This window comes from Streptosporangium sp. NPDC051022, assembly GCF_040683035.1.
Taxonomy (GTDB): domain Bacteria; phylum Actinomycetota; class Actinomycetes; order Streptosporangiales; family Streptosporangiaceae; genus Streptosporangium.
Window position 1 is genome coordinate 1 of record NZ_JBFBCF010000005.1, and the last position, 55950, is coordinate 55950.

The 55950-nt window shown below is 69.8% G+C and carries 55 protein-coding genes and 1 tRNA gene (1 of these 56 only partly in view); 25 read left to right on the top strand and 31 right to left on the bottom strand.

Annotated features, from left to right (window positions below):
* The first annotated feature begins 168 nt into the window (after positions 1-168).
* The gene (locus AB0N02_RS11120; RefSeq protein ID WP_363944905.1) at positions 169-1380 is read left to right on the top strand and encodes a pyridoxal phosphate-dependent aminotransferase; all 1212 of its coding nucleotides are present in this window, start codon (positions 169-171) and stop codon (positions 1378-1380) included.
* A gap of 147 nt (positions 1381-1527) precedes the next feature.
* A complete protein-coding gene (locus tag AB0N02_RS11125) occupies positions 1528-3528 on the top strand; it encodes a thioredoxin domain-containing protein (RefSeq protein ID WP_363944907.1) in 2001 nt (666 codons plus the stop codon).
* A 281-nt stretch (positions 3529-3809) separates the two neighbouring features.
* Here AB0N02_RS11125 and AB0N02_RS11130 read toward each other — a convergent pair whose 3' ends face one another.
* On the bottom strand, positions 3810-6023 hold the full coding sequence (locus AB0N02_RS11130) for a transglycosylase domain-containing protein (protein WP_363944909.1): 2214 nt from the start codon (positions 6021-6023) through the stop codon (positions 3810-3812).
* A 102-nt stretch (positions 6024-6125) separates the two neighbouring features.
* Positions 6126-6605, bottom strand: coding sequence for an Lrp/AsnC family transcriptional regulator (locus AB0N02_RS11135; protein WP_363944911.1), 480 nt, complete (start codon positions 6603-6605; stop codon positions 6126-6128).
* 102 nt (positions 6606-6707) lie between these two features.
* On the opposite strand from AB0N02_RS11135, the gene hppD reads away from it, so the two are divergent.
* From hppD to AB0N02_RS11150, 3 genes are all read left to right on the top strand, one after another.
* Positions 6708-7817 carry a 4-hydroxyphenylpyruvate dioxygenase gene (hppD, locus tag AB0N02_RS11140; protein ID WP_363944913.1) on the top strand — a complete coding sequence of 370 codons (1110 nt, stop codon included), beginning with the start codon at positions 6708-6710 and terminating at the stop codon, positions 7815-7817.
* Positions 7818-7882: 65 nt separating this feature from the next.
* On the top strand, positions 7883-8449 hold the full coding sequence (locus AB0N02_RS11145; RefSeq protein WP_363944915.1) for an RDD family protein: 567 nt from the start codon (positions 7883-7885) through the stop codon (positions 8447-8449).
* A gap of 84 nt (positions 8450-8533) precedes the next feature.
* Complete coding sequence (locus AB0N02_RS11150) at positions 8534-9997, top strand: M1 family metallopeptidase (protein WP_363944917.1); 1464 nt, start codon at positions 8534-8536, stop codon at positions 9995-9997.
* Between the two features lie 138 nt (positions 9998-10135).
* Here the strand turns inward: AB0N02_RS11150 and ilvA are convergent, their stop codons facing one another.
* From ilvA to AB0N02_RS11165, 3 genes are all read right to left on the bottom strand, one after another.
* On the bottom strand, positions 10136-11344 hold the full coding sequence (gene ilvA / locus AB0N02_RS11155) for a threonine ammonia-lyase (RefSeq protein ID WP_363944919.1): 1209 nt from the start codon (positions 11342-11344) through the stop codon (positions 10136-10138).
* A 382-nt stretch (positions 11345-11726) separates the two neighbouring features.
* Complete coding sequence (locus tag AB0N02_RS11160) at positions 11727-12401, bottom strand: DUF899 domain-containing protein (RefSeq protein WP_363944921.1); 675 nt, start codon at positions 12399-12401, stop codon at positions 11727-11729.
* Positions 12402-12447: 46 nt separating this feature from the next.
* Positions 12448-12969 carry a pyridoxamine 5'-phosphate oxidase family protein gene (locus AB0N02_RS11165; protein WP_363944923.1) on the bottom strand — a complete coding sequence of 174 codons (522 nt, stop codon included), beginning with the start codon at positions 12967-12969 and terminating at the stop codon, positions 12448-12450.
* A gap of 243 nt (positions 12970-13212) precedes the next feature.
* Between AB0N02_RS11165 and AB0N02_RS11170 the strand changes: the two genes are divergently transcribed.
* The gene (locus tag AB0N02_RS11170; RefSeq protein ID WP_363944925.1) at positions 13213-14163 is read left to right on the top strand and encodes an SGNH/GDSL hydrolase family protein; all 951 of its coding nucleotides are present in this window, start codon (positions 13213-13215) and stop codon (positions 14161-14163) included.
* Positions 14164-14325: 162 nt separating this feature from the next.
* A complete protein-coding gene (locus AB0N02_RS11175; RefSeq protein ID WP_363944926.1) occupies positions 14326-14949 on the top strand; it encodes a hypothetical protein in 624 nt (207 codons plus the stop codon).
* A gap of 512 nt (positions 14950-15461) precedes the next feature.
* On the opposite strand, the gene AB0N02_RS11180 is transcribed toward AB0N02_RS11175, so the two are convergent.
* The 3 genes from AB0N02_RS11180 to AB0N02_RS11190 form a co-directional block, all read right to left on the bottom strand.
* Complete coding sequence (locus AB0N02_RS11180; protein ID WP_363944927.1) at positions 15462-16289, bottom strand: alpha/beta hydrolase; 828 nt, start codon at positions 16287-16289, stop codon at positions 15462-15464.
* A 561-nt stretch (positions 16290-16850) separates the two neighbouring features.
* A complete protein-coding gene (locus AB0N02_RS11185) occupies positions 16851-17306 on the bottom strand; it encodes an ATP-binding protein (protein WP_363944928.1) in 456 nt (151 codons plus the stop codon).
* Positions 17303-17569, bottom strand: a complete 267-nt coding sequence (locus AB0N02_RS11190; protein ID WP_363944929.1) for a hypothetical protein — start codon at positions 17567-17569, stop codon at positions 17303-17305. Before AB0N02_RS11190 ends, AB0N02_RS11185 begins: the two co-directional genes overlap by 4 nt.
* A 294-nt stretch (positions 17570-17863) precedes the next feature.
* Here AB0N02_RS11190 and AB0N02_RS11195 point away from each other — a divergent pair, with 294 nt between their 5' ends.
* From AB0N02_RS11195 to AB0N02_RS11210, 4 genes are all read left to right on the top strand, one after another.
* Entirely contained in the window at positions 17864-18691 is an 828-nt protein-coding gene (locus AB0N02_RS11195; protein WP_363944930.1) for a helix-turn-helix transcriptional regulator, read from the top strand.
* The gene (locus AB0N02_RS11200) at positions 18682-18888 is read left to right on the top strand and encodes a DUF397 domain-containing protein (protein WP_363944931.1); all 207 of its coding nucleotides are present in this window, start codon (positions 18682-18684) and stop codon (positions 18886-18888) included. Before AB0N02_RS11195 ends, AB0N02_RS11200 begins: the two co-directional genes overlap by 10 nt.
* Before the next feature lie 80 nt (positions 18889-18968).
* Complete coding sequence (locus AB0N02_RS11205; protein ID WP_363944932.1) at positions 18969-19175, top strand: DUF397 domain-containing protein; 207 nt, start codon at positions 18969-18971, stop codon at positions 19173-19175.
* Positions 19176-19381: 206 nt separating this feature from the next.
* Positions 19382-19813, top strand: a complete 432-nt coding sequence (locus tag AB0N02_RS11210) for a hypothetical protein (protein WP_363944934.1) — start codon at positions 19382-19384, stop codon at positions 19811-19813.
* A gap of 284 nt (positions 19814-20097) precedes the next feature.
* Here AB0N02_RS11210 and AB0N02_RS11215 read toward each other — a convergent pair whose 3' ends face one another.
* Positions 20098-20415 (bottom strand): helix-turn-helix domain-containing protein, encoded by a 318-nt coding sequence (locus tag AB0N02_RS11215; protein ID WP_363944935.1) that lies wholly within the window; start codon positions 20413-20415, stop codon positions 20098-20100.
* Between the two features lie 126 nt (positions 20416-20541).
* Here AB0N02_RS11215 and AB0N02_RS11220 point away from each other — a divergent pair, with 126 nt between their 5' ends.
* The gene (locus AB0N02_RS11220; RefSeq protein ID WP_363944936.1) at positions 20542-21471 is read left to right on the top strand and encodes an alpha/beta hydrolase; all 930 of its coding nucleotides are present in this window, start codon (positions 20542-20544) and stop codon (positions 21469-21471) included.
* Positions 21472-21541: 70 nt separating this feature from the next.
* Here AB0N02_RS11220 and AB0N02_RS11225 read toward each other — a convergent pair whose 3' ends face one another.
* Positions 21542-21928 carry a hypothetical protein gene (locus AB0N02_RS11225; RefSeq protein WP_363944937.1) on the bottom strand — a complete coding sequence of 129 codons (387 nt, stop codon included), beginning with the start codon at positions 21926-21928 and terminating at the stop codon, positions 21542-21544.
* Between the two features lie 233 nt (positions 21929-22161).
* Between AB0N02_RS11225 and AB0N02_RS11230 the strand changes: the two genes are divergently transcribed.
* Both AB0N02_RS11230 and AB0N02_RS11235 read left to right on the top strand, forming a co-directional pair.
* Positions 22162-22695, top strand: coding sequence for a GNAT family N-acetyltransferase (locus AB0N02_RS11230; RefSeq protein WP_363944938.1), 534 nt, complete (start codon positions 22162-22164; stop codon positions 22693-22695).
* A gap of 96 nt (positions 22696-22791) precedes the next feature.
* The gene (locus AB0N02_RS11235; RefSeq protein WP_363944939.1) at positions 22792-23130 is read left to right on the top strand and encodes a DUF202 domain-containing protein; all 339 of its coding nucleotides are present in this window, start codon (positions 22792-22794) and stop codon (positions 23128-23130) included.
* 24 nt (positions 23131-23154) lie between these two features.
* Here AB0N02_RS11235 and AB0N02_RS11240 read toward each other — a convergent pair whose 3' ends face one another.
* Positions 23155-24747, bottom strand: coding sequence for a serine hydrolase domain-containing protein (locus tag AB0N02_RS11240; protein ID WP_363944940.1), 1593 nt, complete (start codon positions 24745-24747; stop codon positions 23155-23157).
* Positions 24748-25091: 344 nt separating this feature from the next.
* On the opposite strand from AB0N02_RS11240, the gene AB0N02_RS11245 reads away from it, so the two are divergent.
* Both AB0N02_RS11245 and AB0N02_RS11250 read left to right on the top strand, forming a co-directional pair.
* Positions 25092-25889 (top strand): alpha/beta hydrolase, encoded by a 798-nt coding sequence (locus tag AB0N02_RS11245; protein ID WP_363944942.1) that lies wholly within the window; start codon positions 25092-25094, stop codon positions 25887-25889.
* 74 nt (positions 25890-25963) lie between these two features.
* Entirely contained in the window at positions 25964-26299 is a 336-nt protein-coding gene (locus AB0N02_RS11250; protein WP_363944944.1) for a helix-turn-helix transcriptional regulator, read from the top strand.
* A 42-nt stretch (positions 26300-26341) separates the two neighbouring features.
* Here AB0N02_RS11250 and AB0N02_RS11255 read toward each other — a convergent pair whose 3' ends face one another.
* Together AB0N02_RS11255 and AB0N02_RS11260 are read right to left on the bottom strand one after the other, a co-directional pair.
* On the bottom strand, positions 26342-27550 hold the full coding sequence (locus AB0N02_RS11255; RefSeq protein WP_363944946.1) for an ROK family protein: 1209 nt from the start codon (positions 27548-27550) through the stop codon (positions 26342-26344).
* Complete coding sequence (locus AB0N02_RS11260) at positions 27551-28750, bottom strand: FIST N-terminal domain-containing protein (RefSeq protein WP_363944948.1); 1200 nt, start codon at positions 28748-28750, stop codon at positions 27551-27553. It abuts the gene before it with no gap.
* Positions 28751-28903: 153 nt separating this feature from the next.
* Here AB0N02_RS11260 and AB0N02_RS11265 point away from each other — a divergent pair, with 153 nt between their 5' ends.
* Positions 28904-30301, top strand: coding sequence for a sigma 54-interacting transcriptional regulator (locus tag AB0N02_RS11265; RefSeq protein ID WP_363944949.1), 1398 nt, complete (start codon positions 28904-28906; stop codon positions 30299-30301).
* A 71-nt stretch (positions 30302-30372) separates the two neighbouring features.
* On the top strand, positions 30373-32319 hold the full coding sequence (locus tag AB0N02_RS11270) for a hypothetical protein (RefSeq protein ID WP_363944951.1): 1947 nt from the start codon (positions 30373-30375) through the stop codon (positions 32317-32319).
* Between the two features lie 120 nt (positions 32320-32439).
* Here the strand turns inward: AB0N02_RS11270 and AB0N02_RS11275 are convergent, their stop codons facing one another.
* A complete protein-coding gene (locus AB0N02_RS11275; RefSeq protein ID WP_363944952.1) occupies positions 32440-32862 on the bottom strand; it encodes a DUF6292 family protein in 423 nt (140 codons plus the stop codon).
* Between the two features lie 604 nt (positions 32863-33466).
* On the opposite strand from AB0N02_RS11275, the gene AB0N02_RS11280 reads away from it, so the two are divergent.
* The gene (locus tag AB0N02_RS11280) at positions 33467-33931 is read left to right on the top strand and encodes a hypothetical protein (RefSeq protein ID WP_363944954.1); all 465 of its coding nucleotides are present in this window, start codon (positions 33467-33469) and stop codon (positions 33929-33931) included.
* A 267-nt stretch (positions 33932-34198) separates the two neighbouring features.
* Here the strand turns inward: AB0N02_RS11280 and AB0N02_RS11285 are convergent, their stop codons facing one another.
* Together AB0N02_RS11285 and AB0N02_RS11290 are read right to left on the bottom strand one after the other, a co-directional pair.
* A complete protein-coding gene (locus AB0N02_RS11285; protein ID WP_363944956.1) occupies positions 34199-35338 on the bottom strand; it encodes a cystathionine gamma-synthase in 1140 nt (379 codons plus the stop codon).
* A gap of 264 nt (positions 35339-35602) precedes the next feature.
* Entirely contained in the window at positions 35603-35815 is a 213-nt protein-coding gene (locus tag AB0N02_RS11290; protein WP_363944958.1) for a hypothetical protein, read from the bottom strand.
* A 137-nt stretch (positions 35816-35952) separates the two neighbouring features.
* Between AB0N02_RS11290 and AB0N02_RS11295 the strand changes: the two genes are divergently transcribed.
* Positions 35953-37179, top strand: a complete 1227-nt coding sequence (locus AB0N02_RS11295) for a histidine kinase (protein ID WP_363944959.1) — start codon at positions 35953-35955, stop codon at positions 37177-37179.
* A gap of 139 nt (positions 37180-37318) precedes the next feature.
* On the top strand, positions 37319-38173 hold the full coding sequence (locus AB0N02_RS11300; protein ID WP_363944961.1) for a hypothetical protein: 855 nt from the start codon (positions 37319-37321) through the stop codon (positions 38171-38173).
* A 129-nt stretch (positions 38174-38302) separates the two neighbouring features.
* On the opposite strand, the gene AB0N02_RS11305 is transcribed toward AB0N02_RS11300, so the two are convergent.
* Positions 38303-39676: a cystathionine beta-synthase gene (locus tag AB0N02_RS11305; RefSeq protein WP_363944963.1), complete on the bottom strand. Its 1374-nt coding sequence runs from the start codon at positions 39674-39676 to the stop codon at positions 38303-38305.
* Between the two features lie 136 nt (positions 39677-39812).
* Here AB0N02_RS11305 and AB0N02_RS11310 point away from each other — a divergent pair, with 136 nt between their 5' ends.
* The 3 genes from AB0N02_RS11310 to AB0N02_RS11320 all read left to right on the top strand — a co-directional run bounded on the left by AB0N02_RS11310 (position 39813) and on the right by AB0N02_RS11320 (position 43570).
* Positions 39813-40787, top strand: coding sequence for an SGNH/GDSL hydrolase family protein (locus tag AB0N02_RS11310; RefSeq protein ID WP_363944965.1), 975 nt, complete (start codon positions 39813-39815; stop codon positions 40785-40787).
* A 53-nt stretch (positions 40788-40840) separates the two neighbouring features.
* Entirely contained in the window at positions 40841-42199 is a 1359-nt protein-coding gene (locus tag AB0N02_RS11315; RefSeq protein WP_363944967.1) for a PQQ-binding-like beta-propeller repeat protein, read from the top strand.
* Between the two features lie 150 nt (positions 42200-42349).
* On the top strand, positions 42350-43570 hold the full coding sequence (locus AB0N02_RS11320) for an acetyl-CoA C-acetyltransferase (protein ID WP_363944968.1): 1221 nt from the start codon (positions 42350-42352) through the stop codon (positions 43568-43570).
* Between the two features lie 57 nt (positions 43571-43627).
* Here AB0N02_RS11320 and AB0N02_RS11325 read toward each other — a convergent pair whose 3' ends face one another.
* From AB0N02_RS11325 to eno, 12 genes are all read right to left on the bottom strand, one after another.
* On the bottom strand, positions 43628-44038 hold the full coding sequence (locus AB0N02_RS11325) for a PPOX class F420-dependent oxidoreductase (protein WP_363944969.1): 411 nt from the start codon (positions 44036-44038) through the stop codon (positions 43628-43630).
* A 72-nt stretch (positions 44039-44110) separates the two neighbouring features.
* Positions 44111-44338 carry a DUF4287 domain-containing protein gene (locus AB0N02_RS11330; protein ID WP_363945407.1) on the bottom strand — a complete coding sequence of 76 codons (228 nt, stop codon included), beginning with the start codon at positions 44336-44338 and terminating at the stop codon, positions 44111-44113.
* A gap of 274 nt (positions 44339-44612) precedes the next feature.
* A complete protein-coding gene (locus AB0N02_RS11335) occupies positions 44613-45392 on the bottom strand; it encodes a Bax inhibitor-1/YccA family protein (protein WP_363944970.1) in 780 nt (259 codons plus the stop codon).
* 148 nt (positions 45393-45540) lie between these two features.
* A complete protein-coding gene (locus AB0N02_RS11340; RefSeq protein ID WP_363944972.1) occupies positions 45541-45924 on the bottom strand; it encodes a helix-turn-helix domain-containing protein in 384 nt (127 codons plus the stop codon).
* 232 nt (positions 45925-46156) lie between these two features.
* Positions 46157-46229 (bottom strand) — tRNA-Leu (locus AB0N02_RS11345).
* 294 nt (positions 46230-46523) lie between these two features.
* Positions 46524-47840 carry an FAD-dependent oxidoreductase gene (locus AB0N02_RS11350; protein WP_363944973.1) on the bottom strand — a complete coding sequence of 439 codons (1317 nt, stop codon included), beginning with the start codon at positions 47838-47840 and terminating at the stop codon, positions 46524-46526.
* Positions 47841-48011: 171 nt separating this feature from the next.
* Entirely contained in the window at positions 48012-48809 is a 798-nt protein-coding gene (locus tag AB0N02_RS11355) for a uracil-DNA glycosylase (RefSeq protein WP_363944975.1), read from the bottom strand.
* Positions 48810-49019: 210 nt separating this feature from the next.
* Positions 49020-50150 carry a hypothetical protein gene (locus AB0N02_RS11360; protein WP_363944976.1) on the bottom strand — a complete coding sequence of 377 codons (1131 nt, stop codon included), beginning with the start codon at positions 50148-50150 and terminating at the stop codon, positions 49020-49022.
* 168 nt (positions 50151-50318) lie between these two features.
* Positions 50319-51278 carry a Ppx/GppA phosphatase family protein gene (locus AB0N02_RS11365; RefSeq protein ID WP_363944977.1) on the bottom strand — a complete coding sequence of 320 codons (960 nt, stop codon included), beginning with the start codon at positions 51276-51278 and terminating at the stop codon, positions 50319-50321.
* Positions 51275-51877, bottom strand: coding sequence for a DUF501 domain-containing protein (locus AB0N02_RS11370; protein ID WP_363944979.1), 603 nt, complete (start codon positions 51875-51877; stop codon positions 51275-51277). Before AB0N02_RS11370 ends, AB0N02_RS11365 begins: the two co-directional genes overlap by 4 nt.
* Before the next feature lie 41 nt (positions 51878-51918).
* Positions 51919-52326 (bottom strand): septum formation initiator family protein, encoded by a 408-nt coding sequence (locus AB0N02_RS11375; RefSeq protein ID WP_363944980.1) that lies wholly within the window; start codon positions 52324-52326, stop codon positions 51919-51921.
* A gap of 97 nt (positions 52327-52423) precedes the next feature.
* Entirely contained in the window at positions 52424-53701 is a 1278-nt protein-coding gene (gene eno, locus AB0N02_RS11380; RefSeq protein ID WP_363944982.1) for a phosphopyruvate hydratase, read from the bottom strand.
* A 112-nt stretch (positions 53702-53813) separates the two neighbouring features.
* Here eno and AB0N02_RS11385 point away from each other — a divergent pair, with 112 nt between their 5' ends.
* Positions 53814-54572: a methyltransferase domain-containing protein gene (locus tag AB0N02_RS11385; protein WP_363944984.1), complete on the top strand. Its 759-nt coding sequence runs from the start codon at positions 53814-53816 to the stop codon at positions 54570-54572.
* Positions 54573-54607: 35 nt separating this feature from the next.
* On the opposite strand, the gene AB0N02_RS11390 is transcribed toward AB0N02_RS11385, so the two are convergent.
* Both AB0N02_RS11390 and AB0N02_RS11395 read right to left on the bottom strand, forming a co-directional pair.
* Positions 54608-55615, bottom strand: coding sequence for a MazG family protein (locus AB0N02_RS11390; RefSeq protein ID WP_363944985.1), 1008 nt, complete (start codon positions 55613-55615; stop codon positions 54608-54610).
* Between the two features lie 10 nt (positions 55616-55625).
* A protein-coding gene (locus AB0N02_RS11395) for a SurA N-terminal domain-containing protein (RefSeq protein WP_363944986.1) crosses the window boundary here: on the bottom strand, positions 55626-55950 show its 3' portion. It continues 302 nt past the right edge of the window; only the last 325 of its 627 coding nucleotides appear in the window; the start codon falls outside the window, past its right edge; the stop codon is at positions 55626-55628.

The following is a 55950-nucleotide window of genomic DNA, read 5'->3' on the forward strand; positions in this document are numbered from 1 at the left end:
CCCGCGGGAGTCCGACGGCTCCCGCGGGGACCCGCCGGCGCCACCTGACTCCCGTCCCCGCCGGGCGAGACCCCACCGGCGGGGACGGGCGGAAAAGGCGGCCGATCGCCGTTCCGGGAGACCGCCTCGCGTCGATCTGTTGCGCACATACGACGTTAAAGTGTGACGATGCAGGTACGGCAGTCAGAGAAGCTCGCAAACGTCTGTTACGACATCCGCGGTCCCGTGCTGAAACGAGCAGCCGAGATGGAGGCCCAGGGGCACCACATCCTCAAGCTGCACATCGGCAACCCGGCCCCGTTCGGCTTCGAGGCTCCCGAGGAGATCCTGCAGGACGTGATCCGCAATCTCCCCGTCTCCCACGGCTACGGCGACTCCAAGGGGATCCTCAGCGCCCGCAGGGCCGTCGTGCAGCACTACGAGGAGCACGGCATCGCGGGTCTCGACGTCGAGGACGTCTACCTCGGCAACGGCGTCTCCGAGCTGATCGTGATGGCGATGCAGGCGCTGCTCAACAACGGGGACGAGGTGCTGGTCCCCTCCCCCGACTACCCCCTGTGGACGGCCGCGGTCTCGCTCAGCGGGGGCACCCCCGTCCACTACGTCTGCGACGAGCGGGCGGACTGGCTCCCCGACGTCGACGACATCGCGTCGAAGATCACCGACCGGACCAAGGCCCTGGTGATCATCAACCCCAACAACCCGACCGGCGCGGTCTACCCGCCCGAGCTGCTGGAGCGTCTCGCCGACCTCGCCCGCAGGCACGGCCTGGTCGTCTTCGCCGACGAGATCTACGACCGGATCCTCTACGACGGCGCGGTCCACACCTCGATCGCCTCGCTGGCGCCCGACCTGTTCTGCCTGACGTTCTCCGGCCTGTCGAAGACGTACCGCGTGTGCGGATACCGCTCCGGCTGGATGGTGATCTCCGGCCCGAAGGAGCGGGCGACGTCCTACATCGAGGGCCTCGACATCCTCGCCAACATGCGGCTGTGCCCGAACGTGCCCGGCCAGCACGCGATCCAGGCCGCGCTCGGCGGCCGGCAGAGCATCAACGACCTGGTGCGCCCCGGCGGGCGGCTGTGCGAGCAGCGCGACCGCGCCTGGAAGCTGCTCAACGACATCCCGGGCGTGAGCTGCGTCAAGCCCCTCGGCGCGCTGTACGTCTTCCCCCGCCTGGACCCCGAGATCCACCCGATCGTGGACGACGTCCGCTTCGCCCTCGACCTCCTGGAGCGGGAGCGGCTTCTCATCGTGCAGGGCACCGGGTTCAACTGGCCCCGCCCCGACCACTTCCGCGTCGTCACCCTCCAGCACGCCGACGACCTGGAGGAGGCGATCGGGCGTCTGGGCGGTTTCCTGTCCACCTACCGGCAGTGACCGCAGGCGGAGGACTCATGCCGCCTCCCCCTCCCGGTCTACTGTGGGAAGGACCGTGCAGGCAGGACCGGGTGGAACCGCGGCGCGCAGTTCCCTGCGCGCCGCGCGCGAGCAGACGTACGCATCGCGTACGCGGGAGAGGTCTTGATGAACCGCTTGAAGAACGCGACGAGCCCCTACTTGCTCCAGCACGCGGACAACCCCGTCGACTGGTTCGAGTGGGGTGAGGAGGCGTTCGCCGAGGCCACACGGAGGGACGTGCCGCTGCTGATCTCCGTCGGCTACTCGGCGTGCCACTGGTGCCACGTCATGGCGCACGAGTCCTTCGAGGACGAGACCACCGCCGCGACGATGAACGAGCACTTCGTCAACGTGAAGGTGGACCGCGAGGAGCGGCCGGACGTGGACGCGGTCTACATGGCGGCCACCCAGGCCATGACCGGCCAGGGCGGCTGGCCGATGACGGTCTTCGCCACCCCGCAGGGCCACCCCTTCTACACCGGGACCTACTTCCCGAAACCGCACTTCCAGCGGCTGCTGGCCGGTGTGTCGAACGCCTGGACCGGCGACCGCGCCGCCGTGCTGGAGCAGGGCTCGAAGATCGTGGAGGCGCTGAACGAGCGGGCCGCGCTGCCCGCCGGTCCGCTGCCCACGGCCCACACGCTGGCCCAGGCCGTGGAGAACCTGAGCCGCTCCTTCGACCCGGTGCGCGGCGGGTTCGGCGGGGCGCCGAAGTTCCCGCCGTCGATGGCGCTGGAGTTCCTGCTGAGGTACGCCGCCGCCGGCGGCCCCCACCAGGAGGAGTCCCCCGCGACCGTGGGCCTGGCGGCGCGGATGGCCGGGGAGACGCTGGAGGCCATGGCCAGGGGCGGAATCTACGACCAGCTCGCCGGCGGGTTCGCCCGCTACAGCGTGGACGCCGAGTGGGTGGTCCCGCACTTCGAGAAGATGCTCTACGACAACGCCCTGCTGCTGCGGGTCTACACGCACTGGTGGCGCGCCACGGGCTCGCCCCTGGCCAGGCGGGTGGCGCTGGAGACCGCCGACTGGCTGCTGGCCGAGATGCGCACCCCCGAGGGCGGCTTCGCCTCGGCCCTGGACGCCGACAGCGAGGGCGTCGAGGGCAAGTTCTACGTCTGGACCCCCGAGGAGATCCGCGAGGTCCTGGGCGAGGAGGACGGCGCCTGGGCGGTCGGCCTGTTCGAGGTGACCGGCACGTTCGAGCACGGCACGTCGGTGCTCCAGCTGCCGGTCGATCCCGACGACGCCGAGAGGTTCGCCCGGGTGCGCGCCGCGCTGCTGGCCGCGCGTGCCCTGCGGGTACGGCCGGGCCGCGACGACAAGGTGGTCGCCGCCTGGAACGGCCTGGCCGTCGCCGCCCTCGCGGAGACGGGCGCCGTGTTCGACCGGCCCGACCTGGTCGAGGCGGCGCGGGCCGCGGCCACGCTGCTCGACGAGCTGCACGTGGACGGCGACCGGCTGCTGCGCACGTCGCGCGACGGCCGGGCGGGGGGCAACGCCGGAGTCCTGGAGGACTACGCCGACGTGGCCGAGGGCCTGCTCGCCCTGTACGGCGTGACCGGGGAGGTCCGCTGGTTCCGGCGGGCCGGGGCGCTGCTCGAAACGGTGCTCGACCGGTTCGCCGACGGCGCCGGCGGGTTCTTCGACACCGCCGACGACGCCGAACGGCTCTTCCAGCGCCCGCAGGATCCCACGGACAACGCGACCCCGTCGGGCCAGTTCGCCGCCGCCGGGGCGCTGCTCTCCCACGCCGCGCTGACCGGCTCCGCCAGGCGCCGGGAAGCCGCGGAGGCGGCCCTCGGCACGGTGAGCGTCCTGGCGGGCAAGCACGCGCGGTTCGCCGGATGGGGCCTCGCGACGGCCCAGGCCGCCGTCTCCGGGCCGGTCGAGGTGGCGATCGTGGGCGCGCCGGACGACCCCGCGACCTCCGCGCTGCACCGGGCCGCCCTGCTGTCCCCCGTCCCCGGCCTGGTCATCGCCCTCGGCGAGCCGGGATCCGCCGAGGTCCCGCTGCTGGAGGGCAGGGGCCTGGTCGAAGGCGCTCCCGCCGCCTACGTGTGCCGCGGCTTCACCTGCAGGATGCCCGTCACCACCCCCGCCGCCCTCCGAACCGAACTGACCTCCTGACCCACGCCCACGCCCACGACCACGACCACGCCCACGCCCACGACCACGCCCACGCCCACGCCCACCGAACCTCCCACCGACGCCGCTCCCCCGTCACCGCCCCCCGCCGTACCGACGCCCCAGAACCCCCCGGCACGCCGGGAGCACACCACCGCCCCACCCCGGCGCCGTTCCCCGGCGCCTCTCAAGCGGTTCCCTTCAGGGCGCCGGTACGGCGAGCGGGGACACCGAGCCGACCGGCGCCCGTCAACGGCGCGATCGGCGTTATGGGCCTCGTGGCCTTATGGGCGCCCGATGGGGGAGTTTCCCTGGGTCGGTGCCTGTTCGCGGACGCCGCCGGTTCCGGTGCCGTCGGTGGGGCCCCAGCCGTTGTCCGTACCGTCGCCGTTTCCGGTGCCGTCGCCTGTCCCGTTTCCGTCGCCCGTACCGTCGCCGAACCCGTTGCCGTCCCGGTTGCCGGTGCCGTCCCCGTTGCCCGTGCCGTCCGGGGAGGAGGTGTGGTCGGGAAGCGGGCTGGTCGTCTCCTCGGGAGACTGGGAGGGCGGGAAGGTGGTGTCGTCCTGGGTGCCGTCGCCGGTGCCGTCGTCCTGACCGTCCGAGCCGTAGGGGTCGCCGTAGGTGGAGTAGCCGTAGTTGGACGGCTCGCCGAACTCCTTGACCGGCTTGCCGGCCATCGCCTCGGTCATGAAGGCGCGCCAGATCTGGGCGGGGTAGGTGCCGCCGTACAGGGCGCTGCCGTCCACGACCACCGGCTTGTTGTCGTCGCGGAACATGTCCACGGCCGTCGCCAGCTGCGGAGTGAACCCGGCGAACCACACGGACGCCGACTTGTCGGTCGTGCCGGTCTTTCCGGCCACCGGGCGGTCGTAGAGCCGGGCGGCGGATCCGGTTCCCGCGGTGACGACCTGGGTCAGCGCGTAGGTGGCGTCGGTGGCGGCCTGCTCGCTGAACGCCCGCTTCCCCTTGGTCTCGATCTTCGTGGTCTTGCCGTCGGCGTCGGTGATCGAGCGGATCACGTGGGCCTCGCGGTGGACGCCCCCGGCGGCGAAGGTGGCGAAGCCCGAGGCGTTCTGCACGGCGCTCACCGAGGCCACGCCGAGCGGCAGCGTGGCGGCCAGGCGGTGCGGGGAGAGCTGCTCGGCGGGGATGCCGGCCTTCTCCGCGGTCTCGACGACCTTGGCCAGGCCGACCTTCTGCCCCAGGTCGACGAAGGCGGTGTTGACCGAGTTCTGGGTCGCCTTGACCAGGTTGATCTGGCCGTAGGAGTATCCGCCGGAGTTGGGGATGCTGGCGTTGGTGACCCGCAGCGGGGAGTTGCCGTCGACCCGGGTGTCGAGGCCGAAGCCGCTGTCCAGGGCCGCGGCCAGCGTGTAGGCCTTGAAGGTCGAGCCCGCCTGGACCTTGGCGCCGAAGGAGTTGTCGTAGGACTGGGTCGCCCAGTCGCGCCCGCCGTAGAAGGCGACGACCTCGCCGGTCGCGGGGTCGACCGCGGCCAGGCCGGTGCGGATCTTCTCGGTGACGCCGTCGGGCAGGACGGAGGTTACGGCCTTCTCTGCGGCGGCCATCAGGCCCTTGTCGAAGGTCGAGACGATCTTCAGACCGCCCTGGTTGACGGCCTCGTCGGTGTATCCCCTGCGCTTGAGCTCGGCCGTCACCTGGTCGAGCATGTAGCCCTCCTGCCCCTTGGGGGCGAAGATCGGCCGGGGCTTCTTGAGCTCGGGGAACGTGGCGGCCGCCGCCTGCTCGGCGGTCAGCGCCCCGGTCTCCCGCATGCCGTCGATCACCGACCGCCAGCGCGCCTTGGCGGCGTCGAGGTCGGCGCCCTGGGGATCGGCGAACCGCGAGGGCTGCTGGATCACGGCGGCGAGGTAAGCGCCCTCGGAGACGGTCAGCTTGCCGACGTCCTTGCGGAAGTAGGCGTCGGCGGCCGCCTGGATCCCGTCGGCGTTGCGGCCGAAGTAGATCGTGTTGAGGTACTGCTCCAGCACCCAGTCCTTCGGCTTCGACTGGTCGACCTTCAAGGAGATCATGACCTCCTTGAGTTTGCGGGTTATGGAACGTTCCTGGCTGAGGCCGCTGTAGTAGTTGCGGACCATCTGCTGGGTGATCGTCGAGCCGCCCTGGATCTGCTGGCCGGTGAGCGTGGACCACATGGCGCGGAAGGTGCCGGTCACGGAGACGCCCTTGTCCTCGTAGAACGAGCGGTTCTCCGCGGCGATGACCGCGTTCCTGACGTGCTGCGGGACCTGGTCGAGAGGCACGCTCTTGCGGTTGACGCCCTGTCTGGCCAGCACGGTCTTGCCGTCGCGGTAGTAGATCACCGACCCCTGGGCGGTGGCCCTCGGCTGCGTGCTGCCGGGGATCGGCGTCATGGCCCACGCGACCGCTAGCGCTCCGGCCGTGGAGATCGCGAAGACGCCGAAGACGACGAGCGCGATCCGCAGAAGTCTTCTCCTGGGCCTGGCCTTGGCCGTCTTCTCTCCGCCCTTGAGCACGCGTGACCCCCCGTCCGTCCGCGGCCGACCCCCGTCGGCCGCACGGAACCGTAAGGGTAAACGATGCATAACGGTGTCTGAACCCTGCTTGGGATAGTACGGCTAGCTCCTCCCGTGGCGCGGCGCATCCGCCACCAAGGGAAGGACCCGGTATGGCACGGGTGTGTCCAAGGCGATCACGGACGAGGTCCTGACCACCCCGTGGACCTCAACGATCAGGTCGATGACCCGCTGCAGGTCGGCGTTGCTGCGCGCCACCACCCGGCAGTGCATGTCGTCGCCGCCGGTGATCGTGTGGACCTCCAGCACCTCGGGGATGGCCGCGAGCTGGTCTGCGACGGGGACGTGCCCGCTGATCTGGCGGATCTGCAGGGTGACGAACGCCGTCACCACGTAGCCGAGGGCCGCGGGGTCGACGTCAGGGCCGTAGCCGGTGATCACTCCCCTGGCCGCCATCCGGTCGAGACGCGCCTGGACGGTCCCCCTGGCCACGCCGAGACGCCGGGAGCACTCGAGGACGCCGAGCTTGGGTTCGGCCGCGAGCAGGGCGACGAGCCGGGCGTCGAGGTGATCAATCGTCATGATGTACAGGCGCTCCCGCGAAAGAGACGACAGGGTGGACAAATTGCCCAGCAAATAACGCAACTCTTGCACAACCCGCCCATCAAAACCGACAGTACTCGCATGAACGACATCTTTCCCGTGAACGGTATGGACGCGGTGGTTTTCGCCGTCGGCAACGCCAAGCAGGCTGCCCACTACTACTCCAGCGCCTTCGGCATGCGGCTGGTCGCCTACCGCGGCCCGGAGAACGGCAGCCGTGACGAGGTCGCCTACGTCCTGACCTCGGGCAGTGCCAGGTTCGAGTTCCGCGGCGCGGTACGGCCCGGCACCGACGTGGCCCGGCACGTGGCCGAGCACGGCGACGGTGTGATCGACCTGGCCATCGAGGTCCCCGACGTGGAGGCGGCCTACGCGGGCGCGCTGGCCAGGGGCGCCAAGGGCCTGGCCGAGCCGTACACGCTGGAGGACGAGCACGGCAAGGTCGTGCTCGCGGCGATCGCCACCTACGGCGAGACCCGGCACACCCTGGTCGACCGGTCCAACTACAACGGCCCCTACCTGCCCGGTTACGTCGCGGCCAAGCCGATCGTCCCGGCGCCCGAGGTGAAGAACGGCCGTTTCTTCCAGGCGATCGACCACTGCGTCGGCAACGTGGAACTCGGCAAGATGGACGAGTGGGTGGAGTTCTACGGACGCGTCATGGGCTTCACCAACATGGCGGAGTTCATCGGCGACGACATCGCCACCGAGTACTCCGCGCTGATGTCCAAGGTGGTCGCCGACGGCACCCGCAAGGTGAAGTTCCCGCTCAACGAGCCGGCGATCTCCAAGAAGAAGTCGCAGATCGACGAGTACCTGGAGTTCTACGGCGGCCCCGGCGTGCAGCACATCGCGCTGGCCACCAACGACATCCTGACCACCGTCGACCACATGCGCGCCGCCGGGGTCCAGTTCCTCGACACGCCCGACTCCTACTACGACGACCCCGAGCTGCGTGCCCGCATCGGCCAGGTCAGGGCGCCGATCGAGGAGCTGAAGAAGCGCAGGATCCTGGTCGACAGGGACGAGGACGGCTACCTGCTGCAGATCTTCACCAAGCCGGTGCAGGACCGCCCGACGGTGTTCTTCGAGCTCATCGAGCGGCACGGGTCGCTCGGCTTCGGCAAGGGCAACTTCAAGGCGCTGTTCGAGGCGATCGAGCGCGAGCAGGACCTCAGGGGCAACTTGTAGCCCTCGGGAACAACCTGTAACAGCGCTTGGCTTTGGAATGGCCGGCGTGTGGTGATCTACGGCTTATGGGATCACCACCACCGGACAACTCCGGCTCCAACCCCTGGTCCGGCCAGTCGCCGTACCAGGGGTACGGAGCCGAACCCCCGGGCCAGGGCCCCGGAACCGGCCCGCCTCCGGGATGGGGATACGGGACCGAACCGCCCATCAGGCTCGGCGGACGCTGGCGACGCCTGTTCGCCGGGGTCCTGGACCTCGTCATCGTCGGGATCATCTCCTCGCCGTTCAGCTACGACACGGTCAACACCGTCTGGGAGACGACCAAGAACGTCCTCGTCCGGGTCCCGGTCCAGAACACCCTGCTGGCGGGCCTGATCGGCTTCCTGTACTACTGGCTGCTGACCGCCTTCTGGAACGGCCAGACCCTGGGCAAGAAGCTGTTCGGCCTGCGCGTGGTCGACGTCAGCGGGCGCCGGGTCGGCGTCGGGCAGGCGGCGATCCGGGAGCTGGTCGCGTGGGTGCTCTACGCCACCTGCTGCCTCGGCTGGATCAACCTCGCCTTCATCCTGTTCACCAGGCGTAAACAGGCCATTCACGACATGGCCGCCAGAACACTGGTCGTAGATTCCTGATCGTGGAAGGTCCCTTGCCCCGCTCGCGTAGTGTGCGACTAGAGACGGCCCGGTAGGCCGGGCGGGGGAAGGGGATTTGTGATCATGGCGTCGCGTCGGCTGGCCATCGCGGCAACCGCAGCGCTCATCGGGACACTCGGTACGGCCGGATGTTCGGCGTCGCGGGGGGACAGCGACTCCACCTCGGCCGTCGCGGGCGGCGCGGCACCCGCCGGCGCAGGGACCGCCCAGCGGCACACGGGCAGGATCGGCGCTCCCGGGATCGGCGACCCCGACTTCCCGAACGACGGCAACGGCGGCTATGACGTCGGTCACTACCGCCTCAAGATCGACTACACCCCGGAGACCAAGCATCTCTCCGGAGTGGCGGGCATCGAGGCGAAGGCCACCCAGGACCTGGAACGATTCAACCTGGACCTGTCGGGTTTCACGGTCAGCCGGGTCACCGTGAACGGCGCCGCCGCGAGGTTCGCCCGCTCGGCGGACGAGCTGATCGTGACCCCGGCCAGGATGATCTCCGACAAGGCGGCCTTCACCGTCGAGGTCACCTACGCCGGAGAGCCGAAGCCGGTCAGGGACTCCTCCAACCTCGGCACCTACGGGTTCATCCCGACCTCGGACGGCGCCTTCGTGACCTGCGAGCCCAACGGCGCGAGGACCTGGTTCCCCGGCAACGACCACCCGGCCGACAAGGCGCGCTACGACTTCGAGGTCACCGTCCCCGAGGGCGTGACCGCGCTGGCCAACGGCGAGATGGTCGGCAGCCCGGCCACCTCGGCGGGCAGGACGACCTACACCTGGCGGGAGACCCACCCGATGGCGAGCTACCTCGCCACGGTGACGATGGGCAGGTTCGAGCTGCGCGAGGGCAGAACGGCGGCGGGGATCAAGAACGTGGCCGCCGTCGACCCGCGCTACAGCGGCTCGCTCGACAACCTCTACACCCTGTCGGGCAAGATCACCGACTACTGGAGCACGGTCTTCGGCCCCTACCCGTTCTCCTCGACCGGCGGAGTGATCGACGACTTCTCCGCGGGCTACGCCCTGGAGAACCAGACCAAGCCCATGTACGGCGGGTTCACCCCGGGCGACGACATCATCGCCCACGAGCTGGCCCACCAGTGGTTCGGCGACAGCATGAGCATCAAGCGGTGGAAGGACCTGTGGCTCAACGAGGGGTTCGCGACCTACGCCGAGTGGCTCTGGTCGGAGCACAAGGGCCACGCGAGCGCCGAGAAGATCTTCCGTACCCACTACTCCACCAGCGCGGACGCCGCCATGTGGAAGTACGCCCCGGGACGCGCCAAGCCGGAGGACCTGTTCAACGACTCGGTCTACACCCGGGGCGGCATGGCGCTGCAGGCGCTCCGGGAGCGGATCGGCGACACGGCGTTCTTCAAGCTGCTGAAGACCTGGAACGCCGAGCACAAGTACGGATATGTCACGACGGAGGAGTTCATCGCGCTGGCCGAGAGGATCTCCGGCAAGCAGCTCGACAGCCTCTTCGAGGCGTGGCTGTTCACCCCCAGGAAGCCGACCACCTGGTGAACCCCCGGGCCACCCGATGATCCGCGTCCCCCGGTGACAGCCCAGACCACCCGGCGACCCGCATCACGCGGCGGCTCCCGGATCACCCGGTGACCCCGGATCGTCCCGCGACCCGGAATCGTCCCGCGGCGGCCCAGGTCAGCCGCAGACGAGCCGGTACCCCTCCTTGCGGAGGGATTCGAGCACGTCGTCGGAGTGGGCGGGGCCCTTGGTCTCCAGCTGGAGCTGGACCTCGACCTCGCCCAGATGCGTGCCGAGCCGCTCGTGCCCGATGTCGAGCACGTTCGCGCCGAGCTCGGCCAGCTTGGTCAGCAGGTGCGCCAGCGCTCCCGGCCGGTCGGGCAACGGTACCCGCAGGGTCAGATAGCGTCCGGCGGCGGCCAGACCCCGCCTGAGGATCTTGGACAGCAGCAGCGGATCGATGTTCCCACCGGAGAGCACGGCGACCACGGGCGGCTCGAACAGCTCCGGACGGGCCAGGATCGCGGCCACCCCGGCCACCCCGGCGGGCTCGACGACCTGCTTGGCACGTTCTAGGCAGAGCAGCAGCGCCTGGGAGATCTCGCTCTCGGTGACCGTGACGACGCTGTCCACCAGATAGTGGATCAGCTCGAAGGGCAGCTCACCGGGGCGTCCGACCGCGATGCCGTCGGCCATCGTCGTGGCGGGCGGGACCGTGACCGGCGTCCCCGCCGCCAGCGAGGCCGGGTAGGCGGCGGCCCGCTCGGCCTGCACGGCGATGATCCGCACCCCGGGCCTGAGCGACTTGGCCGCGAGCGCGACCCCGGCGGCCAGCCCGCCTCCACCGAGCGACACCACGATCGTGCCGACCTCGGGAAGCTGCTCCAGGATCTCCAGCCCGATGGTTCCCTGCCCGGCGATGACGTCGGGATGGTCGAAGGGGTGGATGAACACCGCCCCGGTCCGCTCCGCGTGCTCGACGGCCCTGGCCAGCGCGACGTCCACGGTGTGACCCGCGAAGACCACGTCGGCGCCGTAGGCGCGGGTCGCGGCCACCTTGGGCAGCGGCGCCCCCTCCGGCATGTAGACCGTCGAGGAGATCCCGACCAGCCCGGAGCCCAGCGCCACGCCCTGCGCGTGGTTGCCCGCGCTGGCCGCGACCACGCCCCGCGCCCGCTCGGCCTCGCTCAGACCGGCGATCCTGACGTAGGCGCCGCGCACCTTGAACGATCCGGAGCGCTGAAGGTTCTCGCACTTGAAGTGGACGGGGCCGCCGATGGCGGCCGACAGCACGTGCGAGTGCAGCAGCGGGGTCCGCAGGGCGACGTCGGCCAGGAGTTCACGGGCGGCGACCACATCGTCGTAGGTCACCTGACGATCTGACATGCGGGCCATCCTCGCACCTCCCCCACCCACCTCCGTCCAATCTCCCACCCCACCCCCCACGCTCCCTCTCCCGCCACACACGCGGTGTCTCCCGGCGCCGGTACGGCGAGCAGCGACACGGTCCCGACCGGCGCCCATGAACGGCGCCGGACCGGCGAGCGTCCACGGGCTTGGCGGCAACCACCACGCCACCACCACACACACCCTGCCACCCTGCCCCCACACCGCCTCACCCCACCACGCGCCGCGCTCCCCCTCCCGCCACACACACGGTGTCTCCCGGCGCCGGTACGGCGAGCAGCGACACGGTCCCGACCGGCGCCCATGAACGGCCCCGGACCGGCGAGCGTCCACGGGCTTGGCGGCAACCGTCGTACCGGCGTTAACCGTCGTATTCGTCGTGCAGGCGCCACCACTGGTAGGGCGGGCTCTGCGGCCACCCCTCAGGGGAGTCCTCCCAGGTCTCCTGCCTGCCGAAGGGGGTGAGATCGAGGAGGTTGAAGTCGATGCGGAGCCTGTCGACGCCACGTCCCGTCGTGTAGTAGGTGCGGAAGACGTCGTCACCGTCACGCACGAAAACGCTCAGGCCGAATCCACCGCCCGTCCCGCAGTCGGCGTTGAGGTCGCCGTGCCGCGAGGAGTACCACGGCACGGTCCAGCCCATGCGCTCCTTCAGCGCCCGGATCTCGGTGAAGGGGCCGTCGGACACGAGGGCCAGCGAGGTGTCGCGCGCGTGCAGGTGGGCCAGGTCGCCGATGTTGTCGGTGAAGCTCGAACAGCCGGGGCAGTGGTGCGTCCCCGGCCACATGAAGTGGTAGACGACGAGCTGGCGACGGCCCTCGAAGAGGTCGAGCAACCCCACCTCGCCGTCCGGCCCCTCGAAGACGTACTTCTTGCCGAACCTGACCATCGGCAGCCGACGGCGTTCGGCGGCCAGCGCGTCCAACGCGCGGGTCAGTTCCTTCTCCTTCACGAGGAGCTCGTCACGGGCGGCCTGCCACTCCTCGGGCGAGACCACGGCCGGAAGTGCCCGGGGCCCGTCGATCCGGTCGCTCATTTCCTCACCTTCGCCTTCACTACCTTCACCTTCACCTTCACCTTCGCTACCGGCTCGCCCTGAGCGCGGCCAGGACCGGCTCGGGTGTCCGCCCGGGGAAGCGCTCCTGGAAGTCGAGGACTCCGACCCAGGTCGGCCGCAGGCCGATCCGGACCATCCGCAGGCCCGGCCTGTCGATCGTCGCGAGGTACGCGGCCGACGCCTCCTCTCCCATCGTCGAGCGCTGCGCGGCCGCGTACTCCGGCAGCACCCCGTCGACCTCGGCCAGCGAGACCCTTCCCCGGAGCAAGAGCACCTGAGGGGGGCCGTCGGCGGTGTCGATGCAGACGGCGACGTCGGGGCGGGCCTTCAGATCCCTGACCTTGTGGGTGCCGGCGAACGCCCCCATGACCAGTTCGTCGCCGGTCCAGTGGAAGTTGATCGGGATCGCCCTCGGCGTCTCGTCGCCCCCGTTGTAGGCGAGACGCGCCGGGATGGGCGCCGCGAGCAGACGTCGCGCCACGGGTGTGTCCAACAGCCTCACGTCGCCCTGGGGCACGCTTCCCACCCCGCTGTCCGATGCACTCATGGCAACACACCGTATGACCATAAGTCCTTACTCGCAAGCAATAACTCCTAAAATAGGAGCAGATTTTCCCGCCGGTACCGCGACAGCCGTGGAGCACCCCCAGGCGCCGGTAAGGGTCAGCTCACCCAATCGCTATAGCTACACACAGTAATCAGTCGAGTATTTTGTGTGAGCATCCCCTCCGGTCGGGGCCCCGATCCCAGGACACCCTCACCCATTCCTTCAACCGAAGGAGACATCCGCATGCGCGGAAAGATCACCGCCATCGCGCTGGCCATCGCCCTCGCCACCTGCGGCACGACCGCCGCCGCGGTCCCCGCCCAGGCCGCGCGAGAAGATCTGACCTGGGTCGCACTGGGCGACTCCTACACGGCGGGGGTCATCCCCGCCGCGGGACGCGAGTACGAAAGACCGCGCGACGGCTGCGTGCGCACCACGCGCTCCTACCCGAAGGTGATCGAAAGCGAGCTCGGCGACCGGGTCTCCCTGCGCAACGTGAGCTGCGGCAACGCCACCATCGACCACATCCTCAACGAGAAGCAGCATCCGATCGGCTTCTATCTGCCGCCCTTCTCCTTCGACCCCGACTACCCCTTCGCCCCGGTGCCGCCCCAGCTGGACGCGGTGACTCCCGACACCGACGTGGTCACCGTGGGCATCGGCGGCAACAGCCTGGGGTTCGGCCAGATCCTCCTCACGTGCATCAAGCTGGGCGCGCTCGCGGTCGGCCGGGGCACCCCGTGCAAGGACCACTACGGCGACAAGCTGGAGAATCGGCTGGCCAAGGTGAGCGATCAGTACGACGAGATGCTCACCGCGATCCGGGTCAAGGCGCCTCACGCCAGGGTGATCACCGTCGGTTACCCCCACATCGTCCCCGAGAACACCGCCAAGTGCGTCTACGGCAGCCTCATCGGGTTCGCCACCATCACCCGGGGTGACCTCGACTGGCTGCGCACCCGCGCCCTGGAGCCGCTCAACGCCGCGATCAGCGAACGCACGGCCGAGCACGGCGACACCTACGTCGACCTGTACAGCTCCAGCCAAGGACACAGCGTCTGTGACAAGGCCGGAGGCAACAACTGGGTGGAGGGCGTTCTCGACACCTCCGGCCGGTTCGCCGTGGTCCACCCCAACGCCAAGGGCCACGCCAACGCCGCCACCCTGGTCGGACGGGCCATCCTCGGCCTCTGACCTACATCGCTCCCCGGACCGGCCGAGGGCCGATTCGCCGACGCCCAAGGGGCTGCCGGGCCACCGCACCCGGTGGCCCGGTGGCCGTTCTCCGGCATCGAATGGTGAACTCCCCGTTCCGGGCCTATGGACGCTGGGTGCCGGATAGGCCATCATCTTGCGATGAAATCGCTCCCCCTGGCGTCGGGAATCCTCGGTGCCACCCTTGCGCTCGGTATCGCGGGCTGGATGATCTGGCAGTTACAAGAGCCGGACTCGGCTGGCCTCGCGCGTGAGCCGGTCGCCGTCATCGGCCAGAAAACGCGCGCGGCGCTGTTAGAGGCAGTGGATACCTACCTGGAGACGACGACAGACCCCAAACGCGAGAAGCCGCAGGTCCTGGCGGCGCTGAGGCCCGACCTGAAGCCCAAGATGTTCTGTCACGAAGAGCTCATCGAGGTGCGGCAGAAGTCCGAGAACCAGCAGCTGGCCGGTCTGGCCGCCTCGTGCGAGGAGTACGCGCGCACCGGTAAGCAACTCCTGGCCAGCAGCCAGTACAAGAACCTGGCCCTTCTGACCATGGACACGACCGGCGGGCGCTACCAGGTTCTGGACATCCAGGAGGCCTTGGAGGGGGACCTGTTGCGCTCCTCGGTGCGGGAGATGTTCTCCGCCGAGGGAGCACCCCGGGCCCTGGAGATCAGCGCCTCCGATTTCTCCGCCCTGACCGAGGAGAACCGCGTCGAGGGACGAAAGACGTTCGGCCTGCCCGCCGACGCCGGGATCCAGGTCTACCGGCCCGGCTGATGCCGTGCCCGTGACCGCTCACCGGCCTGGACACCGCCGCCGCCTCGGATCCCGGACTCCGTAACCGGCACCGCTCCGGCCCACCCGGTCCCCGGCCCGATCTGTCGTATCGCTCGCCGTACCGGTGTCGCGAACGGCCCCGAACACCTGGAAGTACGGGGCCGTCGCGGCCGGTGGGGCACCCGCGTTCACGCCTGGGAACGACGCGCACCCTGGGGAACGCTTCAGGCACGACCCCGGGAACGTTCCAATCCCGGTGAGCGGTCCCAGAACGCCCCCGACATCCCCGGCCCCGCTCCAACACTCCCAGCCCTCTCCCCGGTCCTCTCCCCGGCCCTCAGCCCTCTCCCCAGCCCTCTCCCGGTCCTGTCGCCTCGCCCCTGAGCTCGTCGTCTTCGGGCGCCGGCGGGTGAACGCTCACCCCATGAGGTGCCGACAAGGATCCGCGTCGGTCCGGCGATCTCCGTCCCGACGCCCTCGGGAGGCGGGCCCCGCCCTGTTCGCGGGCCGGATCAGCCGCCGAGGAACTCCAGGAGGTCGGCGTTGAACCTCTCCTTGTCCCCCGGGACGAGGGCGAGGCCGTGCGAGCCCCCCTGGTAGACCTTGTAGACGCAGTTCGGGATGATCTTGGATGACTTGTCGCCGGCCGCCGCGATGGGCACGATCTGGTCGTCGTCGCCGTGAACCACGAGGGTGGGGATGTCGAACTTCTTGAGGTCCTCGGTGAAGTCCGTCAGGGCGAACGCGTCGACGCAGGCCACCCCGGCCTTGATGTTCTCGGCCATGGCCATGAGCCAGAAGGCGTCCTTGTTGCCCTGGGTGACCTTGTTGCCGGGGCGGTTGGCACTGAAGAACGCCGTCGCGGTGTCCAGCCAGAACTGCGAGCGTTCCTTGATGATGCCGTCCTTGATGGTGTCGAACACCTCCTGTGGCGTGCCCTCGGGGTTGGTGTCCGACTTGATCATTACCGGTGGGATCGCCGACAGCAGGACCGCCTTGCTGATCCGACCGGTGCCGTATCGGCCGATGTAGCGAGCGAGCTCGCCGCCGCCCATGGAGTGCGCGACGAGGGCCACGTCCCGCAGGTCCAGCGCGGTGAGCAGATCGTTGAGGTTGTCGGCGAAGGTGTCGAAGTCGTAGCCGTCCCAGGGCTGGCTGGAGCGGCCGTGGCCGCGCCGGTCGTAGGCGATGCCGCGAAAGCCGTTCTCGGCGACGGCCTTCATCTGGTCCTCCCAGGCGTCGGCGTTCAGCGGCCATCCGTGGATGAAGACCACCGGCGCGCCGGTGCCCCAGTCGTTGTAGAAGATCTCGTTGCCGTCGCGCGTGGTGATGTAAGGCATCGCGGTGAACCCCCGGTGTCGATGCTGGTCGATGAACCTCGGATGTCTCGAATGTCTCGGATGAGCGGCCCGCCGCCTGCCGCCGTACGGCCCCGAGCGCTGTCCCCCGCCCCGCCGTCCCGCCGCCTCCGCTGCACCGAGCTCCGGTACGGCCACACACAGGCCCCTGCGGACCCGCGAGGGATCCGTGACGCGATCGGAGCGCTTCGGCGGACGGCTCTGCACTCCTTCACTGCTCATGAGCGGTGATACCCGCGCTCCCCCACCGGCCTACTGAGCGAACAGCCCAAAACCGAGTCCGCAGATGTTTACCTGGGCACCGACCACGGATTCTCACACCCCCACCCCTTCACCGCTTTCGCCCCCTTCACCTTGTTCGCACCCCCCTTCACCGCATTCACCCCCCACCCTTTCACCGTGCTCGCCCCCCTTCACCGTGTTCGCCCCCCACCCCTTCACCGTGTTTGTGACCATCCAGGCGCCGGTACGGCGAGCGGTGAAGCGCGGCGAATCGGCGCCGGTGAGCGGTGCCCGGCCCGGTGAACGTTCCCGGTCACAGCGTCAGGAGGGCAGGTCCAGCCTCGCCCACACGACCTTCCCCTCGGGGTCGCCCCAGCGGTAGCCCCACGCGGCCGACAGATCCTCGACGATGCGCAGACCCCGGCCGCACTCGTCGTCGAGGGAGGGGGCGGTGAGCCTCGGCGGTGTACGGCAGGCGTCCCAGACCTCGATCACCACCGCGTCCCCCATCCGGTAGAGCCCCGCGCGCACGCACCGCGAGTTCCGGGATATCTCATCTTCATTGCCTTCGTTTCGGAAAGCGGAGGCGTCGTTGCCCGTCGCGTTGACGGCATTGGTCACCAGCTCGGTCATCACCAGGCTCGCGACGGTTTCCAGCTCCTCCATTCCCCATTTCGCCGGAGCGCGTTCCACGAGTCTGCGGGCGAATGACCGCGCGATCGGATGGGCCGCCAAATCCATGTGGTCGGCCTGGTCCGGCGGTTCGGTCGCTCTCATTGCGCCGCCTCCAGGACGCGCTGGAACGCGTTGATGTCGAGCGCCCGCACCCGTTGGTCCCGCCTTCGGCCCCAGGCGAAGAACCAGCCGGTGGGGTCCTTCACCGCCCCGATCCGGAACGGCTCTTTCGCCCGCCGGACCAGCACGGCGAGATTTTCCTTCACCGGCAGGTCGACCACCGTTCCCGGCCCCGTGGCGTGCAGATCCCACGCCAGCCGTACCAGATGAATGAACCGCTCCTGCTCGTCGCGCATTTTCGTCATCAAATCCTCCGGGCGTCTTGAGCAAACATGGCCGAGGCATGAAAAATTGCTATGCCGGTCGTGTGTGATCCGGCGTGACCCAAGGGCGATAAACCCTCGGTACCGCCATCATCACTAAGAGTTATGGATGTTTCCTTAAATTTCACTTAAGCTCGGAGTGCCCGTAAGCGGATTCCTACGTCAGAGCAGGACAGACAATGACATGCCGCCGGTTTTTCTGGTCTGAATTCCGGCATGGATCCGGCGTTAACGCTTTATTGAATGCCCGGTTTTCCCTGATTAATGGAGGTTGCGATGGGTAATGAACCCACTCCAGACCCCGGGTCTCCCCGCGTGCGTTTCGGAGTTGAAATGCGCCGTCTGCGCGAGACCGCGCAGTTGTCCCAGTCCGCCGTGGCCGCCCGCCTGGGGTGCACCCAGACCCAGATCAGCCGTCTGGAGATGGCCACGCGCACCCCGTCGAGGTCGGACGCGGAGAAGCTCGACCAGATCTTCGGCCTGGTGGACAGACAGCACTTCGTGAGCATGCACCGCCGCATCCTGGCCCGCCCCGGCGGCCCGAAGTGGTTCATGAGCTGGGTGGAGGAGATCGAGCCCAACGCGCTGGTTCTGCGCTCCTGGGATCCCCTGCTGGTTCCAGGGCTTCTCCAGACCGAGGCCTATGCCCGAGAGGTTCTCAGCCAAGAGCCTCGGATCACCCCTAAGGAGGTGGACGAGCGTGTTCAAGCTCGCATACGACGTCAGCAAGTCCTGGAGAAGGAGGATGCTCCGTCGTTCTTGGCCCTGATCGACGCGGGCGTGCTACGCCGTCCGGTCGGCGGCCCAGCCGTGATGCGCGAGCAGCTCGACCACCTGCTTAAAGCAGTATCCCTGCCCACCGTCTCCATCCAAGTCGTCGCCCCGGAACGCCTCCCAGGCCTTCTGGGGGCCTTCATGATCGCCGAACTTCCCAACGGGGAACCGGACACCATTCACGCAGACTCCCCGGCCGAAGGGCAGATTTCTTCCGCTCCCCACGTGGTGACCTCCATCTGGAACCGCTATGAAGCCATACGACTCTGGGCCTATCCTGAGCACGTATCACTCCGAATGATCGAGGAAGTGAAACAGGAATGGACCTGAACACGGCCACATGGCGAAAGTCATCGCTTTCCGGATCGAATGGCGGCCAGTGCGTTGAGGTGGCCACCAACCTCCCCGGCGCAGTCGCGGTCCGTGACAGCAAGAACCCCTACGGCCCCAAACTCCTCTTCGCCCCCGCCGAATGGCACGCTTTCATCGACGGCATCAAAACCGGTCAGTTCGACCACCTGGCCTGACCGTCCCCGCCGGCGCCGGTCCCCCATCCCGCAGAGCAGGGACCGGCGCCAACCCGTCAGTCGGAGGAAGTGAAACAGGAATGGACCTGAGCACCGCCGTATGGCGAAAGTCTTCGCTCTCCGGAGGAAATGGCGGGCAGTGCGTGGAAGTGGCCACCGGCCTCCCCCGCACGGTAACGGTCCGTGACGGCAAGAACCCCCATGGCCCCGCCCTCCTCCTCACCCCCGCCCAGTGGCGCGCCTTCACCGGCGGGATCAGGACCGGCCGATTCGACCGGCCGTCATGATCCGTCAAAGCCCGAGACGCCCGTTGGGAGTGGGCGCCGCCATGCTGCTGACGGCGGCATCGGTGTCGGCGTGCAGTGGCGAGCCCGCCGCCCAGGAATCGCCCCCCCTCCCCGCGACGGGTTCCCTGCCATCCCCGTCCCAGCCCGCGGCGACCGTGGGACCGGAGGCACCCACCGGGAAAACCCGAGACTGCCCGGTCACCCGGGTGAGTGACCGGCCCGCCGATCTGCCCCCCGAGGTGGTGGGACAACTTCGCAGGCAGAATTCGGACCCCGCCGACTGGTACGGCGGCGGCGGCCTCTGGGTGCTGCTGAACACGTCGCAGTTCGCCTATCCGCAGCCTGACGGCAAGGTGGACATCAAGATGCCGTGGTGGCGCGTCCTGGACGGACGGCTGACCATCGACGCCGTGTCGCCGGAGACCGGGGAGACCGCCAAGGGCGACGTCCCGTACGGTTACTCGGTGCCCGGGTTCCAGGCCTCCGGGCTGACACTGCCCCACCTGGGCTGCTGGTACGTCACCGGCACCCTCGGCGAGACCCAGGTCCGCTTCTTCGTCAAGGCGGTCTCGCCCCCGGAAACGAAACCTCTGGACACGAAGCCCTCGGACACGAAGGCGGAGGACCCCTCGAGCTGAGGGATCACGCTCGCCGGCGGGCCACCTCGCACTCGCTGCGTGCCAGCGGCCGCCCCAGCGTGGTCACCCCCGAGCCGCCCAAGGCCGCCCGCGACCCGCCGCCCGATCCCCGGACGCTCCGTCATCTCGTCTGCCAGACCGGCCAGACGCGGCGCCCCCGGTGACACGGGTGAGAGCGAGTCACCTTTCGTTGGGTGAAAACGCCGGTCAGTGCATCGACAGTGACCTACGTCGACCTACGTCCCCGGGACGATCATGGTTGAGCGGAGCTCGACGGGGTGTGCTCACTCACCGCCGCTTTCGGCCACCCGGTCGAGGACGACGTCCAGCAGACCGGGGAAGCGGGATTCCAGTTCACCACGGCGCAGGGTGAGGTAGAGCTTGCGGCCCGCGCGGCGCTGGCGGATCACTCCGCTCTCGCGCAGGATTCGCCAGTGGCTGGTCATGCTCGACTTGGGCACGTCAGGCGAGATCTCACCGCAGAACCTTTCCTCGCCGGAGGCCAGGGCCCGCGCGATGCCCAGCCGGATCGGATGCCCCAGCGCGGCGAGCACATCAACCAGCTCGATCTTCTCGGCGTCGGGATGGTGCAGTTCGGCCACGACTACCACTGTACGCGATTCTCGTACAGTTTCCTCCTTCGGCTTGACACCCCCCATCTAACAGTACGAATATTTCGTACCGTCAATCGTACGTGATTTACGTACAGTCGAACCGTAAGGACCGCCATGACCACGTCGTCCAACGATGCCCTGCAGGACACCGCGCTCGCGGCGTCGCTGGAAGGGACCTTCTCCAGTCGGCACGCCGAGGTGAACGGGATCCGCCTGCACTACGTCGAGGGCGGCAGCGGTGAGCCGCTGCTCCTGCTCGGCGGATGGCCACAGACCTGGTGGCAGTGGAACAAGGTCATGCCCGCACTGGCCCGCCGCCACCGGGTGATCGCCGTAGACCTGCGCGGTATGGGAGGCTCGGACAAGCCCGCCGACGGCTACGACAAAAAGACCATGGCGGCCGACATCCACGCGCTCGTCCGCCACCTGGGCCTGTCGACGGTCAGCATCGCCGGCCACGACATCGGCGCCATGGTCGCCTACGCCTTCGCGGCCAACCATCCCGAGGCGACCACAAAGATCGCGCTGCTGGACGTCCCCCACCCCGACAAGACATGGTCCGCGTTCAGCCTGCTGCCCGAGCCCGACCAGCACATCGACTCGGTCATCGAGGCCGGCGCCCGCTCCTACCTGTGGTGGTTCGCCTTCAACCAGGTCCGCGGCCTGCCCGAGCAACTGCTGGAAGGCCGCAGCCGACTGCTGGTCGACTGGCTGTTCAACCGTCAGGCCAAGGATCCGGCCTCCATCGACGAGCGATCCCGGCAGGTGTACGCCCACGCCTACTCCACCGCCGACGCCGTACGCGCGGGCAACGGCTGGTACCGGACCTTCAACCGCGACATCGACGACGAGCGGACCTACGGACGGGTGAGCGCACCGGTCCTCGCCCTCGGTGGAGACGGAAGCAACTACACCTACCTGCGTGAACTCATGCCGTCCAAGGGCGCGGACGTCCAGGTGATCGAGGTCGCCGATTGCGGTCACTACATCCCCGAGGAACAACCCCAGACCGTCATCGACGCCCTGACCGCCTTCCTTGGCTGACCGCGCGATCCCCACCGGCACCCTGACCGCCACGAACACGGCGAAGACGAGCAGTCACCACACCCGGAGGTCAGGGTCTCAGCGAGGCCGCCTCGCGGCCGTGCACGATCAGGGCGTACAGGACGACCACGTCGACGGCGATGACGATCATGGACCACCAGGGGTTGACCGCGATCCACGCCATCTGGGTGACGGCGTTGATGATGACGAGGATGATCGCCACCACGCGCGCCCATTCCAGGCCGAGGGACACGGCGATACCGACGATCACGAGCAGGACGCCGATTATCAGGTGGACCCAGCCCCACGGGGCGAGGTCGAAGGCCAGCCACCCTCTGCGGGTCTGCACGTAGAGGTTGTCGCTGAAGATCGCGTACAGGCCGTTGATCACGTTGAACAGGCCGTCCATGATCATCACCATGCCGGCGAACCAGATCCAGCCGACCCAGCCCGTCACTTTTGTGTCGCGCGTTGTGCCATGTATGTCCTGCGTCATATGGGTCTGTTCCCCCTCGGCGATCACTCCGTCACCGCGACCTGTGCAACCTCGCCCAACGGGCTGCTCTCTCCGGGACGACCGACCGGCGTGTCTTTACGATCCGCCGCCGCCGTTGATCATCTGTGTCCCTCGCTGATCATCTGTGTCCCCATTCGCACCGCGAAGTGGGCCGGTGGTGCCAGGATGTCGGTATGACCGAGGTACACACCGCTCATACCGCCGACCTGGACGCCGGCGTCCTCAAGGCCGCGCGCGCCCTCCTTGAGGAGGTCTTCGATGGGGACCTGAGCGACGAAGACTGGGACCACACCCTGGGCGGCATCCACGCCCTGGTGTGGGAGGGCGCCGAGCTGGTCGGGCACGCGGCGGTGGTCCAGCGGCGGCTGCTGCACGGCGGACGGGCGCTGCGCACGGGTTACGTCGAGGGTGTCGGGGTGCGCGCGGACCGGCGGCGGCGCGGGTACGGCGCGGCCATGATGGCCGCGCTGGAGCGGGTGGTCTGCGGGGCGTACGACCTGGGCGCGCTGAGCGCCTCGGACATGGCCGTGAACTTCTACGTGGCACGCGGCTGGAAACAGTGGCAGGGGTCGACCTGGACGCTCACCCCCATGGGCGTCGTCCGCACCGACGAGGAGGACGAGGGCGTCCATGTCTACCCCCTGGCCGCCCCGCTGGACCTGACCGGCGACCTGACCTGCGACTGGCGCGACGGCGACGTCTGGTAGTCCTCGTCATCGGGTGGTGGCCCCCGTCGTCGGGCACGACCACCCATGACGGGGCCGCTACCGATCGGACGGGCCCGCCGGGCTTACCGTTGGGAGGTGGAGCGCGACGGGAGGGCGCCGGGCACCGGCACCCGGACGAGGGATCACCTCGCCAACGAACGCACCTATCTGGCGTGGCTGCGGACCGGGCTCAGCATGGCGGCGCTGGGCGTGGCCGTCGCCAAGTTCGCCTCCGGCAGGGGAATGCACGCCGTCGCCTCGGGTCTCGTACTGCTCGCGGCGGGCCTGACGCTGATCCTCTACGGGACGATGCGCTACAACACGGTGAAGCGGCAGCTCGAATGCGACTCCTTCGCCCCCGCCAGGTTCGGTGCCGTCGTGACCGTGACCGTGGCCACCCTCCTCGTGCTGATCTCGGTCCTTCTCTTCCTCTGACGATCCGCGACGATCCTGTGACGATCAGCCCGAGTTCCCGGCCGGACGGGCCGGACGAGCTGGACGGGCTGGACGGGCGCCGTCGGGGCACCCGGTGAAGCGCATCCGGCGCAGTCCGCTCCCGCTGAACAACAGGTCGCCGGAGCCGGGCCTGAGCATGAACGGGCCCGCCCGCCACATCCCGGCGGGAGCGGGCTCGACGGGCAGCCTCAGGTGGGACCCGACCCCCAGCACGCCGTTCCGTACCGTGACCCGCACGTCCAGTTCCTCGCTGCGGTAGTCGCCGTCGGGCAGGGGTTCGGTGCCCGGCGGGTCGCACGGCAGGTAGACGACCGGACGGGCGGCCTCCGACACGGCTCCCAGCACCAGCCGGTCCTCCTCGCGGGCCAGCCAGAGCCCTTCGGCACCGCCCGTGCCGTACCAGCGGCCGTCCGCGCCGGGGACGAACCCGACGTCCGAGCCGCCCAGCTCCAGCCCGATCCGGCCGTCCGGGCCCGCCTCCACCGTGAGGACGCCGTCGTCGGCCGGGTTGTGCCAGTGCCCGGTGGGCACCTCGGCCATCACCTCGGCCATCACCTCGTTCATCGTCTCGCCCGGGATCACCGGGGCGAGGGACGGCTCACCGAGCAGGAGGCGTGCCAGGCGCTCGCCGAGCGCGATCGCGCCGATCGCGGTCTGGTTGCACAGCACGCCGACGCCGAAGCCGGGATCCGGCAGGTAGAGCAGGTTGGAGCGGTAACCGTGGACGCCTCCCGCGTGCCCGTAGGCGGCACGGCCCGCGATCCGCGTGTGATAAACGCCGAAGGCGTACGGCAGGACGGTGCCGTCGGCCAGGACGGCCCGCTCCAGCATCGCGTCCCGCAGGCCGGCGCCGAGGACCCGCCCGTCGGCCAGGAAGCCGAACCAGGGGGCCAGATCGTCCACGCCGGTCACCAGGCCGCTGTCCCCGACCGCGCTCTCGTGAATGTCCGCCCGCCGGGGGACGCCATCGGCGTTGGCGTAGCCGTACGCCAGTCCGGGCAGCGGCAGCGACGCGTCGTCCCTGAACCGGGTGCCGTCCATGCCGAGCGGGGCGAAGATCCGCTCGCGGGCGAACTCGGCGAACGGCCGCCCGGTGACCTCGGCGATCACAACGGCGGCCAGGACGTAGCCGGTGTTGGAGTAGGCGTAGTCGGTGCCCGGCGGGAAGGTCGTCTCCCGGACCTTCCGGATGATCCCGAGCACCCTCTCCTGGGTCATCTCGGCCGGCGGTGCCCCGACGAGGGACTGCAGCGCGTACCACTCGGGCAGGCCGCCGGTGTGCTGCAGGCACTGCCGCAGCGTGACGGGGACGCCGAGGCTCAGCCCCGGCACGTGCGCCCTGACGTCGTCGTCCAGGCCGAGTCTGCCCTCCCTGGCCAGCATCAGGACACACGCGGCGGTGAACTGCTTGCTGACCGACGCGACACCGAAACGCGTGCGGGCGTCGATCGGAACGCCGAACTCCACGCAGGCCATCCCCTGGGCGGCGGTGAGCAGCGCCGCGCCGTCGGCGTAGACGCCCACCGCGAAGCCGGGATCGCCCGGCTTGACCAGAGCGGAAATCTCGTTCTTCACCAGCTCAAGATCCAGATCCATCCCTCCAGTATCGCGACGTGACACGGCGCACCCCTGTAGATCATCGGCGCGAAGTCGACGGCCGTGTTCCGGCGCCCTCCGATCACGGCCATCCGGCGATCACCGCCGCTCCGTCTCTCCCCCGGCCGGCGTGAACCGGCGCCGTAGCGCGCGGTGGCCGAGATGTCGCCAGGCTTCCGCCTCTTCTCCGCCCGTCCGCCCGTCCGCCCGTCCCGGTACGGCACCCGCCGTACCGGGGTTCCCCGCCCTCGGCGCACACCGAAAAATAAATTTGTCTTGACAGAAAAAGTCGTCGGCAAGAGGATGGGGGCATCGCGAAGCGAACGACGACAGGGAGCACGAAGATGACGACGAACGGCTACGCACCGGTCAACGGCCTTGAGATGTACTACGAGGTGCACGGCACCGGCACGCCGCTGGTCCTGATCCACGGCGCCTTCTCCGGCATCGGCACCTCCTTCGGCGCCCTGATCCCGGGCCTGGCGAAGAACCGGCAGGTGGTCGCCGTCGAGCTACAGGGGCACGGGCGCACCGCCGACATCGACCGCCCGCTGAGCCTCCCGCAGCTCGCCGACGACACGGCCGCCCTGCTGTGCCATCTCGGCATCGCCCAGGCCGACGTCTTCGGCTACAGCGTCGGCGCCGCCGTCGCCCTGGAGCTCGCGCTGCGGCACCCCGGACAGGTCCGCAAGCTCGTGTTCGCCTCGCTCTCCGTCACCAAGGACGGCCCCCACCCGGGCCTGGCGGAGGGGATGGACCTCCTGCAGCCCGAGCACCTGGCCGGGTCCCCGTTCCACCAGGAGTACCTCGACACCGCGCCGAACCCGCAGGACTTCCCCACGCTGGTCACCAAGATCAAGCAGATGAACCGCGAGATCTCCAACTGGCCGGCCGAGCTCCTCCGGTCGATTCAGGCGCCCGTCCTGACCGTGATCGGGGACTCCGACATCATCCGCCCCGAGCACGCGGTGGAGATGTTCCGGCTGTTCGGCGGCGGCGTGATGGGCGACAACGTCGGCCTGCCGAACGCCCGGCTCGCCATCCTTCCCGGAACCACCCACATCACGGTCGTACACCGCGCCGAACTGCTGACCCCCATGATCGACGAGTTCCTCGACGCCCCCGTCTCCCAGAACGCCTGATCCTCGTCTCCGCCGACGCAAGGCCGTACGTTGTACGAGATCTACCCGGCGGATCGGCAGAAGAAGATGACCCGATGAGCGGTCATCGCAGATGGCGTGAGAGCGACCATCTGGAGCGCGCTGTCGAGACCGCGAGGGGACCCGAGCAGTTCGAGGTGGAGATCCAGCGCCTGCGTGACGAAGCCCAGGTATGGCGTCTGGCCGACATGCGCAGACGTCGAGGGCTCACCCAGAACGAGGTCGCGGAGAACATGGGCGTCTCGGTCGGCCGGGTGTCCCAGATCGAGAAGGGTGACGTGTCCACGCGGGAAGTCCCGGACCGGTATGTCGCCGCCCGGGGAGGGACTCTCGAATTGATCGCCGACTTCGGCGATGAGCAGCTCGGCGATGAGCAGCTCAAAGTCAGTTGAGCGTTCACCGGCCCGCCCACCCGGCCCGCGGGCGCCCCGGTGTCAGTGGGGCCAGTAGTGGGTGGCGGCGAGGATGAGGGCGGCGGCGCCTATCAGACCCGCGTCCTGGCCGAGGGCGGCGGGGAGGATCCGGGTCCTGCGGGCGAACTCCATCCGGGTGTGGTCGCGGAACGTGGTCTCCAGGGGGCCGAACAGCAGGTGACCGGCCTGGGACAGGCCGCCGCCGATCGTGACGACGTCGAGGTCGCAGAGGTTGACGGCGGAGGCGATGGCCAGGCCGAGGGCCCTGCCCGCCCTGTTCATCGCGGCCAGGGCGATCTCGTCGCCCGCCCCGGCGTCCAGGGCGAGCCGCCGCCCGCTGGCCGCGGCCGTCTCCACGTAGTCCGCAGGGTCTGCAGGTGCCACGGAGTCCACATGGTCCATGTGGTCCGCGTGGACTCCGTGGTCCATGTGGTCCGCGGAGTCCCGCGCGGCGGAGGGCGGGCTCGCCGTACCCGGCCCCCGGCCCGGCTCCGCCGCCGTGTTCGGGTTCCGGTCCTGTCCCACCGCCGTCTCCAGGCTCCGGCTCTGCCCCGCCGCCGCGCCCGGGATCCAGCCCTGCCCGACCGCCCAGGCGGCCAGGCCCGGTCCCCGCGCGACGGCCTCCAGACAGCCCCGGGCGCCGCACCCGCAGAGCGGTCCCCCGGGTTCGACCACGACGTGCCCGATGTGGCCCGCGTTGCCGCTGCCGCCGTGGATCAGCCGGCCGCCCAGGATGAGACCGCCGCCCACGCCGGTGGAGACGACCATGCCGAGCATTCCGGGACTGCCCCGGCCCGCGCCCTTCCAGTGTTCGGCGACGGCCAGGCAGACGGCGTCGTTGTGGACGCGCACCGGCACTCCGGGGAAGCGCTCGGCGAGCCGGGCTCGGAGCGGAAAGCCGCGCCAGCCGGGCATGTTCAGCGGCGAGACGACGCCGTCCGGCCAGATCATCGGGCCGCCACAGCCGACCCCCACGCCTTCGACCCGGAAGGCCCCGGCCCCGGAGCCCGCCCGGGAATCGCTCCCGGATCCGCCCGGCGGGGAACCGTCCGCCCCGGAGTCGTCCAGCACCGAGTCGATCAGGCCGGTGAGCGTCTTCCACAGGGTGTGGGCGTCGCCGCCCTGAGGGGTCGCCACCCGGCGGGCTCGGTGGACGCCGCCCCCGGAGTCCACCAGGGCGGCGGCGAACTTGGTCCCGCCGATGTCGACGGCAAGCACCGATCCGGGCATCTAGCGATCATATGACCGGTCGGCGGCCGGGCGGGAGGAGAAGACCAGGACGGAGGCGGTGAACCCGTGCACGTGGTTGTGGCCTCCGACGGGCCCGACCTCCCCTGCCGCGAAGAACCCGGCCACGCCGATCGGGCCGAGGGTCTCCCTGACCGCGACCGCGTCGTGGTCGGCGCTGCCGAACATGGCCGAGCCCCGGCCGTTGCAGGAGAACAGCAGGGCGCCGTCCACCCGGCCGAACTCCTCGCGGTGCGCGTCGAGCAGTTCGTAGAGGTCCTCGTCGGCCGTGGCGGCGTCGCGCACCTGGAAGCGGACGGTACGGCCGATCTCGACGACGTCGCCGATGGCCACGGCCTCCCGCTCGGGGTCGATGCCGAGCACTCCCCGGATCAGGAAGTCGCCGTGCTCGTGGCGTTCGGCGTACTCGTCCATGGCGACGCCTATCTGCAGCCCCGAGGCGACCAGTTCCCTTTCGTCCTCGTCGAGCGCGCTGACGACCTCCTCCAGCCTGGCCAGCGCGGGCTGGCCGGCGAGTTCGAGCAGGAGGTTGTCCTCGACGCCGGTGACGGCCATGGTCGGGCCGATCGGACGGCAGCCCTGGCTGACCACGGTCTTGACGTTGATGGAGCCGCCGAGCAGCACGCCGACCGCGCCCTCGGTGTAGATCTCCCCGTCGGCGAACAGCCGTACCGCGCCCCTGCCCTGGAGCGCGTTGGCCAGACCGCCGATCAGCGGGAGGTTGCCCAGCACCTCGTCGGAGCGCTCGACGAAGCCGTCGGTGGGGAAGCTGTAGGGGTCGGCGAACAGGATGGCCGCCTGGTCGTCGGAGCGGGGCTCCGGCAGGCCGACCACGACGAAGCGGTCGTCGGCCCGCAGGGTGTCCAGCGCGAAGGTCGTCAGCCGGGCCCCGTCCAGGGTGGCCGCCCACGCGCTGACCGAGGGGGTGACCTCGATTCCCCGCCCGTCGCCGATCACCCCTGTCGCGCTGCAGCCGATCACCGACGCCCCGGGGACCATGCCCATGACGCGCAGCCCGGCGCGGGAGACGTCGTCGGGATCGTCACCGCAGATGAAGAAACAGACCAGGTGAGGGGGTCCGGTCAGGCCGGAGAGGGCCTGGCGCACGGCGATCTCGGCGGTGGCGACCAGGTCGGATCCCACGGCGAGACCGTCGGCGAAGGAGCTCGTCAACAGCGCCACTCGTCTCACCTCCCCTTCTTGTCCGAAGCCTTGCCTTGCAGCGATTCTCCCCACTGTGAGGACAAGCACGCGCATCGGTCGTCACACGATGGCCAAGATCCGGAATCGGGATAAGAGTCCCGGTTTCGGCGTCGGGGACGTAGGCTCGGTCCCGTGCCTCAAATCCCAGAGCCACGTACTCTGCGCGAGCTCCGCGCGAGCGGCCATATCCACCGTACGGTAAAGGCCGAGATCCGTGAGAACCTCCTGGCCCGCCTGCGGGCCGGAGAGTCGCGGTTCCCCGGCATCGTGGGCTTCGACGACACGGTCCTGCCTCATCTGGAACGGGCGCTGCTCGCCGGGCACGACCTCGTCCTGCTGGGTGAGCGCGGCCAGGGCAAGACCCGGCTCATCCGCACCGTCACCGGTCTCCTCGACGAGTGGACCCCGGTGGTCGAGGGCTGCGAGATCAACGATCACCCCTACGAGCCGTCCTGCGCCCGCTGCCGCCGCCTGGCCGCCGAGGCGGGCGAGGAGCTGCCGATCTCCTGGCGGCACCGGGACGAACGCTACGGCGAGAAGCTCGCCACCCCGGACACCTCCGTCGGCGACCTGATCGGCGACGTCGACCCCATCAAGATCGCCGAGGGGCGCACGCTCGGCGACCCGGAGACCGTCCACTACGGGCTGGTCCCCAGGAGCAACCGGGGTGTCTTCTCGGTCAACGAGCTGCCCGACCTGGCCGAGCGGATCCAGGTCTCGCTGCTCAATGTGCTGGAGGAGCGCGACATCCAGGTCCGGGGATACAACCTGCGCCTGCCGCTGGACATCCTGCTGATCGCCAGCGCGAACCCCGAGGACTACACCAACCGCGGCCGGATCATCACCCCGCTGAAGGACCGCTTCGGCGCCGAGATCCGCACCCACTACCCGCTGTCGATCGAGACCGAGCTGCGGCTCATCCGCCAGGAGGCCGCGCTCGACCAGGTGGGCGCCGACCTGCCCGACCACCTGGTCGAGGTGATCGCCCGTTTCACCCGCCTGGTCCGCGAGTCGACCGCGGTGGACGCCCGCTCCGGGGTCTCGGCCCGGTTCTCCATCGCCGCCGCGGAGACGGCCGCCGCCTCCGCCATACGGCGCGCGGCGCTGACCGGCGAGGAGCACCCGGTGACCCGGGTCGCCGACCTGCCGGACATCGTCCACACCCTGCGTGGGAAGGTGGAGTTCGAGGTCAGCGAGGAGGGCAGGGAGACCGAGGTCCTGGCCCACCTGCTTCGCAGGGCCGTGGCGGACACGTTCCGCGGCACGCTCGGCGGCCTGGACCTGAACCCGCTGCTGGAGAAGTTCTCCGAGGGCGTCCAGGTCGAGTCGGGGACCCTGGTCCCGGCGGCCGAGCTGCTGCACAGGATCGGCCCCGTGCCGGGCCTGGCCAAGATCATGTCGAAGCTCGGCATCGGCGACGAGTCCCCGGGACACGCCGCGGCGGCGCTGGAGTTCGCCCTGGAGGGCCTCTACCTCCTGCGCCGCCTGTCCAAGGACGAGGTGGGCGGCACGACGATCTACCGCACCTGAGGCCCGCGCGGGTCTCGGCTTGACTTCCTCCCCCGGGCCGGACGCCCGGGGACGCGCTGGAGGGGTGTTCGATGAGCTATCGCTATGGCGAGTACCGCGAAGGGCCCGACCCGCTCGCCCCGCCGTACGACGTGCGTTCGGCGCTCGACCAGATGGGCGACGCCGTCCTGTCCGGCGCCACCCCCGGCAACGCCCTGCGGGATCTGCTCAGGCAGGGCCTGCCGGGGGCGCAGGACCGGCGCGGCCTCGACGACCTGCTCCGCGAGGTACGGCGGCGCAGGCGCGAGCTGCGCGAGCGCGGCAGGCTCGACGGGACGCTGGAGCGGGCCAGGGCGCTGCTGGACAAGGCGATCGGCCAGGAGCGGGCCGAGCTGTTCCCCGACCCGTCCGACGACGCCCGGCTGCGCGAGGCCGAGCTCGACGCCCTCCCTGCCGACGCGGCGAGCGCGATCCGGGAGCTGAGCGACTATCAGTGGCGCTCGGCCGCCGCCCGGCGGACCTTCGAGGAGTTGCGCGACCTGCTGCGCAGGGAGGTGCTCGACAGCCAGTTCCGCGGCATGCGGGAGGCGCTGGCCAACCCCGACCCGGCCGCGATGGAGCGGGTCAGGCAGATGATGTCCGAGCTGAACGACATGCTCGACCGGGATGCCCGCGGCGAACACACCCAGGAAGATTTCGACGCCTTCATGTCGAAATATGGGGACATGTTTCCGGAGTCGCCGCGGAACCTGGAGGAGCTGGTCGACGCCCTCGCCCGCAGGGCGGCCGCCACCCAGCGGCTGATGGCCTCGCTGACCCCCGGCCAGCGCGAGGAGCTCGGCGAGCTGATCGGCCAGACGCTGGAACAGGCCGGGCTGGGCGAGCAGATGCGCCGTCTGGGAGAGTCCCTCTACGCCCGCCGCCCCGACCTGGCCTGGAACACCCCCGAACGCCTCACCGGTGAGGACCCCATGGGGATGGGCGACGCGGTGACCGCGCTGGAGGAGCTGGCCGACCTGACCCAGCTGGAGGCGGTGCTCCGCCAGGACTATCCCGGCGCCCGCCTCGACGACGTCGACGAGGCGGCGATCCGCCGCGCCCTGGGCCGCTCGGCCGTCGACGACCTGGAGGCGCTCAAGCAGATCGAGCGCGAGCTGGAGCAGCAGGGCTACCTGCGCCGCCAGCGCGGCAAGCTGGAGCTCACCCCGAAGGCGGTGCGCCGCCTCGGCGAGACCGCCCTGCGCCGCGTCTTCGCCTCCCTGGACTCGGGCCGCCGCGGCGACCACGACCAGGTGGACGCGGGCGCGGCCGGAGAGCTCACCGGTTCCTCCCGGCCCTGGCGGTTCGGGGACGAGCAGCCCATCGACGTGGTCCGCACGGTGATCAACGGCGTACGGCGCGGCGGCGGCACCGGAACGGTGTCCCTGTCGGTCGACGACTTCGAGGTCGCGGAGACCGAGCGGCGCACGGCGGCGGCGGTGTGCCTGCTGGTCGACCTGTCCTACTCGATGGCCCTGCGCGGCACCTGGGCGGCGGCCAAGCAGACCGCGATGGCCCTGCAGGCGCTGGTCACCTCGAAGTTCCCGCAGGACTCGGTGCAGATCATCGGTTTCTCCAACTACGCCCGCGTCCTGCAGCCGGACGAGCTGGCCGGCCTGGAGTGGGACATGGTCCAGGGCACGAACCTGCACCACGCCCTGCTGATCGCGGGCCGCCACCTGGACCGCCACCCCGACTTCGAGCCGGTGGTGCTGGTGGTCACCGACGGTGAGCCGACCGCCCACCTGCGGCGCAACGGTTCGGCCGCCTTCGAGTGGCCGCCGACGCGCGAGACGCTGGAGCTGACCCTCGCCGAGGTGGACAAGATGACCCGGCGCAGGGCGACGCTCAACGTGTTCATGCTCGCCGACGACGAGCGGCTGAAGGATTTCGTGAACGAGGTCGCCCGGCGCAACGGCGGCCGGGTCTTCTCCTCAAGTGCCGACCGTCTGGGCGAGTACGTCGTCAGCGACTTCCTGCGGACCCGCAGGACGCGCTGACCCCGGGCACCGGTCGGGGCGCCGCTCGGGGTATCGGTCGGGGCGCCGGTCGGGGCACTGCCCCGGAGACGAGGCGCGGGTCTCGGGCGCCCGTGTGGATCTCAGGCGCCGGCGCGGGTCTCAGGCGCCCGCGTAGGCGAGGTAGCCGTTGAGCGCGAGGTCGAAGCCGTCGCGGTAGTGGCGGTAGGAGCGGTAGCAGGGCCGCCAGGCGGTGCTGTTGCCGACACCGGCGCGGGCGTCGGCGACCGCGCCGGGCACCCGCTCGGGGCTGAGCAGCAGCCCGCCGCCGAGGTAGCGTGCGCCGGCGAGGACGGTGCAGCGGTCACGGTCGCCGGACACGTAACGGCCGCGACGCCAGCCACTCTCCTCGTCCCACACCAGGGCGTCCCCGTCGGCCAGCATGACCGTGGCGGTGCGCGGGTCGCAGGGCCCCTCCCACCAGCCGGTGGCCTCGGCGCCCAGCGCCTCGACGACGCGGCTCACGTAGAAGGCCGGCTGCCGCCGCCATTCCTCGGTGTACGGCTCGACATGTTTCACACCCACAGCGGGCACTCCCTTGTGCCGTCGTGCACGACATGGTTCAATGCTCGCCCGGCACGACCGCGACTTCACCGCCGACGGCCCCATCACACGGGAACGAGCCCGTAAGTGATCCTACTCACTTCAATGGGATGCTTAGTGCGAAAATAGGAAGATCTACCATCGCACATCACCATAAATGCGAGTTATGCAATTGTGATGTTCTGCCCCCAACTTCTTCCCCGCACCTCCCGTCTCTCTCAACGATGGCGCCCGCCGTCATGGAACGGAATGTGAGGAAGTCCGATGTTCGCGCTGGTCCTCGGAGCACTGCTGCTCATCGCGTGCACCTGTTTCGAGCTGTGCATGGTCTCCCGCCGCCGCGACCGGCAGGACGTTTTCACCCTCGACTGAGCCGGACGCCCCACCGTCGGCCAAACCGGGCGGGCCGCACGACGAACGACGTCGTCGGCACCGGGCGAGCGGCCGGTGATCCCCCGGGCCGGGCCTCCAGGTGCCGGCCGCCGTACCGGAACGGCGTCGAAAGGATCTCGGAAAGACGCCGGCCGGTGGCGGGACCCGTGTGAGCCGTACCCGATCAGGATCACCGAGGGCTAATGTCTGGCTCATGACAGAACTGCTGCTCTGGCTGCACATAGGTTTCGCGATCTTCACCCTCGGGCCGATCACCGCGGCGACCATGTCCACGCCGAGGTTCATTCGCGCCAAAAACGTCAGCGTCGTGCGCTATCTCCACACGACCACCCGGATCTACGGCATCGCGGCCATCGGCGTGTTCCTGTTCGGCCTGGTGCTGGGGCGCGAATACCTCGGCAAGCCCTATCTGTCGATCTCCATGACGCTCTTCATCGTCTCCGCGGTGCTCCTGTTCCTCGTGGACCGCGACCAGCTCGCCGCCATCCGGGTCCTCGAAGGCGAGACCGCGGAGGGCAAGGGCGGCGGGGGCGGCGAGAGCACTGCCGTGGCCGGTGCCGCCAAGGCGCAGAGTGGGCGGATCGCCGCGTTCTCCGGCCTGATCACCCTGATCTGGCTGGTCATCCTGGTGCTGATGGTCTGGGGCAGCCCGGCCTGAACCCCTCCTGCGGCTCACCGCCGGGCGGCGGCCCGCTCGTCTCCTCGCGCGGGCACTCCTTTGGGGCAGGTGCTCCGGTGAGGTGGGCGGGCGGCGCGAAGCCCGGACTCGCCCTCGATCGGGGGAGTCCGGGCTCGGCCTTCCCGGAAGACTCCATCGAGGAGGCCCGGATCCGGCCTCCCCCGGAAGACCCGATCGGGAAAGCCCGGATCCGGCCCCCTCAGGGGAGCGGTCTTGTCCGGGGAGGGCCTCCCCCGGGGGACGGCCTCAGCCCAGAGCCTGGCTGAGGTCGGCGAGCAGGTCGTCGACCGACTCGATGCCGACCGACAGACGGACCAGGTCCGAGGGGACCTCCAGCGGTGAACCCGCCGCGGAGGCGTGGGTCATCCGTCCCGGGTGCTCGATCAGCGACTCGACCCCGCCGAGCGACTCGCCGAGGGTGAAGAGCTTGGCCCGGTTGCAGATCTCGACCGCCTCGGCCTCTCCCCCCTCGACCCGGAACGAGACCATGCCGCCGAAGCGCCGCATCTGCTTGGCCGCGATCTCGTGTCCCGGGTGCTCGGGCAGCCCCGGATAGAGCACCGAGGTCACCTTCGGGTGGGCGAGCAGCATATCGACGACCCGCTCGGCGTTGTCGCAGTGGCGCTCCATCCGCACCGCGAGCGTCTTGAGCCCGCGCAGCGTCAGCCATGCGTCGAACGGCCCCGCGACCGCGCCCATGGCGTTCTGGTTGAAGGCGAGCCGGTCCCCCAGCTCCGCGTCCGCCGTGACGAGCGCCCCGCCGATCACGTCGGAGTGGCCGCCCACGTACTTCGTGGTCGAGTGCACGACCACGTCGGCGCCCAGCGCCAGCGGCTGCTGGAGGTACGGCGAGGCGAAGGTGTTGTCCACGACCAGCAGCGCGCCGTTCTCGTGGGCGAGCTGGGCCAGGGCCGCGATGTCGGCGATGCCGAGCAGCGGGTTGGTGGGCGTCTCCACCCAGACGATCTTCGTCTTCTGCGTCATGGCGGACGCGACGGCGTCAAGGTCGCCGAGCGGCACCGGATCGTAGTGCAGGCCCCACGACTGGTAAACCTTGGCGAACAGACGGTAGGTGCCACCGTAGGCGTCGTTCGGAATGATGACGTGATCACTCGGCTTGCAGACCGTACGGAGCACGGCGTCCTCGGCCGCCAGCCCGGAGGCGAAGGCCAGACCGCGGGAACCGCCCTCCACCGCGGCGATGGCCTCCTCCAGTCCGGTCCTGGTGGGGTTGGCCGACCGGCTGTACTCATATCCGGAGCGCAGTCCGCCGACGCCGTCCTGCTTGTATGTGGACACCGCGTAGATCGGCGGAACGACGGCCCCGGTGTGAGGGTCGGGTTCTTGACCTGCGTGAATAGCCAGCGTTTCGAATCCTTCAGTCATAGGCCCACGCTACTCGTAAACGGGCGGGCGACATCAGACACCGAAACCCGGACCCCGCCACCTGCGAGAACCCCTCTCGGCACGGTGGCCGATCCGCGGAGAGCGGAGATGGGAGGCGGTCGATCCGCAGGCGTCCCCGGCACGCCGGCCGGTCCATGAGCCCGCCCCCTCCGCGAGCTCACGGGGACCGGCCGGCATGCGCGGTGACGGATCCCTTCTCCCCTGCGTCCCCCTTCTCAACCCTCGCCTCTCCGGCCACCCGTGTCAGGCGGCCTGCGGCTCGCGGTCCCGCGTGTGGCGGGCGGCCAGCCGTACGACCTCCCCGCCCGCCTCGACCGGCGGTACCCGAAGGTGACGGCCGCTGCCGCCCTCGGCCTGCTCCCCGTTGACGCGCGACAGCAGAACCGGGTCCGCCAGCGTCAGAGACACCGCGACGACGAGCCCGACGATCAGCAGTGCGACCCCGATGACAGTCATTTCCTCTCCCCTTCGACGTATCAAGCATCCGCTCGGGGCACCGGGCTCCGCCTCCGCTGAAGGACCGGTCTGCCAGGGGTCCGCTCGGCCGAACGGCTGATGCCCGGTGTCAGCCCGTGGGCCTAGGCTCGGTTACCGTGGGGGAAACGCATCGCATCGTCTACTGGATCCAACGGCTCAGCGAAATCGCACTGATCGGCTGGCTCGCGCTGTTGCTCCTGATCGACATAGCGGTGGCGGTCTCGAACGGCGACCTGGCCATGTGGCCGGGCCCGGTGTGCGGTGCCATCGGCATCGTGGCCGTGCTGCGGCGCCGCGCCCATCGGGTCCGCGGATTCACCGTCCTGCTGTGCGTGTCGTTCGTCTTCTCCCTGATCATCGGGTTCAGCGGCGCCAGGGGCGGCCCGTCCCTGGCCGAGATCGGGTCGCTGCTGATCCTCACCATCGGCGGCCTGCGCTGGATCGAGCCGATCAGGCGGGCCGCGTTCTTCTCCCTGGCCTCGATGATCGTGCTGGAGACCGCCGCGGGGCGTCTGCACCAGAACGAGGCCTCGCTGGCCGCCGGCTTCCTCGTCCTCGTCGGCTGGTCCTTCGCCGCCGGTGTCGGCGCCTACCTCCGCTTCCAGCTGGAGCGCCGCAAGGAGGCGGTGAACTCGGTACGGCGGGCCGAACGCCTGGAGCTCGCCCGGGAGCTGCACGACCTGGTCGCCCACCACATCACGGGAATCGTCGTCCAGGCGCAGGCGGCCAAGGTCGTCGCCGAGCAGAAACCGGAGGCGGTCGTCCCGGCGCTCGACGCGATCGCCGGGGCGGGCGCCGACGCCCTGACGTCGATGCGCCGCCTCGTCAGCGTGCTGCGCGCCCAGGACGACGCGGCCCGCTCCCCCGGCACCACGCTCATGGACATGCGGACGATGGTGGAGCGCTTCTCCGCCGGCGGCCCCCAGGTCGCCTTCGACATCGGCCACGGCATCACCGACGAGACACTGGCCCCCGAGGTGATGACCACCCTCCACCGGGTCCTGCAGGAGTCTCTCACCAACGTGCGCAGGCACGCCCCCGGCGCCGGATGGATCGAGGCGGACCTCCGGCTGAGCGACGACTCGGAGCGTACGGCCAGGCCGGACAGGGCCCCCAGGGCGGGCTCGGGCGCCAGGCGGGACCAGCGCCAGGGGAGTCCGGGACGCCGGGTGTGGCTGCGCGTGCGCAACTACGGCTCGGCGGTCGACGCCAGGATCTCCCGCCTGGGCGGCGGCTTCGGCCTGGTGGGCATGGCCGAGCGCGTCGAGGCGCTCGGCGGCCGACTCACCGCGGGCCACACCCCCGAGGGCGCCTGGGAGGTCCTGGCCGAGTTCCCCGTCTGATCATCGGATTCCGTTTCGCGGACCACCGGACGTTGAGCGTCTGCACCGTTTCTCTACACGCTGACACCGGAATATGCATTTCCTTCCGGCAGGATGGCCCTCTCCCACGAACCGGCCTTCCCCGGAAAAGGAAAAGCACATGGGACGATGGTCCGCTTTCACGGTTCTGGCTTTGATCGTGTTCGTACCGCCCGCCGCGGCACAGGCCGCCTCCCCCGATCCGGTGCGGGCGATCGTACAGCGGATCCAGGCCGGTTACGGCGTCCAGATCTCCGAGGTCTCCCTTTCGATCGACGAAAAGCAGATCTCCCTCAAGACCCGTAGAAGCGGGTGGGTCCAGTTCGGCCCCTCCGGCCCGGTCGCCTCCGAATTCACCTCACAACTGGTTCTCGACTCCCATGCCAGGAAGGCACTGGGCAGGGAAACGGAGGCGTTCCGATCCTTGGGCGCATTCGATCCGAGCCACATCGTCGTCGTCGAGAACACCGCGTACGTCTCCGGCGGCGTCTACGACATCTCACTCCCCGAGGGGAAGACCTGGGTGCGCATGCCCTACCCGGTCAAGGCCACCGCGGCGAGCGCCCAGCGGATCGACGTGTTCGATCCGGCGGTGCTGAGGGCCGTACTGAAAGGATCGGCGGGAGAACCCGTCTCCGGCGGTTTCCTCTACCGGGGAGCGGTGAGCCACGCGGAGCTCTACAAGGCCTCCACTCCTCACACGGACGCGTTCGCCACCGAGCCGACGAGTGGATCCGGCAGAACGAAGATCTTCTGGAACCTCTGGACCGACGGCCGAGGTCTACCGACACGGCTGACGACCAGCGAGACCAGGGGAGGACGCGAGCTGTCGCTGACCCGGAAAGCCGACACCCGGTACGCCGGCTGGGGATCGCGGGTCACCGTCACCGCCCCGCCGTCCGAGCAGGTCATCGACGACAAGGACCTGCCGGAAGGTCTTCCCGGGGCCAGGAGAATCATCACCGCGCCGCGGTGACGGGCACCCGGGAGTCCTCACCCATGTGGACACGGCGGATCGAGGTCGGCCGGCACGCGAACGGAGAAACGCGGACCGGGAGGGCGCGGCCCGGGTGAGGGCCGTGCCCGGCGGTCCGCGGTGTCGGGACTAGTGGTTGTTGACCAGGAAGGCCAGCAGGTCCTGGCGGGTGAGCAGGCCGACGGGCTTGCCGTCGTCCAGGACGACCGCGGCGTCGGCCTTCTCCAGTGCCTCGATCGCGATGGAGACCGGCTCGCCCGCGCCGATCATGGGCAGGGGCTGGGACATGTGCTCGGCCAGCGGGTCGGTCGGCCGTACCCGGCCCCGGTAAAGAGCTTCGAGCAGGTCGCGCTCCAGGATCGAGCCGACCACCTCGGCGACCATGACCGGCGGCTCCTCCTTCATCACCGGCAGCTGCGAGACGCCGTACTCCCGCATGATGGAGATGGCGGTGTCGACCGACTCGTGCGGGTGGGTGTGCACGAACTCGGGCAGCCCCGTGCCCTTGCGGTGCAGTACGTCCCTGACCAGGCCCTCCTCCGAGGAGGTGGTCAGGAAGCCGTAGTCGGCCATCCACTCGTCGTTGAAGACCTTCGACAGGTAGCCCCGGCCGCCGTCGGGCAGCAGCACCACGACCACGTCCTCGGGAGCGGCCCGCCTGGCCACGCGCAGCGCCGCCACCGTGGCCATGCCGCAGGAGCCGCCCACCAGGAGCGCCTCCTCCCTGGCCAGGCGGCGGGTCATGCCGAAGGAGTCCTTGTCGGAGACGGCGATGACCTCGTCGCAGATCCCGGTGTCGTAGGTGGCGGGCCAGATGTCCTCGCCGACGCCCTCGACGAGGTACGGCCTGCCGGTGCCGCCGGAGTAGACCGAACCCTCGGGGTCGGCTCCGATGACCTTCACCCGGCCCCCGGAGACCTCCTTGAGGTAGCGGCCGACGCCGCTGATCGTGCCGCCGGTGCCGATGCCCGCCACGAAGTGGGTGATCCGCCCCTCGGTCTGCTCCCAGATCTCCGGTCCCGTGGAGAGGTAGTGGCTTTCGGGGTTGTTCGGGTTGGAGTACTGGTCGGGCTTCCAGGCGTTCGGCGTCTCCTTGGCCAGCCGGTCGGAGACGGAGTAGTAGGAGTCGGGGTGGTCTGGGGAGACCGCCGTCGGGCAGACCACGACCTCGGCCCCGTAGGCCCGCAGTACCGCGATCTTGTCCTGGGCCACCTTGTCCGGCACGACGAACAGGCACTTGTAGCCGCGCTGCTGCGCCACGATGGCCAGTCCGACGCCCGTGTTTCCCGAGGTGGGCTCCACGATCGTGCCGCCGGGGACCAGTGCCCCCGACTGCTCGGCCGCGTCGATCATGCGCACCGCGATCCGGTCCTTCACCGAACCGCCCGGGTTGAAGTACTCCACCTTGGCGAGCACCTGGGCGGGCGCCCCGGCGGTCACCCTGTTCAGCCGGACAAGGGGGGTGTTGCCCATCAGTTCGACGAGCGAGTCATGCACACGCATCGCGACGATCACCTCGAAATACCGCAGCCTTGTCGGCTTGTTGTGTTGAACGCCGTGGCCCTCATGGGGATGAATGGGACTCGGCTTGGTCTCAAGACCACGCTACCGTCGCGGTGTACCGAAGGGGCAACGCCACGTGATCTGGACACCGAGGGCGGCGCGGACCGCCCGGCGCATCGCGGCCGCCGCGGCCGTAGGCGGAGGAGGGCTGACCGCGCTCGGTGTGGTCACGTACGGCCTGCTGTTCGGTGAGGCCCTGCTGGCCCGGCACATCGTGGGCCGCCCGCACGGCATGGAGGGGCCGCCCTCCGACGGGGTGTACGGCGACTTCGACGGCGAGCCGATCCGGATGGTCATGCTGGGCGACTCGACCTCGGTCGGTCTGGGCACCGCCGACGCCTCCGAGACCCCTGGCGTGCTGATCGCCACGGGTTTGGCCGTCGTGGCCGAGCGTCCGGTGCGCCTGACCGTGGTCGGCAGGTCGGGGGCCGTCTCCGCCGATCTCGGCGACCAGGTCGATCTGGCTCTCGAAGCCGCGCCCCAGGTGGCGGTCGTCTTCGTCGGCGCCAACGACATCACCACGCAGGCGAAGCCGACGCACGCCGTACGGCACCTGCAGAAGGCGGTGCGGCGGCTGCGCGAGGCGGGGGCGGAGGTGGTCGTCGGCACCTGCCCCGATCTGGGGACCGTCAGGCCGATCGCGCAGCCGCTGCGCTGGGTGACCAGGCGCTGGAGCCGCCAGCTCGCCGCGGCGCAGACGGTGGCCGTGGTCGAGGCGGGCGGCCGTACGGTCGCCTTCGCCGACCTGCTGGGCGCCGAATTCGATACAAACCCGGGCGAAATGTTCGGACCGGATCGTTTCCATCCATCTGTCCAAGGTTATCTACAGATTGCTTATGCGGTGCTACCTTCTGTATGCACCGCACTTGGACTGTGGCCAGAGCCGCGTTCCGAGCGCAGTGAGTCGATCTATCTCGCGGCGGCCAAGGCCGCGGAGGAACCAGGCGCCGAAGTCTCCGCAACCCGCGTCGCCGGCCGAGCAACCGGACCCCACGGACGGTGGGCGACACTGCTCCGTCGGAGGCACGGGGTGCTGCCTCGCGACGTCTGAGCACGGTCACCCTCCGCGGCGAGGTCGTAACGCCTCGCCCCCATTGGAGTGCAATGCCCGTGATCCGGCCTTACGCGCAAACGGCTGCGGTCCTCGCCGGAGCCCTCACCCTGGCCGGCTGCTCCGGCAGCGAAGCAGCCACCCCGGCCCATCCCACCTGGCACAACGGCGAGGTGAACGCGGTCAGCCGCACCGCCTCCGCCGCCGGGGTCGCGATGACGACCTCGATGCGCTCCGACGGCACCCTGGAGACGGTGGCCGTCGACCTGGCCACCGGCGGGAAGCTGTGGGCCCATCCCGCGACCATGGCGGGACGGCTGCCGGGGATGGGGATCCCGGCTCCGGCGATCATCGAGACCGGCGCGGGACAGGCCGTCGCGGTCGCGGTCGATCCGGCCCGCCCGGGCCGCCCGGGCCGGTGGAACGCCACCCTCGTCGGCCGTGACGCGAGAACGGGGGTGCAGAGGTGGACCCGCCCGCTGCACTCGACCTTCGGGCCGCAGAGGTGCGGGGCGTTCGTCTGCGTGTCCGAGCACACCGCGCTCGCCAAGGCCCGGTTCGTCGTGCTCGACCCGGCCACCGGCAGGCAGCTGTGGAAGCTCCCCGGCATCGCCGAGGTCGAGTGGTCGGATCCCTCCCGCGCGGTGTTCCTGCGCCTGGCCCAGCACCCCGTCCTGGAGTCCTACGACCTGAAGTCCGGCAAGCGCGGCTGGCAGCTCCCCATCGAGCAGGCCCTCGGCTCCGGGGTCGACCTGTCGGGCGGCTGGTCGTTCGGCGCGACGGCCGACAACCTCACCGGCTACGTCGCCCCCTACACCAGCCCCGCGACGAAGAGGGTCTCCTCCTTCGGCCTGTTCTCCGTCAAGCTCACCGACGGCACGGTCAACTGGATCCGCCCCTCGGTGGTGCGCGTCTACCCCAGCGGCAGCCCCGGGCTCGCGCCGGTGGTCCGCCCGGTCGACCAGCAGGGCCAGTACGGCGGCTTCGCCCGCCTCGACGCCGAGAGCGGACGGGTCCTCGGCCAGGTCCCCGCGGCCCAGGTCCCCGGCTCCGGCTGGTGGCTCGCCTTCCCCGCCCGGATGGAGAAGCTCGGCTTCCTCAAGCACGACCAGCCGGGCAACGCCTTCGACCTCGCCACCGGGCGCACCGCGGAGGTCAAGAACGAACACGGCTGGTCCTTCTGCGTCACCGACCCCAAGCCGCTCGCGCTCAGGAACCAGCCCCCGGGGTTCTACCCGGTGGCCTCCCTGTGCGAGTTCGACCTGGCCAGCGGGCGAAAGGTGACGGGCTCCGAGGCGCCCCCCGTCTGGTTCACCGGCAGCCAGGACGGCTGGCGGATGTGGCGTGACGAAGCGGGCGGACTGCACGGGATCAAGGACGGCGCCGGCACCTCTCCCGGCATGTACGGCTGATCCCGGCCCGCTCCCCGCGCCCCGATCCCCGTTCCGGAGGGTTCACGCCTGCCGTACAAAGTTCTGTTTCGAGCCGCCCCGGTCGCGATCTCGGCGTCTCCTGGAGATAGCCTCCGATTCAGGAGTGACCGACCGACCCAGGAGAGCCACATGCCCGAGGCAGTCATCGTCGCGACCGCGCGCTCGCCCATCGGACGCGCCTTCAGGGGATCACTCAAGGACATCCGTCCCGACGACCTGACCGTCCAGATCGTCAGGGCGGCCCTGGCCAAGGTGCCCGAGCTCGACCCGGCCACCGTCGACGACCTGATGCTCGGCTGCGGCCTGCCCGGCGGCGAGCAGGGGTACAACATGGGCCGCGTGGTGGCCACGATCCTCGGGCTGGACACCGTCCCCGGCGCCACCGTCACCCGCTACTGCGCCTCATCCCTGCAGACCACCCGGATGGCCCTGCACGCCATCCGGGCGGGAGAGGGCGACGTCTTCATCTCGGCGGGCGTCGAGTGCGTCTCGCGGTCCGTCAAGGGCACCTCCGACTCGCTCCCCGACACGCAGAACGAGCTGTTCGCCGAGGCGTGGGACCGTACGGCCAGGGCCGCCGAGGGCGGCGGCGGGGTCTGGCACGACCCGCGCGAGGACGGCGCGCTGCCCGACGTCTACATCGCCATGGGCCAGACCGCGGAGAACGTCGCCGGGCTGAAGGGCGTGACCCGCCAGGAGCAGGACGAGTTCGGCGTCCGCTCCCAGAACCTCGCCGAGAAGGCCATCGCCAACGGCTTCTGGGAGAAGGACATCACCCCGGTGACCCTGCCCGACGGGACCGTCGCCGACAAGGACGACGGCCCCCGCGCGGGGACGACCTACGAGGCCGTCTCCCAGCTCAGGCCGGTCTTCCGCCCGGACGGCACGGTCACGGCGGGAAACTGCTGCCCGCTGAACGACGGCGCGGCCGCGGTGATCGTGATGAGCGACACCAGGGCCGCCGAACTGGGCATCACCCCGCTGGCCCGGATCGTCTCCACCGGAGTGACCGGCCTGTCCCCCGAGATCATGGGACTGGGGCCGGTCGAGGCCTCCAGGCAGGCCCTGGCACGGGCGGGCATGTCCATCGGTGACGTGGACCTCGTCGAGATCAACGAGGCGTTCGCCGCCCAGGTCATCCCGTCCTACCGGGACCTCGGCGTCGACCTCGACCGCCTCAACGTCAACGGCGGCGCCATCGCGGTCGGCCACCCGTTCGGCATGACCGGCGCCCGGATCACCTCCACGCTGGTCAACAGCCTCCGCTTCCACGACAGGACGATCGGCCTGGAGACCATGTGCGTGGGCGGCGGCCAGGGCATGGCCATGATCCTGGAACGCCTCAGCTAGAACAGCTGGAACACCGCCTCCCGTGGAGGCGGGGCCGGGTCAGCCGTGGATGTCGGATCAGCCGTGGATGTCGGGGCCGGCGCGGGTGATCTCGATTCGCAGGATCACCCGCCGGTCCCGCTCCATGGCGGCCCGGTAGTCGTCCCAGTCGGGGTGCTCGCCGGAGATGTCGCGGTAGTAGCTCACCAGATGCTCCATCGCCTCCGGCAGCGAGACGACCTCCGTGTCGCCCTCGATCTGGATCCACGGGCCGAAGAAGGCGTCGGTCGTCACGCAGAGCGTCGCCCGGGGATCCCTGCGGAGGTTCCGGACCTTCGCGGCGGTCTCCCTGCTGCTGATGATCGCGCGCCCTTCGGCGTCCAGTCCCACCGTCACCGGGGACATCTGAGGACGTCCGTCGGCGTGCCTGGTCAGCAGGACCGCACGGTGGTTGTCGCGGATGAAGTCACGTGCCTTGTCGAGATCCATGATCCCATCATGGCCGGACGCGTGAAAGCCCGCACCACCGGGCCGGGGTGCGGGCTTGCGAAGACGCTCGGCTTACAGGTGACGGCTGCGGCGGTAACGCTCGTGCTCACGCACGATGGCGGCGGCGTAGCCGTGGGACAGCCCGTGCTCGTCGGCGAGCCAGTTGGCGCGCTCCTCACAGCGCAGGAAAGACGGGCCGTTGTCGATGGTTTGGAACCACTCTGGGAGTGCGCGTCCGGTGATGTCCGGGACTCTTGCGATCAGTTTGCTCTGCGTCTCCAGTGAGTGGTTCAACGACATGGGCACCTCCACGGATAGGGCTCCTTTGCTTGACAGTGCCTCACGAAATCGCAGATGGCAAGTCTTACGACCTGCCCGTCCACGGTTTTCGTCGCCGCGGTGTCGCTTTCTGTTTACTTTCCGGTCTTTCGGACGTCCATCACACATCCATCCCAGCCTTCTCTTTCGCCTCCCTCATCTCTCCGCTGCCCGGCGTACAGCCCGCCGGAAAGGCGAAACCCCCGCCGGAGGGGTTCCGGCGGGGGTTTCGCCCAGCGGTTCAGCGGCCCGGCCGCTAATCGTTGCTTGTGAAGTAGCTCAGGAAGCGCAGGATCTCCAGGTAGATCCAGACCAGGGTCACCGTCAGGCCGAAGGCCATCAGCCAGGAGTACTTCTCCGGGACGCCCGCCCGCACGCCCTGCTCGACCGAGTCGAAGTCGAGGAGCAGGAAGAAGCAGCCGACCAGGATCGCCGCGATGCTGAAGACGTACGCCAGCAGGCCGCCGGAGCGGATGCCGATGCCGTCGGCGATGAAGAAGCTCGCCACCCAGTTGACGAGCATGAGGCCCATCAGGCCGAGGCCCGCCGCGACGACGAACTTGGTGAACTTCGGCGTGACGCGGACGATGCGCAGGGCGTAGACCGTCAGCATCGCGCCGAAGGCGAGGGCCGTGCCGACCACCGCCTGGAAGACGACACCGCTGTACAGGTCGTTGTAGATGTGGCTGGCCACACCGACGGCCACGCCGTAGGCGACCGAGTAGCCGAGGATCAACGCCGGGTTCGTGCTCTGCTTGAACGAGACGATCAGAGCGAGCACCAGGCCGACGATCGCGCCGATGGCCATCGCGGCCACACCGAGGTTCAGCGCCCAGGCCACCGCGGCTGAGACGACCAGCGTGCCCAGGGTGATGAAACCGCGCACGACCACGTCGTCGATCGTCATCGCCCGCTGCGCGGGAGGCGCGTAGGCCGGGGCGTCGTACATGCCGCGGAGCTGCTCGGGGCTCGGCGTCCCCCATGCCTGCTGCTGGCCGCGGGACTGCCTGCTGAATACGGGGTTCTTACTTTCCATCGCTGCCTCCACGCTGCGACCTATGCGATCAGCGTATTAGATCGGTTGTCACGCGGCCGTATCGTGTTGATATCCGTTTTCGGGTCGGCTGCCGTACGGCTACCGCCGAAGGATCCAACGAGCGGCCGGCCCCCTCGGTTCCCGGCTTTCACAGAGGCGTCACGACCCGCTGGTCGAAAAGACGCTGGGACGCCTCGACTTCGGCGAGGTTCCGCCGGGCCCACTCACAGATGCCCGTCACGGTGACGAGCAACTCCTGCCCGATCCTGGTGAGCACGTATTCCACTTTGGGCGGCGAGGTCGGATAGACGTTGCGCTCGACGATGCCGTCGCGCTCGAGGGCGCGCAGGGTCTGGGTGAGCATGCGCTGGTTGATGCCCTCCACTCTGGCCTTGAGCCGGGAGAAGCGCTGCGCCTCGTCCCCGAGGGCCGCGATCACCAGGAGTGACCACTTGTCCCCGATGTGCCCGACGACCTGCCGGGCGACTCCGTTGGCCCGCAGCACCTCGTCCAGGGTTCGATCATCGCCCATGGTTACCATTCTATACCTGGGTGTCAGGAAATCCCACCGCCGCGAACCGAATCCCGTCAATCCCAGAACGAGGGGATGGACCCCGGTCTCGGGGTGACCTGGATTTGCGGACCGGCATTTTGACCGGCGAACCCTATACGATCCGCACCCGCGGTAGACGACCCGGTGAAAGAGAAAGGCCCGCGACCGGGTTTTCCCTGGTCGCGGGCCGAATTGCACAGATCACCACGAGTGCCCCCGGAGGGACTCGAACCCTCACTCGAACCCTTTTAAGGGGTTTGCCTCTGCCATTGGGCTACGGGGACGCCGCAATCATACGTAACTGACCACTCATCCGAGGAGCACAACTTTGTATCAGGCGTCACACAAACATGATGCGGTGTTTCGATCTTCGAGTTGAGCTCCGTCCATGGAATCGGGGGCTTTGCCCATGCTCCCGCTCCATCCGGAAGGATCTCACGAACCGGCCATCACGCGGGGTGCGCACCCGAACGTCGAGCGTTCACGTGATCGGCCCCGGAAACGCCGTTTCTGGAAACGCCGCCCCGGAAACGCCGAGAGACCCCGGATCACCGGGGTCTCTCGGACAGGTGCGGGCCTCAGGTCGTGGCGGCCCTGTGGAACTCCTCGCGCGGCGCCTCGATCTCGCCGAGCGAGACGGTCTCCCGCTTGAAGAACAGCGCGAGGGTCCAGTCCATCATCACGCGGACCTTGCGGTTGACGGTCGGCACCCGCGACAGGTGGTAGGTGCGGTGCATGAACCAGGCGGGCAGCCCGCGCAGCTTGATCCCGTAGACGTTGGCCACGCCCTTGTGGAGGCCGAGGCCCGCGACCGAGCCGACGTACTTGTGCCGGTAGTCGACCAGCGGCTGCCCGTGGAGCTGGCGGGTGATGTTGTCGGCGAGCACCTTGGCCTGCCGTACGGCGTGCTGGGCGTTGGGCGCACAGTACTGGCCCGGATTGGTCACGTCGGGCACCCCGGCCACGTCCCCGGCGGAGAAGGCGTTCTCGACCCCGGCCACCGTCAGGCGGGTGGTCGTCTTGATCCGGCCGCGCTCGTCCAGGGGGAGGTCCCCGGCGTTGACGACCGGGCTCGGCTTGACCCCCGCGGTCCACACGATGGTGGCGGACTCGAACTCCTCACCGTCGGAGAGCTTCACCAGGCCGCCCTCGCAGGAGTCGAGGCGGGTCTTCAGCTTGACGTCGATGCCGCGCTCGCGGAGCTGCTCGGCGGTCCACTTGCCCATCTCGGGGCCGACCTCGGGCAGGATCCGGTCGGTCGCCTCGACGAGGACCCAGCGCATGTCCTCGCGCGAGACGTTGCGGTAGTAGCGGACCGCGTCGACGGCCATGTCCTCCAGCTCGGCGAGCGCCTCGACGCCCGCGAAGCCGCCGCCGACCACGACGAAGGTCAGCGCCCTCTTGCGCAGGGCCTCGTCGCCGTCGGTCTCGGCCCGGTCCAGGAGCTCCAGCACGCGGTTGCGCAGCGCGATCGCCTCACCGACGGTCTTGAACCCGATCGCGGCGTCGGCGAGGCCGGGGATGGGCAGGGTGCGGGAGACCGAGCCCGCGGCCATGACGAGGATGTCGTAGTCGAGGTCGTGCGGGGTGCCGACGTTCGGCTCGAAGGAAACGGACTTGGCGGCGTGGTTGACCTTGGTGACCTTGCCGTTGAGGATCCTCGCCCTCGACAGCACCCGGCGGAGCGGCACGACCACGTGCCTGGGCGAGAGGTTTCCGGCCGCCGCCTCGGGAAGGAACGGCTGGTAGGTCATGTGGGATTCGGGGGTGAGGACGGTGATGCGAACGCTACCGTCGCGCAGTTCCTTGCGGAGTGTGTGCTGCAGGCGCAGCACGGTGTAGAGCCCGACGTAGCCCCCACCGACGACCACGATGTGCTTGGAGTTGCGGTTCACTTCGACGTCATCCTTAGGTCCGAGGCCTTGTGAAAGCTTTCACAAGCATACGTGCCCCCCAAAGACGACACCAGGCACCCCCCATGTAATTTTCGTCATAGTTTCCAGAATCGGCAGATCATCACCATCTTCCCGAGCGAAGTTCTGTCGATATTCTCTTTGTGATCGAGTTCACAAGCTTCGCAGCGCGTTTGCCCTGGTGAAGAGGGCATCGAGCATCTCGGCGGTGACGCGGCCGGTGAAAGTGTTCTGCTGGCTCGGGTGATAACACCCCAGAAGATGCGCCGGAGTTCCATCTCTGGAGATTTCGACCTCCACGCCGTGCCCGAAGGACGGTCTCGGCGTCGGCAGGACGTACCCGGCCGCCCGCAACGCGGGCCAGATCGCCTGCCAGGCGAAGCCGCCCAGCGCGACGACCACGCGCAAGCTCTCCGCGACCAGCTCGACCTCCCGGGCCAGCCATGGGAAGCAGGTCGCCCGCTCCGACGGTTCGGGCTTGTTGGCGGGCGGGGCACACCGTACGGCCGCCAGCATCCGCGCGCCGATGAGACGCTGCCCGTCTCCCGCGTGAACGCTGGTCTCCTGCGCGGCCAGACCGGTCCGGTACAGCGAGGCGAACAGCCAGTCACCGCTGCGGTCCCCGGTGAAGATCCGTCCGGTGCGGTTCCCGCCGTGCGCGGCCGGGGCCAGCCCGACGATGAGGACCTCGGGCCGTTCCTCCCCCCACCCCGCGATGGGCCGTCCCCAGTAGGTCTCCCCGGCAAACGCCCGCCGCTTGACCGTCGCCACCTCCTCGCGCCACTCGACCAGGCGCGGGCACGCCCGGCAGACGGACTGCCCGGCCGTGAGTTCGCCGAGCGTACGGCTCGCTCCGGCGAGCTCGCCGACCTCGGCGGGGTCGTGGGCGACGGGGGTGTCGGGGCCGGCGGGATCACCGGGCCAGCCGGATCCGGGAGGAACGAAGGTCATGCCTCCGATCGTGCCACCACGCCGTCACACCGGCGGACACGAGGGCGAGAGCGGCGGGCGGGCGTGACGGGAAAACGAAAGCGGCGCCCGCCGGATGCGGACGCCGCTCTCTTCGTTCGGGTGGAGCCCTCGTTCAGGTGGAACCGTCAGACCGGTCCCGCTACCGGGCATCGGCCCCGGTCACCTGGCCGAGACGTTCCCGCCCAGGGTTCAGGCCGGCGTGTTCGTGGAGGTGGGCGTCGGGGTGGGCGTGGGGACCTGGCAGGTCACCTTGCCCTCGACGGTGCCGGTGGTGGAACCGCCGAACAGCTCGATCGCACGCTTGCCGGTCCCGGACGCCGAGGCGGTCCAGGAGTCGGTCACGATGCGGCTCTGGTAGGTGCCGTTGAAGTAGGTCTCCTCCCAGTTGCCCGGGACACCGTCACGGATCCAGCGGTACTTCACGGTGCCACGCTCGTGCGGCAGGACGCTGATCGTGCCGGTGAAGGCGCGGGTGGTCGGGCAGGTGCCGGTGTAGGCGTCGGGCGCGCTGACGGACGCGGTGACCTTGGGAGCCCTGGGGGTCTCGTCCTTGCACCAGACCCTGAAGCCGACGCGGCCCGAGGAGGCCTGGACCGGGTCCACGATCTCCAGGGACGCCCAGCCGCTCAGGTCGCGGTGCGGCCTGATCACGTGGACGACCTTGCGGGAGCCCTCGACGCGGACGGCGTCGCGGTCGACCACGTGGCCGTTGACCACCCAGCGGTACTCCACCCAGGCCGGGCTGGAGGTGCTGATGCGGCCGATCAGGGCAGCCTCGCAGTTGCCCTCGTCGACCCACGCCTGGGCGTGGACGCCGGTCTCGACGACCTGCTTGCCGTCGCCCTCCTCGCCGCCACCGCAGGAGACGGCGAAGCGGCCCTTGCTCGAGGTCGCGGCGCGGGGCGCCAGGACCTGCAGGGCCTGCCAGCCCTTGACGTCACCCTTGAAGGTGGTCGCCTCCTTGACGGTGACGCTCTTGGCGCCCTTGCCCTTCAGGACAAGGGTCTTGACCTTGCTCTTGGACCCGTCGCCCCGCAGCCAGCGGTAGGCGACCGTGGTCTTGCCCGCGACGGCCTTCACCTTGATGGTCGAGGAGAAGGTCACCTTCACCGGGCAGTCGCCCTCGTAGTTGGAAGGGGACGCCTTGGGGGTACCGACCGAGACCGCGGGCCTCGGCTTGGCGACGGCCGAGGCGGCCGTCTGGCTGGTGGATCCGCTCGCCGCCGCCGCGGGCGAGGCCAGCAGGCCGGTCGCCATCGTCGCCAGCATGGCCGTGCCGGCGCCCACCGCGGCTAGCTTGCGTGCTAGTCCGGACTTCATGAGGGGTTGCTCCGTTTCGTTAGGAAGCGAATGCGCTTCGGAGACGGTTGCCGCCCCGACACCAGCTGTGCCGGGCCCCACGGCAAAGCCTCGCTAAAGCTCCTTTACCTAACCATGAACGGAAGGATCTCTCAATACCCCATCAACAAGTCAAATGTCTAGATCTCATTAAGGTTTAGATGCCGACCAGGCGATTCCGTCAAGAATGTCGCGTTCACTGACGACAACCTCGGTGAAGCCGTACCGGCGCAGGATCCGGTCGAGAATGAGGGCGCCCGCCCCGATGACGTCGACCCGTCCGGGATGCATCACTCCGATCGCGGCGCGCTCGTCGTGGGTCATCTCCAGAAGCCTGCGGGAAATGTCGTGCGCCCGATTTGCCGGAATTCGCGAATGGTGAATTTTCGCCGGGTCATATTCGGGCAGGTCAAGCGCTATTCCCGCGACGGTGGTAACGGACCCCGCCAGCCCGACCAGCGTCAGCGCCCGCTCCACCGGCACCTTCTCCGAGACCCGGTCCAGCGCGTCGTCGATGTCGGCGGTCATGGCCTCGACCACCTCCGGCGACGGCGGGGCGACCGAGCCCCGCAGGTGCCGTTCGGTCAGCCGCACGCAGCCGATGTCCACCGACAGCGCCGCCTCGGCGTGCGTCGAGCCGATCACGAACTCGGTCGAGCCGCCGCCGATGTCGAACACGAGATAGGGGGGCCGGGTGCCGTCGGGGGTCGGCAGGCCGGTCTCGGGCGACAGCCGTACCAGGTCGCGGGTGGCCCCGCTGAAGGACAGCTCGGCCTCCTCGGCGCCGGTGATCACCTCCGGCTCGACCCCGAAGATCTCGCGCACCCCGTCCACGAAGTCCTGGCGGTTGGCGGCGTCCCTGGTGGCGCTGGTCGCCACCACGCGCACCGCGGAGACACCGTGCCGCTCGATGAGCCCGGCGTAGCCGCGCATCGCGGCGAACGTGCGCTCCAGGGCCTCGGGGGCCAGCCGCCCGGTCCTGTCCACTCCCTGGCCCAGCCGGACGATCTCCATCCGCCGCTCGACGTCGGTCAGGACGCCGGAGTGGACGTCCGCGACGAGCAGGCGGACGGAGTTGGTCCCACAGTCGATCGCGGCGACACGGGTCATCGGCTCTCCTCATCGGTGGTGGTGCTCACTCGGGCCCCGGTGTCGTCCGTACGGCCCTCGCGCCCCCGGCGCCCGCCGCGGCCGCTGTCGTCGTCGCCCGGCTCGTCCTGGCAGCACGGTCCCGCCGCCCACCACTCGCCGAGCGCGTCGAGGGCCTCGCGGCCGAACGGGTTCGTGCCCGGGGCGGCGAGCTCGTGCCCGACCAGGGCGTGCAGGCACTTGACCCGCAGGGGCATGCCGCCGGTGCTCTGCATGTCCCTGGGCAGCGGTTCGAGGCCCTCCTCGGCCGCGGCCTTGTCGCGGCGCGCGACATAGTCGTCGTGGGCCGCCTGGTATGCCTCGGCCAGGCCGGGATCCTCCGCCAGCCTGGCCTGCATGTCCCGCATCATCCCGGAGGTCTCCAGCCTGCCGATGGCCGAGGCGGCCTTCGGGCAGGTCAGGTAGAACAGCGTCGGGAACGGCGAGCCGTCGGGCAGCCTGGGCGCGGTCTCGACCACGTCGGGCAGGCCGCACGGGCAGCGGTGCGCCACCGCTCGCAGCCCTCGCGGCGTCCGGCCGAGCTGCCGCTCGATCGCCGCCACATCGCGGTCGTCAACCATCCGTGACACCCCCCTGAAAGACGACATCCAGGGTATCGGGGTCATCTCACGGTCTCGGCCACCTTGGCGCCGTTCCCGCTGTCCGCCGCCTCGACCGACTCCCAGAGCGTCTGGTACCACGGCGGGCCGGCCGTCTTCTTCTCCACCGGCGTGCCCTTGCCCTGCGTGGGCTTGTCCTTCATCACGACGTAGCACTTGTGCCCGGGGTCGCAGTAGAAGATCCGTTCCCTGCCCTGCCGCTTGATGAAGCCGGGGTCCCGGAGCTGCCGGTTGCGGTCCTCCTGCTCCTTGATCGCGGCGAGTTCCCTGGCCTGCTGCTGTTCGAGCTGGGCGATGTCGCGGCGCTGCGCGACGAGCTCCCTGACCGGGTAGGCGAGGCTCATCGCGATCGCGCACACCACGATCGCCAGGACCGCGGCCCGTCCCGTCAGCTGCGGCCGTTTCGCCACGCGCGTCTCCCCCTTTGTGCTCTGCCCCGTCGCACCCGCGAAGGGCGCGGCGCGGCTTGCGCCCGAGCAAATCGGGCGCAAGCCGTACAGTGCGAAACTACCGCTGGAAGCGCGGGAAGGCGGCGCGACCCGCGTAGCGCGCGGCGTCGTCGAGGAGCTCCTCGATGCGCAGCAGCTGGTTGTACTTGGCCACGCGGTCGGAGCGGGCGGGGGCGCCGGTCTTGATCTGGCCGCAGTTGGTGGCCACGGCGAGGTCGGCGATCGTGGTGTCCTCGGTCTCGCCGGAACGGTGGCTCATCATGCAGCGGTAACCGCTGCGGTGCGCCAGGTCGACCGCGTCGAGGGTCTCGGTCAGGGAGCCGATCTGGTTGACCTTGACCAGCAGCGCGTTGGCGGTGCCCTCCGCGATGCCGCGGGCCAGACGCTCGGGGTTGGTCACGAACAGGTCGTCGCCGACGAGCTGGACCTTGTCGCCGAGCGCCCGGGTGATGGCGTTCCAGCCCTCCCAGTCGTCCTCGTTCAGCGGGTCCTCGATGGAGACCAGCGGGTAGTTGGCGACCAGGTCCTCGTAGAAGGCGATCAGCTCGGCGGACGACAGGCCCTTGCCGTCGATGGTGTAGACGCCGTCGGAGTGGAACTCCGACGCCGCCACGTCGAGCGCCAGCGCGACGTCCTCGCCGGGCACGTAACCGGCCTTCTCGATGGCGACCAGGATCAGGTCGAGCGCGTCGCGGTTGGACGGCAGGTTCGGCGCGAAGCCGCCCTCGTCGCCCAGGCCCGTGGCGTAGCCCTTCTCCTTCAGCACGGCCTTGAGCGAGTGGTAGACCTCGGTCCCCATCCGCACGGCCTCGCGGAACGACTCGGCGCCGATCGGCGCGATCATGAACTCCTGGATGTCCACGTTGGTGTCGGCGTGCGCGCCACCGTTGAGGATGTTCATCATCGGGACGGGCAGCACGTGCGCGTTCGGACCGCCGAGGTAGCGGAACAGCGGCAGCTCGGCGCTCCCGGCCGCCGCCTTGGCCACGGCGAGGGAGACTCCCAGGATGGCGTTGGCACCGAGACGGGCCTTGTTGGGGGTGCCGTCCAGGTCGATCATGACCTGGTCGATGCTGCGCTGCTCGGTGGCGTCGAATCCGAGGATCTCGTCGGCGATCTCGTCGGTCACCCCGAGAACCGCCTTCTCGACCCCCTTGCCGCCGTACCGCTCATCGCCGTCGCGCAGCTCGACGGCCTCGAACTGACCGGTGGACGCACCGCTCGGAACCGCGGCACGACCCTCGCTGCCGTCGTCCAGCAGGATGTCGACCTCGACCGTCGGGTTGCCCCTGGAGTCAAGGATCTCGCGGGCGGTCACGCCCTCGATGGAAGCCACGAAGCGCTCCTAAAGTCGCAAGACAGTTTGCCTCAGAAGCCTATCGAGGCTTACCTCCGAGTACGGCGGGCGGCGTCCCCCTTCGATTCACGGGTGTGCTCAAATCGAAGACATGAGTGACCCCAAGGCGCTCGGCCGAGTCCGTGAGCTGCTGGATCCCGCCCTCGCGGACCTCGCGATCCGGGCCTCGCCGGGGCTCGGCTACCTGGACCTGCTCGGCGGGGAGCCCGCCGAGAGGCCGCCCGTGCAGTGGCTGATGCACTCGGGACTCCTGCCGAAGTTCTACGAGCGGATCTGGCGGCCGGCGATGATCGGGACGCTGAAGGGCCCCTTCGGGCCGAGCACCGCGCAGGAGATGGCGCTGGTCCGGCGGATGCTGGAGCTCGGCCCCCACGACCTGGTGCTGGACGTCGCCTGCGGACCGGGCAACGTGACACGGACGCTGGCCCGGTCGGTCGACGAGGACGGGCTGGTGGTGGGGATCGACGCCTCGGCGACCATGCTCGACCGCGCGGCGCGCGACACCACCGCCGAGAACGTCGGCTACGTGCGCGGGGACGCCGCGGAACTGCCCTTCCTGTCCGGCCGCTTCGACGCGGCGTGCTGCCTGGCGGCGCTCTACCTGTTCGCCCAGCCGATCCAGGCCCTGGCGGAGATGACGCGGACGCTCAAACCCGGCGGCCGGATCGCCGTCATGACGACCCGGCGAATGCCACTGGCCGGTCCCCTCAACGAGCTCGTCACCGCCACCTCGGGGGTCCGTCTGTTCGGCGACGAGGAGATCACCGACGCCCTCACCCGGCTCGGCTTCTCGGGGCTGCGCCACCGGGCCTACGGGCTGATGCAGTTCGTCAGCGGCCGCCTCACCTGAGAGCCGCCTCACCTGAGAACGGCCTCACTCCCGGGTCACTCCCCGGGCTCCCGGTCCGCCGTCTCCCAGTCACGGACCCGGTCGCGGTAGAGGCGGGCGGCGGCGCGCAGCTCCGCCTCCGGGTCGAGTCCGGCCGCGTGCGCCCGCCGTACGAGCTCCAGCAGCCGCGCTCCCAGCTCGGCCCCCGGGTCTGCGGGGGCCGCGGGCCCGGGAGAGACGCCGGGGGCGGTGAGGAGCTCGGCGGGGGCGCCGGCGCGCTCGGCGCGCCTGATCAGCTGGGCGGCCAGGGAGAGCGCGGGCTGGCCCATCGGGACCCCGTCCACGACCGAACCGGAGTCTCCGCCGTTCTTGGCGGCGCGTTCGGCGGCTTTGATGGTCTCCCAGTTGTCGCTGACCTCCTCCGCGCCCTCGACCTTCGTGTCGGCGAACACGTGCGGATGGCGGCGGACCAGCTTGGAGACGATCCCGTCGGCCACGTCGTCGATGTCGAACCCGCCCGCCTCCCCGGGACGTTCGTGGGCGACCCGGGCGTGGAAGACCACCTGCAGGAGCAGGTCGCCCAGCTCCTCGCGCAGGGCGGCGTGGTCTCCCCCCTCGATGGTCTCCAGCACCTCGTAGGCCTCTTCGATGAGGTACGGCGCCAGCGACTCGTGGGTCTGGCCGGCGTCCCACGGGCAGTTCACCCGGAGCCGGTCCATCACCTCGACCAGGTCGAGCACCCGGGCCCCCGGCAGGTCGTAGGAGCCCGGCACGACCTCGATCACGGGCGGCTCGTCCAGCGCGAGCGCGGCGTGGCCGACGGCGCGCAGCAACGCCTCGTCGGCCTCCAGCCACACCACGGTCCCGTCGCGGGCCTCGCGGACCAGGGCCGCCGGGTCCGGCGTGACGACCTCGACGCTCACCCCGGCCTCGGCGAGGTAGGGCAGGTGCGGGTGGTCCGCGGACCCGGTGCGCACCGGCCCCTCCTCCAGGACCTGCCACGCGCGACGGCTGAGCAGCCCCGGGGCGACCCGGGGCGAGGTGGTGACGACGATCAGGGGCATGCCCTCGAGGTTACTGGGGCTGGACCGGAGCCTGCGCGGCGGCGGGGACCGCGCCGAACCGGCCGGCGTCGACGAACAGCGACCCCTGGGTCTGCTCGGTGTTGAGCTTGCCGTAGCGCGGGTTCCAGGTGACCGGCACGGCCTGCAGGTCCTTGATCACCTGCGGCTCGCCCTTCTGGCGGGAGGCGTCGTCGGTGCCGCCGCCGTACTTGGCCAGGAGGTTGTTGATCAGAACGCGCGCCTTGACGTACTCGCGGGCGTGCGAGGGCGCGACGGCCTGCTGGAGCAGACGCTGTTCGTACTGCCCCTCGCCGCCGAGCTTGGCGATCTCCTGG

Bases quoted from the DNA above. Each gene is read 5' to 3' on its own strand.
- AB0N02_RS11185 (WP_363944928.1), bottom strand. From the start codon at position 17,306: ATGAGAGCGACCGAACCGCCGGACCAGGCCGACCACATGGATTTGGCG.
- AB0N02_RS11240 (WP_363944940.1), bottom strand. From the start codon at position 24,747: ATGGATCTGGATCTTGAGCTGGTGAAGAACGAGATTTCCGCTCTGGTC.
- AB0N02_RS11205 (WP_363944932.1), top strand. From the start codon at position 18,969: ATGGACCTGAGCACCGCCGTATGGCGAAAGTCTTCGCTCTCCGGAGGA.
- AB0N02_RS11385 (WP_363944984.1), top strand. From the start codon at position 53,814: ATGAGTGACCCCAAGGCGCTCGGCCGAGTCCGTGAGCTGCTGGATCCC.
- AB0N02_RS11145 (WP_363944915.1), top strand. From the start codon at position 7,883: ATGGGATCACCACCACCGGACAACTCCGGCTCCAACCCCTGGTCCGGC.
- AB0N02_RS11180 (WP_363944927.1), bottom strand. From the start codon at position 16,289: ATGCCTTACATCACCACGCGCGACGGCAACGAGATCTTCTACAACGAC.
- AB0N02_RS11255 (WP_363944946.1), bottom strand. From the start codon at position 27,550: ATGCCCGGATCGGTGCTTGCCGTCGACATCGGCGGGACCAAGTTCGCC.
- AB0N02_RS11125 (WP_363944907.1), top strand. From the start codon at position 1,528: ATGAACCGCTTGAAGAACGCGACGAGCCCCTACTTGCTCCAGCACGCG.
- AB0N02_RS11120 (WP_363944905.1), top strand. From the start codon at position 169: ATGCAGGTACGGCAGTCAGAGAAGCTCGCAAACGTCTGTTACGACATC.
- AB0N02_RS11220 (WP_363944936.1), top strand. From the start codon at position 20,542: ATGACCACGTCGTCCAACGATGCCCTGCAGGACACCGCGCTCGCGGCG.
- AB0N02_RS11290 (WP_363944958.1), bottom strand. From the start codon at position 35,815: ATGACTGTCATCGGGGTCGCACTGCTGATCGTCGGGCTCGTCGTCGCG.
- AB0N02_RS11245 (WP_363944942.1), top strand. From the start codon at position 25,092: ATGACGACGAACGGCTACGCACCGGTCAACGGCCTTGAGATGTACTAC.
- AB0N02_RS11190 (WP_363944929.1), bottom strand. From the start codon at position 17,569: ATGACGAAAATGCGCGACGAGCAGGAGCGGTTCATTCATCTGGTACGG.
- AB0N02_RS11300 (WP_363944961.1), top strand. From the start codon at position 37,319: ATGGGACGATGGTCCGCTTTCACGGTTCTGGCTTTGATCGTGTTCGTA.
- AB0N02_RS11175 (WP_363944926.1), top strand. From the start codon at position 14,326: ATGAAATCGCTCCCCCTGGCGTCGGGAATCCTCGGTGCCACCCTTGCG.
- AB0N02_RS11135 (WP_363944911.1), bottom strand. From the start codon at position 6,605: ATGACGATTGATCACCTCGACGCCCGGCTCGTCGCCCTGCTCGCGGCC.
- AB0N02_RS11160 (WP_363944921.1), bottom strand. From the start codon at position 12,401: ATGAGCGACCGGATCGACGGGCCCCGGGCACTTCCGGCCGTGGTCTCG.
- AB0N02_RS11340 (WP_363944972.1), bottom strand. From the start codon at position 45,924: ATGGGCGATGATCGAACCCTGGACGAGGTGCTGCGGGCCAACGGAGTC.
- AB0N02_RS11195 (WP_363944930.1), top strand. From the start codon at position 17,864: ATGGGTAATGAACCCACTCCAGACCCCGGGTCTCCCCGCGTGCGTTTC.
- hppD (WP_363944913.1), top strand. From the start codon at position 6,708: ATGAACGACATCTTTCCCGTGAACGGTATGGACGCGGTGGTTTTCGCC.
- AB0N02_RS11165 (WP_363944923.1), bottom strand. From the start codon at position 12,969: ATGAGTGCATCGGACAGCGGGGTGGGAAGCGTGCCCCAGGGCGACGTG.
- AB0N02_RS11305 (WP_363944963.1), bottom strand. From the start codon at position 39,676: ATGCGTGTGCATGACTCGCTCGTCGAACTGATGGGCAACACCCCCCTT.
- AB0N02_RS11150 (WP_363944917.1), top strand. From the start codon at position 8,534: ATGGCGTCGCGTCGGCTGGCCATCGCGGCAACCGCAGCGCTCATCGGG.
- AB0N02_RS11355 (WP_363944975.1), bottom strand. From the start codon at position 48,809: ATGACCTTCGTTCCTCCCGGATCCGGCTGGCCCGGTGATCCCGCCGGC.
- AB0N02_RS11320 (WP_363944968.1), top strand. From the start codon at position 42,350: ATGCCCGAGGCAGTCATCGTCGCGACCGCGCGCTCGCCCATCGGACGC.
- AB0N02_RS11365 (WP_363944977.1), bottom strand. From the start codon at position 51,278: ATGACCCGTGTCGCCGCGATCGACTGTGGGACCAACTCCGTCCGCCTG.
- AB0N02_RS11370 (WP_363944979.1), bottom strand. From the start codon at position 51,877: ATGGTTGACGACCGCGATGTGGCGGCGATCGAGCGGCAGCTCGGCCGG.
- AB0N02_RS11285 (WP_363944956.1), bottom strand. From the start codon at position 35,338: ATGACTGAAGGATTCGAAACGCTGGCTATTCACGCAGGTCAAGAACCC.
- ilvA (WP_363944919.1), bottom strand. From the start codon at position 11,344: ATGTCAGATCGTCAGGTGACCTACGACGATGTGGTCGCCGCCCGTGAA.
- AB0N02_RS11325 (WP_363944969.1), bottom strand. From the start codon at position 44,038: ATGGATCTCGACAAGGCACGTGACTTCATCCGCGACAACCACCGTGCG.
- AB0N02_RS11390 (WP_363944985.1), bottom strand. From the start codon at position 55,615: ATGCCCCTGATCGTCGTCACCACCTCGCCCCGGGTCGCCCCGGGGCTG.
- AB0N02_RS11270 (WP_363944951.1), top strand. From the start codon at position 30,373: ATGAGCTATCGCTATGGCGAGTACCGCGAAGGGCCCGACCCGCTCGCC.
- AB0N02_RS11170 (WP_363944925.1), top strand. From the start codon at position 13,213: ATGCGCGGAAAGATCACCGCCATCGCGCTGGCCATCGCCCTCGCCACC.
- AB0N02_RS11280 (WP_363944954.1), top strand. From the start codon at position 33,467: ATGACAGAACTGCTGCTCTGGCTGCACATAGGTTTCGCGATCTTCACC.
- AB0N02_RS11315 (WP_363944967.1), top strand. From the start codon at position 40,841: ATGCCCGTGATCCGGCCTTACGCGCAAACGGCTGCGGTCCTCGCCGGA.
- AB0N02_RS11230 (WP_363944938.1), top strand. From the start codon at position 22,162: ATGACCGAGGTACACACCGCTCATACCGCCGACCTGGACGCCGGCGTC.
- AB0N02_RS11330 (WP_363945407.1), bottom strand. From the start codon at position 44,338: ATGTCGTTGAACCACTCACTGGAGACGCAGAGCAAACTGATCGCAAGA.
- AB0N02_RS11360 (WP_363944976.1), bottom strand. From the start codon at position 50,150: ATGAAGTCCGGACTAGCACGCAAGCTAGCCGCGGTGGGCGCCGGCACG.
- AB0N02_RS11250 (WP_363944944.1), top strand. From the start codon at position 25,964: ATGAGCGGTCATCGCAGATGGCGTGAGAGCGACCATCTGGAGCGCGCT.
- AB0N02_RS11200 (WP_363944931.1), top strand. From the start codon at position 18,682: ATGGACCTGAACACGGCCACATGGCGAAAGTCATCGCTTTCCGGATCG.
- AB0N02_RS11335 (WP_363944970.1), bottom strand. From the start codon at position 45,392: ATGGAAAGTAAGAACCCCGTATTCAGCAGGCAGTCCCGCGGCCAGCAG.